The following is a 57671-nucleotide window of genomic DNA, read 5'->3' on the forward strand; positions in this document are numbered from 1 at the left end:
GAGAACGTGCATGTGATCAAGGCAGGCAGCTCCGGCCAGGTGCTTGCCCGTCACCGGATGCTGACCGACGACCTGAGTTCACTGCCCTGGATGTGCCTCATCGACCGCGACCTGATGAGCGACACCCAGGTTCAGAAGCACCAGCGGGACTACCCCAACCTTCATATCTGGCCCCGTCGGGCACTGGAGAGCATGCTTCTGGACCCTCCCCTTGTCGCAGCGGTGCTGGGATCCCTCGGCCGCCCGACCTCGCTCGACGAGGCTGAGGCTCTGCTCCGCGCCGCAGTAGACCCACTAGCGGACGATGTCGTCACCGACATGCTCGCGGGTGAGCTGGCCAACCGCTTCCCATTGCCGCGTCCGGACAAGAGGGACGGCATCCGAGGTCTCAAAGAGCAATATGCGGCCTCCGCGCGTGCCATGAAGGCACGGAGCGAGGCCGTAGATGCCGTCCACCAGGAGGTGTCCGCGCAAGTAAGGGAACGCTGGGAGCGTGACCGGTTCGTCTTGGTTGACCCCAAGAAGGCGCTGGGTGCCCTGGCGAGGGAACTCAACCTCTTCCGCAAGGCACAGGATCTTACAAACGCGTTGATCGCCAGTGCTGGCGCAGACCCCGCCGTAAGGCCACGGCCCCTAGAAGAGTTTCGGCTTCGGCTAGTCCGAGCCCTGGAAGGGCCGCTCCAGTACGCCACGGAGTCGAACCGCAACCACACAAAACAACTCAGTTCGGCTCCAAGTTCTGCAGTCACCAAGTGAGGGCTGCCGCTGCCTTCCGTTCACCCTCGGTCTGACTGCGTCAGCGCCCAGCGCAACATTCATTGGCCACGGCACAACTGTGTGCTGTGACCGCCCCGGCCGAGCCGACCGTTCTGTCGAGGGCCACGTCGATCGGCTTCGCTATGTCCCTGATGGTGCTTCCAGGGCCGGGGTGGCTCGGAGGCGCCAGCAGGGGGCGTTGCGGATCACGCGCCATCATCAGGTCCACGGCACCTTCCCTGACAGCCCGATCCAGCCATGGCCGACTCCCGCCCTTCTCGTGCCGCCTCGGGCTGCTCAGACTGCCGTACATGGACCTGCGGGGGAGGGCTTCGATCGTGACTAGGCGTGGACAGGGTGCGGCTGCTCGCAGGCGGCGAATGGCGCGTCTGAAGGCGGTGGCGGTCGGCGGTGTCCTGGTGCTGGTTCTACTCGTGGTCTTCTGGTCGGTCGTGTGGCCGTACGTCACTGGGGCTGTGCTGTTTGGCGGCGTCGCGGCGGCGGGATGGCGGCTGTGGCGTACGGACCGGCTGGTGCGTGGGCAGGACCGTCTCTGGCGGCAGGAAGAGGCGGTGAAGGCCGGCCACCGGACACTCGCCGAGGCGGACGGGATGACCGGCACCGAGTTCGAGGAGCTGGTGGCCCGCCTGTGCCGACGGGACGGGTGCAGTGACGTCCGGCGGGTGGGTGGTGCCAACGACAACGGCGCCGACGTCGTCGGCCGCCTTCCGGATGGCCGGAGCGTGGTGATCCAATGCAAGCGCTATGCGCCCAGCAGCACCATCGCGAGCCGCGAACTTCGCGATCTGCTGGGCGCCAAGGTGCACTTCGGGGCCGACCTGGCCGTGTTCGTCACGACCACGCGGTTCAGCCGCCCTTCCGAGAAGTTCGCGCTGCAGCACGGAATCCTCGCCGTGCACCGGGATCACCTCGGCGTGTGGAACAACGGGGCCTCCCTGCTCTCCCTGACAGAGGTGAACGGCGAAGGGCAGGGCGACTCCCGTCACCGAGCACGCTGGAAGCGCGCGTACGGGAGATGACCGGCCTCGGGGGTGCGCGAGTCCGGTCATGTCGGACGTTTCGCAGCGCGGCCTCAGTTAGCGCCACGCCGGTCGTGAGACCCGAGACGCCTACGTCCACGACGACGACCGCCACGGCTCTCTCCTCACGCCCCAGCTCTCTGCTCAGCCCCGACGCTCGCCGATTGCCCCGCTGGCGATTCCGCCAACCAGCGCGCGCATCGCCGCTTTCGAGAACAGCAACGGACGACGGCCGATGTCCTTAGAGTCGCGCACTGCTGCGTGTCCGCCCAGTTCCGCGACTTCCAAGCAGTCGTTCGCACCCCCGCTGTACGAGCTCTTCCGCCACCACGCGTGCGTGAGATCGACGTCGTGTGGAGCTGCCGTGGCGTCGTGCGGGGCGGCCATGCTGAGCGTGCTCACTCTTCGAGCTCCTTGCTGATGCGTGCGATGCGGGTGCGGGTCTCCGACGGGTCGAGGGCGGAGCTTCTCAACTGGCCGAAGATGTCCGTATAGTTATCCACGTCTTCCGTGGATTCGAGATACACGGAGTTCTTGGGATTCTCCAGCCACACCAGGTCCGGCGTGGGGGGCGGGAAGGTCAGGATGACGAACGGGCCGTACAGCCCGGGATGCGCGCCGAGCAAGAACGGCAGCAGTTGCACGGTGACGTTCGGACGCTCGCTCGCCTCTACCAGCTTCCGCATCTGGTCGCGCATCACTTCGACGGAGCCGACCGTCCTGCGCAGCACGGCTTCGTCGAGGATCGCCCAGAGTCTGGCGGGGGCCTCACCACCCAAGCGGCCGTTCTGCCGCTCCATGCGGACCCTGACCAGAGCCTCGACCTGCGGCGGGGACAGGTCCTTCCTCATCTGGGAGATCACAGCGCGGGCGTAGTCCTCGGTCTGGAGCAGTCCCGGCACGAGCATCGGCTGGTAGCTGGCGAGGTGTGTCGCGCCGGCCTCCAGCGCGAGGTATCCGTCGTAGCGGGTCGGGGTGAGCACTGTCGAGTACTTCCGCCACCAGGGCTTCTGCTGCTCCTTGTCCGCCCGTACGAGATCGAGCACGTCGGCGCGCCGGTCCTCGTCCTTGACGCCGTACAGGTCCAGCAGAGCCCGGACGAGGACCGGCGTCGTACCGCGTTCGCCGTTCTCGATCCGGCTCAGCGACCCCTGATTAACCTCCAGTTGGTCGGCGACCTCGGTGAGGGTGAGCCCGGTCGCGTCACGCAGTTCCTTCAGCCGTGCCGCGAGCTGTCGCCGGTACACCGACTGCGGGACCAGGCTTCTCTTCAAGGCCATGCCGGAAGTCTCTCCGTACCGGCGACACCTCTACAACCCATACGGGTCAACTTCACCAGACATATTGCCTAGTTGGTAGTTGCGTCGGCATGCTGTCAGGAGTCGCGGCGCGCGTGGGCACGGGCGTGCGCCGCAGCCGACCGATGGGCGAGCATGGCCACGACCTCGCTACCGGCACGCGCCTCCGCGTCGGTCCTGCACGCCGCACCAGGAGGGGTGGGCCATGCCACGGACAACGCTGCTCCGGCAGCTGCTCCAGCAACGGCACCTGACGACACACGAGGCTTTCGCCGCCCAGTACGAGCGGGCCGCCGCCCGGTTGGCAGAGCTCGACCGCGACCCCCGCCTTGCCTCCCTCCAGGTCTCTCCACGCCAGTTCGACCGCTGGTACGGCGGGGAGTTGCTGACTCTGCCCCGTCCTGACGCCTGCCGAGTTCTGGAGCACATGCTGGGCAGACCCGTGTCCGAGCTCTTCTCGACGGCGTACGACGGCGACTCCGGACATGGCCGCGACGAGGAGTCGAGCACGGGCCAGCAGGGGACGAGTGCGCCTCCGCCACGCGAGGACGACGAGAACCCACTGGACATCGTCACCCGGACCCGCCAGCTCACGGCCAGCAACGCCGACGACGCGACGCTCGCCTTCCTCGACTCCTCGCTGGAGGGCATCGCCAGCCGGTACGAACAGGACGGGCCGTACGTCCTCCGCCCCCAGGCCCGCCAGGTACGGCAGCTCGCCCACACCCTCCTCGACGGCCGCCAGCCCCCACGCACGCGCCGGGAGCTCTTCCGCCTCGCCGCCCGCGCCTCCAGCCTGCTCGGCTACATGGCGGTGAACACGGGCGACTTCGCGCTCTCGGAGGCGTACTGCACCGAGGCCCGGGATCTCAGCCGTGAGATCGGCGACCTGGACACCGACCTCTGGGCGTGCGGCACGCTCTCCTTCAGCCTCTACTACGCCGGCCGGTACGACGAAGCGGACGCCTGCGCGGCTGCGGCCGTCGAGCGAGCCCCGCGTCACGCCCAGTGCATCCGCCTGCTCGCCAACGGCCGGGCCCGGGCCCTCGGCAAGACCGGCGACCGGCGTGCCGTCGAGCAGGCCATCGGACAGGCGCTCCGCCTCTCCGACCTCCACGAGGTACCCGTCGGGTTGACCTCCTGCATCTCCTTCGAGCCGTACGGACGGGCCCGGACGCTGGCCAACGCCGTCACGTCACACGTGGCGCTGCGCAACACGGCCCAGGTCCTGCGCGACGCCGAGCACATCGACGATCTGGTGGAGCACTCGACCTCCTCCTGGAGCCGTTCGCTCGTACGCCTCGACGTCGCCACCGCGCTGCTGCAGCAGCGCACGCCCGACATCGACCACGCGATGGCGCTGGGCCGTGAGGCCCTGCGGCTGTGCGGAGACACACCGATCAGCTCCGTCTACCAACGCTCCCGTGACCTGCATGAGCAGGCCGGGCCGTGGCGTGATCACCCGGCGGTACGCGATTATGGCGACGAGTTCCGGACCTGGAGCTCGCAGCCAGCGGCCCTGGCCATGGCGTCATCCGCGTCGTAGGCGCCGAGGGTGTCGTCGCGCTCCGGGGCAGTGTTGCCGAAGGAGTACGTCGGGTGCCCCTGCTCAGCGCCGATCCCGCCGCGTTCCCCGCCGAGCCTCCCGCCGACACGCGCAATCCGGCGGTCACTGCGGCCCACGACTGGGCGGCGTTCAGCGCACTCGACGAGATGACCGACCACTGGGCACGCCCCGGCTGGTCGGACGGCAGTCGCGCGTACTACTGGATGCTGACCTTCCCGGATGATCAGCGGCTCGCGACGCTCGCCGGGCACTGCCAGGAGGAGCTGGCACCCCTCGGCCTCGACCCGGTGCCGACGGACGGATTGCACATTACCCTCGCCCGAGTCGGAACGCCGGGCGTCGTCACCCCGGGCCAGCTGGACAGCCTGGCGCGGGACGCCGAGGCGCTGCTGCTCTCCGCGTTCGCCGTACGCGCCATGCCGCTGGCCGGCTCCCGTGGCGCCGTCCGGCTGTCCCTCGGCCCCTGGGAACCCCTGCTCCGGCTGCACCACGCGCTGGCCAAGGCAGGGAACAGCGTCGGTCTGGCCCCGAAGAAGCCGACGTCCGCTTTCCGGCCGCACCTGAGCCTCGCGTACAACAACCGCCGGCGCCCCGCCGCGCCCGTTGTGGAGACGGTCTCACGGCTTCGCGCTCTACCGGCTGTCGAACTCTCCGTGCCCGCTGTCCAGTTGGTGGAGCTCCGCCGTGAGGGGCGGACGTACCGCTGGGATGTGCGGAAGAGCGTCACGCTCGGGTAGCCCACCGGCGTCCAGGGCGAGAATTACGACCACTTCCTTGCCGATCGCGGTCGGCTGGACGGTCCACGCGGAGGCCAACTCCCCGACGATCAGCAGTCCGAGGCCATTGTCCGTCAGCTGATCCACCGGCTCCTCCGCAGAGCGTGCCCGGACCCTGGAGACATCCCGTCCCGCGTCATGGACCCGCAGTACCGCCACGTCCCGGTAGACCTCCACACACATGCAGTCCGGTCCGCCGGCTGTGTGCCTGAGCGCGTTGCCCACGAGCTCCGAGGCGATCAGAACGGCGTCGTCGACCCGCTCCGGCGCGGCACGTCCATCGAGGAACTCTCGCACGTGTCTGCGCGCGAGGCCCGAAGGCTCGGTGCAATCGGCCAGCTTCACCCAATGACGCCGTACTGGCGTCCGCCTGCAGAGGCGCTCTTCGTCCACCGCGTCCATCGCCGCTTCTCGTTCCCGCTTGGCACTGGACCGATCAGCCTCGCTGCGCCTGAGCCGCAGCGGTACGCCGCGCCTCCGCCTCTTCGCGCGCCGCCGGACGGCGGACGAACGGCGTGCTGACGGCGTACCGCCGCCGACTGCCCCCGGCGAGGCTCTTCGTCGAGACGCCGGTCCTTGGCGTCTCGGCTCACCTGGTTGGAGGTAACGCGGAATGAGCGGCAGTGCGAGGCAGACCGCACCACACGAGGTGCCCCCGGGCACGCGCCTGGTGGTGTACGCCTGCCTACCCGCGTCGCTCGGTGAGGCCGCCGACCACAGCATGGCCAGCGCACGGCGGTACGTGGCCGATGCCGGCTGGGAGGCGATCGAGACGTACGTCGACCGGGCGGCACCGTTCGAGAGCCGCGCCCTGTGCGAGGGCTCGCACAACGCTTTGGCCGCGGTCGAGCAGGGGAAGGCGGCCGGGATCGTCACCCCTCTGCTCGTGATGCTGGGGCATCTGGAGGGGGACAGGGCGAACCTCGCTGCCTGGCAGGCTCGGATCGGAGCGCTGATCACGACCCCGTGGGCGGTCGTCGATGCCGCAGGCGCCACGGTCGCACGGCGGTCGGCGGCGTGATGGCCCGGATGCGGCAACGGTCGCTCCTGCAACTGCTCGACCAGGTCGGATGGGCGCTGCGGCATCCGGCGACGTACGTCGGTCGGTTCGGCTTCGGCACCTTCCAGGTGCTGTTCCTGCCCGTCCTGGTGACCGGCACAACCTTGGCCACGCTCTACGCGGGCCAGTCCCGGTAGCTCCGGCCCGTGTCCTCGACCCCCCTCTCCGGATGCTCCGAATCCATGTCCCCCACGGAATCCGGTCTACCGGAGAGGGGCCGCACCCAAGGTGCGAAGGCAGAAATCCGGCCCTGCGGCAATCCACATGCGGGCCGGGCAGCACGACGAACCGTTCGGATCCTTCCGACAGAAGAGGAAGTGCGATGACCGCAACCATGCTCAGCCCGATCACGACGGCCACCACCGGGGCATCCGCTGTGACGACCGTCCCCGAGGCAACCGCCGACCCGTTCGACGTCGACCTGACCATCGTCACGGAGGTCGGTGCCGACCTGCTCCCCAAGGCGTGCGGTACCGGTGACGGGTGTGCGCCGTCCTGTGCCTCGTCCTGCGCGAGCGCCGTCTGACGGCGGCTCGTGCTCGGGGTCGGGGGCGGTGCTGCTCCCGACCCCGCTCGTTCACAGCACTGATGGCGGAGGCATGGGGATGGGAAGCGACGGAAAGCTCTACCAGCACACGGGCGCGGCGCTGCTGCGGGCCGCCGCGATGCCACTGACGGGTCTGCCGACATGGTGGCCTGACCCGTCCGACACGGAGGCGTGTGGCAGGTGGCTGAAGCAATTGTGGGCCGATGCGCGGTTCGCCGACGCCGTCCGGCAGGCAAGCGGCGATCTCGCCACGCGGGTCGACGCGATCTGCGCTGGGCAGCCGACACGCTCCAAGCAGGTCCGGCGCGCCGCCATGGCCACCGTCCGCTACTTGTTGCGCGCCACCGGGCGACCGACCCCTTTCGGCCTCTTCGCAGGAGTCACCGCGACCAGCGTGGGTTCGACGCCACACGTGAGGTGGGGAGATGCACACCAGGCCGTGGCGCGGGTGGATACCGAGTGGCTGGACGACGTCATCGTCCGCCTGGAGGCGTGCCCGATCCTGCTGGAGCGCCTGGACGTCGTCCTCAACAACCTGGCGGCGCGCCGCGGCGGACGCCTTCACGTCCCGCACGACGGACCGATGGGCGCCACCGTCCGGCGCACCAGTGCGGTACGCGTGATCGAGGACATGGCACGCCGGCCGGTCCACTTCGCCGCCCTCGCCGAGCAGTTGGCCGCCTCCTTCCCCCGAACCAAGCCGCAGAACATCCGCACGCTGCTCGGCGCGCTGGTGCGCGAGAAGTTCCTGATCACCAGTTTGCGCGCGCCGATGACCAACACCGATCCGCTGTCCCACCTGATTGACCGGCTGCACGGCGCGGACGCAGGCACGGTGCCGCAGGTCGCGCAGGTTCTGCACGAGCTGGAAGCGGTGCAACGCGCCGTACACGAGCACAACCGGCGCCCCGCGAGCGCGCAAGGGCTGGCTCGGGAGGAACTCACGGGTCGACTGCGAGGGCTTTCCGACGCGGGCCGAAGCCCCTTGGCCGTCGACCTGAGGCTGGACGCCGAGGTACGGATCCCCGAGAGGGTCGCGCAGGAGATGGAGAGGGCTGCCGACGCTCTACTGCGGCTCACGCGCAGACCGGCGGGCCAGGGTGTGTGGAAGGAGTACCAGGTCGCGTTCTGGGAGCGGTATGGCACCGGCACGCTCGTGCCGGTGAAGGAGGTCGTCGACCCGGCGTCCGGGCTCGGCTATCCAGCCGAGTACCCCGGCAGCCGCATGACCGCACCGCCCCCGACAGTCTCCGAGCGTGACGAGCGGCTGCTGGCCCTGGCCTGGCAGGCACTGGCCGACGGCAGCAGGGAGATCGTCCTCACCGACGACCTGATCGACCGCCTGGCCGGCGATGCGCCGGCCGGGCAGGAGGCACCGCCCCACGTGGAGATGTGCGCGCGTCTGCACGCCGACAGCCTGTCCGCCCTGGAACGCGGGGACTTCACGCTCACGGTGACACCGGCCCGCGCCGCGGGAACGCTCACCTCCCGGTTCACTCCGGTCGCCACCGGCACGGGACTCGACGAGGTCTACCGCCAAGTTCCCACGGGCGTCGAGAACGCGCTGACCGCGCAGCTCTCCTTCCCGCCGCTGTACCCGCACACAGAGAACGTCGCCCGCATCCCCGCTTATCTCCCACACGTGATCCCGTTGGGCGAGCACCGAAGCCCCGACGACACCTCGACGACGCTCATCGACGTAGACGACCTCGCGGTCACAGCCACGCACACCCGGCTGTACCTGGTCAGCATCTCTCGCCGTCGTCTGGTGGACCCGCAGGTCTTCCACGCCATGGCCCTGGACAAGCAACCCCCGCCCCTGGCCCGGTTCCTGGCGCACCTGACCCGTTCCTTCGGCCCTGCCTGGACCAGCTTCGACTGGGGGCCGCACGGCGCACGGCTGCCGTTCCTGCCGCGCGTCCGCTACGGGCGCGTGATCCTCTCTCCCAGTCGCTGGGACCTGACCGCTGACGACCTTCCGAGCCGCGGCGCGGACATGCGGGAGTGGACCGACGCCCTCGGCCGGTGGCGGAAGCGGTGGCAGTGCCACGGTGCCGTCGAGCTGCGGGAGGACGACCGGACACGTCGGCTCCAACTCGACGTGCCCGCCCACGCCACCGTCCTGCGCGCCCACCTGGACAGGGAAGGCCATACCGTGCTGACGGAGGCGCCGACCGAGGAGACCTACGGCTGGATCGGCGGCCACGTCCACGAGATCGCCCTGCCGATGACCAGCACCCGCCGGCCGATACCCGACCCGCTCTCCGGCTTCCTCCCCGTGCTCACCAACAGCACCCTCGGGCCCGTACCGGGGGCGGTACAGGCACCCTGGCTGAACGCCAAGATCTACAGCCACCCCGAACAGCTCGATGAGCTGATCGGCACCCACCTCGCGAGGCTCGTGACCCAACTCCCAGGTACACCCGAGTGGTGGTTCGTCCGTTACCGCACCCCGCACGACCTCGACCACCTGCGCGTGCGCATCCGCACCCGCAGTCCCGGACAGTACGCCACCTGCACTGAACTCGTCGCCGGATGGGCCACCGGGCTGCGCCGCGAGGGGCTCAGCAGCAAGCTCGTGTTCGACACGTACACCCCCGAGATCGGCCGTTACGGCCCAGGCGTCGCCCTGCGCTGTGCCGAGGCGGTGTTCACGGCCGACTCGGCCTACGCCCTCGCCGCCCTGCAGGGCCCCGAAGTCGACGGCGTCGACGGACGTGCGCTGGCCGCCGCCGGCATGGTGGACACCGCCTGCGGCTTGCTCGGCCCCGACGAGGGCATGCGGTGGCTGGCGAACCGGCCCGCGCCTCCGGCTCGCGTCGAGCGAGGCGTCAGCGACCAGACCATCGAACTCGTTCGCCGCACTACGCCTCATGCCCGGGGCTGGGGCGAAGAGCTCGCCCAAGCGTGGCACCGTCGCGCCGTGGCCCTGGCGCTGTATCGCGAGGGCCTCGCCGAGAGCATGGACCTCGACTCCGTCCTGGAATCCTTGCTGCACATGCACCACAACCGTCTGCGTGGCCTGGACCGGGAGGACGAGAGGATCTGCCGCCGCCTTGCCCGTCAGTCCGCCGTCGCGTGGGCCGCCTGGCCGGGGGAGAGCCGCTGATGAACTACGACGCGCCGCCCACACCCACCGGGCCCGGCTGGGGGCAGTCGCTGTACTCCGGCGCGGCGGGAGTCGCGCTGCTGCACGCCGTCAGGGCCCACACCGGCGAAGACGACCGGGACGCGCTCCGGCCATGGGCCGCCGCCATGCTCAAGGGCCCGATCCAGGCCGCCCCCGAAGCATGCGGTCTGTACGAGGGTGCTCCGGCCGTCGCGTACGTCCTCAGCTTCACGCACACGAACACCGCCACGCGCGCCCTGGCGACCCTGGACACACACCTCGCCGACGTCACACGCCAACGACTCAAGCGGGCACACACCCGCATCGATCGCGGCGCGTTGCCCACCCTGGGCGAGTACGACCTCATCAGCGGACTGACCGGGCTGGGCGTGTACCACCTGCACCGCGGCCACAAGACGGAGCTTCAGGACGTCCTCGCCTACCTGGTGCGGCTGACAGATCCGATCACCATCGAAGCGCAACATCTGCCCGGCTGGTGGACGGGAGACAGCCCCGATCTGCGACCGACGCCGCGATGGCCCGGCGGACACGGCAACTTCGGCCTCGCCCACGGCATCACCGGACCGCTGGCGCTGCTGGCCACAGCCCTGCGCCACGGCCACACGGTGCCCGGACAGGCGCAAGCCATCACCCGAATCTGCGACTGGCTCGACCGGTGGCGCAACGGCACCGGCTCGCACGCCTGGTGGCCGGACCTGATCACCCGAGCCGAACACCGATGCGGCGAACTCCAGCGCCCAGGACCGAGACGCCCGTCCTGGTGCTACGGCACCCCCGGCATCGCCCGCGCCCAGCAACTCGCCGGCCTCGCCCTCGGCGACCGTGACCGGCAACGGCAAGCAGAGCAGGCCCTGGCCGGATGTCTGGCCGACGACCAGCAACTCGCCCAGCTCACCGACGCCTCCGTCTGCCACGGTTGGGCGGGGCTCATACAGACCGTCTCCCGCGCCGCCGCCGACGCCCTCGACGACGAACTCGCATCGCATCTATCCCGCCTGAACGTCCGGCTCAACAAGCACCTGGACCACCATGGACTACCGGACGGCGCCGGCCTGATGGACGGCACGGCAGGCATCCATCTGGTCCGTCTCACCGACCCCGTCAACACGGCGATCACCGCCCCCTGGGACCGCTGCCTGCTCCTGACAGGGTGACGCCGCGAACCGCATCCGCACACCAGAACAGATGAGAACGATCTGCCCCTGCCGTACGCACAGCCGGGCACCTTCCGAAAGGACGCGATGAACACCACCACTGGCGCCTCCCCCGAGGACCTGCGCAACCGCCTGGTCGACGCCATCCTGAAAGAGGACCTCTCCGGCCTCCGCGACGCACGCGTCGAAACCGCCATGCGGACCGTGCCCCGCCACGCTTTTCTCCCCGACGCGCCCCTCGAGGAGGCGTACGCCAACAAGAGCGTGACGATCAAGGAGAACCCCGACGAGGACGCACTCCCGCTGAGCTGTGCCTCCCAGCCCGACGTCGTGCACTTCATGCTGGTCCAGCTCGCCGTCCGCGAAGGCGACAACGTCTTCGAGATCGGGGCCGGCACCGGCTACAACGCTGCCCTGCTCAAGCACCTCACCGGGAAGTCCGGACAGGTCACCACATGCGACATCGACCCCGACGTGACCGACTACGCCCGTCGGACGCTGGACGCCAACGGATACGAAGACGTTCGCGTGGTCACGAGGGACGGCGCCCTCGGTGCCCCGGAGTTCAGCCCCTACGACCGAATGATCGCCACGGTCGGCATGTGGGACCTCCCCGGTGCCTGGTGGGGCCAGCTCGCCGTCGGCGGACGCCTCGTGGTCCCGCTGCGATGGCGCGGGCTCTCCAGGGCCGTGGCCTTCGAGCGTGAGGAAGAGCGGATGCGGTCCGAATCCGTCAAGATGTGCGGCTTCCTCCCGGTAATCGGCCAGGACGGGGAGCGGAACGACTACATCGACGACGACCGGCTCGTCAGGCTCTACTGGGACGAGGACCAGTCCATCGCCCCGGAACTCCTTCGCGACGCGCTCACCCGACCGAAGTCGGTCGTCTGGACCGGTGTGACGGTCGGGCCCGTCGAGTCGTTCGACGGCGTCTGGCTGCGGCTGAGCGCCACCGAGCGAGCGACCTGCCGCATCACTGCCAACCCCCCCGCGGTGGAGGCCGGCCACCACCGCCCCGCCTCACCCGCCCTGAGCCCCGCCCTCGTCGAGAGGGACTCCATCGCGTACCTCACTCTGGAGCGGACCGCCGAAGACTCCGAGACAGAACCCCGGTTCCGGCTGGGAGCCGTCGGCTATGGCCCGGCCGGCGCCGATCTCGCCGAGCGGATCTGCGCGCAGATCCGCGCCTGGAGCCCGGCCCGGACCGCCGAGCCCGTGGTGACGGCCTACCCCGCGGACACACCGGACAGCGACCTCGCCGACGGAGCCGTGATCGACCGGCCCTCCGTGCGGCTCGTCATCGCCTACTGATCCTCACCCCGGTGGGCGTGGCCGTTGGCAGGCCGTGCCCACCGCAACGGGAACAGGGCGGCATCGGAGCACGGTGGTCAGCCCTGGGCGAGGTTCGCCTCACAGTCGGTGCACCGTCGCACGGCCCGTCGCCTCGGATTGCCCGCGGTGGCGGTCGCCGGAGAAGCACTGCTCAACCGCTCCCAGAGCCCAGGTGGAGGATGCGGGATCCACCCCCACCGCGGGGGCCGTACGTCGTCCTCGGTCATGTGGTCGCACCAACCGGGCCTGTGCGCGACCTGCTTCGGGGAGATCAGGATCGTGTCATCCGGGTGAGTACGCCACTCCCTCTTCACGAACGTGCCTACGGAACGCGTGGGCGCCGACGCCGACGAGCCCGGCGGACACTCACATCCGAGCCCGATGACGATCTTGCCGCCGCACTCGTCGCAGCGATCTACTTCCACTGGCCTCGTACCACCCTCACGCCTTGCTGGAGTCGACCCGGTAGACGATCTTCCCGTCGGACTCGGTGAACCCGCGCGACTCGTAGAAGGCCCGTGCGCCTGGGTTGTCGCGGTCGGCCATCCATTCCACCCGGCTGCAGCCGGGGCGCGCGGCGGCCAAGGCGCGGAGTTCGTCCATGAGGCGAGCACCGATGCCCTGCCGACGCAGGGTGTCGCGGACGTAGAGCTCCTTCAGGAACAGGGAGTGCGAGGAACCGGCGGCCGGCCAGAGGAAGGAATACGCGGCGAGGCCCACAATGCCGCCGGTCTCGTCCTCGACGAGCAGGGCGGAAGCCAGCGGTGGCACGCCGAAGAGGGCTTCTTCCACCTGGACGCGGCGCTCCTCGATCGGCTGGATATCTGTGTCAGTCGCCCCGTAGAACCGCTCGATCTCCTCGATCAGCTCGGCCACGGCCGGGACGTCCCGCTTCTCCGCGGGACGGATCGTCACGGTCATCGGCGCCTCCTGTCCTTCCTCGATTGCTTCGGTCGCTGCTGCACTCGTTCGTTCCAACGCGTGATCCCCTCCTGGCGGTACGGCACACGCGTCTACGGCGACGAGGCGGCCTGCGCGTAGGGGTTCCAGCCGTGCTGCCGGAGGGAGTTCTGGACGTGTCGGATGATGTGCTCCAGGTCCGCGCAGTAGACAGATGGGTTCCGATAGCCCTGGGCTTCGCTGAAGCGGTGCGGGAGGTAGCCACCGCCGCACACGTCCACGAGTGGGCAGGCGCGGCACTGCTCGGCGAGCGCTTCCTTGCCGTGCTGCCGGTGCAGCAGCTTCGGGTGCGACAGTGCTTCGTCGAAGGAGTGGCGGAGGACGTCGAGCCCGAGCCAGGTGGCACCCTCCTCGACCGACCGCAGGGTGTCCACGGCCTCGATGGAGCCGTCGGACTCGATCACGACGCTCGTCGGCGGGGCCAGGCCGAGCGTCTCCACCGAGCCGCGCACGCCAGAGCTGAGGGCCACGATGTCCTCCAGCATCCGGACGCTGTGCCGGTACTCAGGCCGGGCGAGCCAGGCGTCGTAAACCCTGCTCATCCACAGCCCGTACTCGGGCACGCTCGGGTCGGAGCGGTGCGGCGGGTCGTCGTGGGTCGCGTGCGGCAGGCCGAAGTCGATCAAGGGCGGTTCGAACGCCGCCAGGTAGTCGTGGACCTCCACGGGGTCGTTGGCCAGGTCCACGACGGCGAGAAGTCCCGCGAACAGGTGTGGCCGCGACCGCAGGAGTTCGATGCCGCGCACGGCGGAGGCAGCACTCGACTGCCCGACGTGCGTCAGCCGGTGCCGGTCGTTTGCACGCGGCGGCCCGTCGAGGCTGACGCCCACCGCGACCTCGTACCGTTCGAAGAGGTCCAGCCACGCATCGGACAGAAGAGTCCCGTTGGTCTGGAGCTCGAAGAGGACCCGGGTCCCGGCCGGCGCGGCGTCCCGGACGGCCTCCAGCAGACCGGCCATGTGTCCGACGCCGACGAGAAGCGGCTCCCCGCCGTGCAATACGACGTGGATGGTCCGGAGGCGGTGTGCGGCGGCGTGCTCACCTATCCGCCGGGCCGCGGCCCGGGCCACAGCGAGGTCCATTCGGGCGGGCAGGCGCCGCGCCGCCTGGTCCGTGGAGTTGAAGACGAAGCAGTAGTCGCAGTCGATGTTGCAGCGGTTGGCGACCTTGAGGATGAACGTCCGGAAAGGAAAGGGGCCTTCGGGTTCTGTCATCGAGCGGACGTGCTCACAGCGGCCAGGGCCAGATAAGCGAGGCCGCGTGGGCACCGTCGCCCACCCGGCCCGTCGCGCCCTCCTCGGCCTCCAGCCGCTGCCGAACGCGGGCGGCCACTCGGTCCAGGACGGCGGTGCCGACCAACGTCGGCTCCGCGAACGCCGGGCCGACGGGCGTGATGGTGCGTGGCTCGGTGACGGACGTGGGTGACGGCATTCAACGCTCCTCGTGGAGTACGTGCCGGAGGTGGCACGGTGCGACGGGGTTGAAGCGACAGATCAGCCGGAAACCTAGCATCCTCAACCACCCACCTGGCACAGGAAATTCGGCCACATGGTCGGCGTCAGCCGGACCGCTACACCAGCAACCGTTCGATGTCGTCCACGGACGCGCTCACTCCCAACCGCCGGTACACGGTCACGGCGGCTCGCAGTGAGTCCACACCGTGACCAGGCCCGTCAACCGTCCAGTCGCAGCGGCCGATGCCCTCCAGCGCCCGCGCCTCCTCCAGCGGGCAGCGGATGTCCCGCGCGAGCGTGAGCGCCTGACCAAAGTGCCGACGGGCGGCTGTCGGTTCATCGGAGGTGAACAGCAGCATCCCCCAGTGGTTCAGTGCCTCCGCCTCGCCGCACCGGTCGCCCAGGCCCCGCAGGATCTCCAAACCGCGCTGGAACGCCTCGATCGCGCCATCGCGCTCACCGACGATGCCGCGCGCCACGCCCAGCTCGCTCAGCGAGGCGGCCTCACCCCCGCGGCTGCCGAGCTCGCGATAGGCACCCAGGGCCTCCTCCAGAAGCCGGATCGCCTCTGCCGCATCCCCGGTCACACGCTCCACGACGCCAAGGTGACGGACGCTGTTCGCGCGGCCGAACCGTTCACCGAGCTCAGTGAAGTGCGTCAGGGCCTGGCTGTGTGCCGTCCGCGCTGCCTCGATGTCTCCGGTCAGCCGTCGGACGACGCCCAACTCGTTCAGCGCGTAAGCCTGGTGCACACGGTCGTCCAGCTCCAGGTAGATGTCGAACGCTTCCTGGTGATGCCGTGCGGCGATGTCGTACGCGCCCATGAGGCTGTGCACGACACCCAGGTCCCGCAGGGAGTTCGCCTCCCCGTACCGGTCACCGAGTTCTCGGTAGATCGCCAGGGCCTCGCTCTGGGCCTCCACCGCCGCGTCGAACCGGCTCATCTGCCGGTGTGTCATGCCGAGATCCGCGAGCGCGTTCGCCTGCCCGAGCCGGTACCCCAACTCTCGGTAAAGGGCGAGGGCCTCGGTCTGGGCGCGGGCCGCGTCCTCGTTGTCCGCGGTCAGGTACCAGACGATGCCAAGCTGGTTCAGTGCCTCGGCCTTGCCACGCCGGTCGCCGACCGCTTCGTACGCCGTCACGGCGTCGTTGAGGGCCTCGATCGCCTGTGGGTAGGCGGCCATGAAGCGGCGTACGACACCCAGCTCGGCGAGGGCATCACCCCGCGCCCGCTGGTCGCCGGTATGGCGGGCGGCCTCGGCGGCGGTCCGATGGAGCGCGACAGCCTGGTCCCAGGGGCCGGCCTGGCGCAGGAAGGGCGCCATGGCCGCGGCGAGCCGGACCACGAGGTCGTACAGGGCGAGGCCGTTCGCCCGCCGGACGCACGCCAGGATGTTGGCCCGCTCGGTCTCCAGCCAGCTCAGGGCATCCGCCCGCGACTCCAGGATCGGGGTTTCCACCCGCGAGGTGTCGTCCGGCGCCGGTGGCACCGTGGCTCCGCTGCGCACGATGTGCCCGTTCGCGACGGCGAGAGCGGCCAGATAGTAGGTGCACACACGCTGGACGGCCTGTACGTGGTCCATGCTGTCCCCCTCGGCGGCGAGACCGCGAGCGTAGTCGCGCAAGAGATCGTGCAGCCGGTAGCGACTCCCCGGTTGCTCGTCGATCAGGTGGTCGTCGTAGAGCGCCTCAAGGTGCCGACGGGCCACCACGACCGAGTCCTCGCCCAGTGCCGCACCGACGTACGGGTCGAGATCCGTGCCGGGGAAGAACCCGAGCCGCCGGAAGAAGCGCTGCCGCTCCGGCGCGAGATCCCGATAGGACAGATCGAACGTCGCGGTGACGGCGCGTTCCCCGGCGCGCAGCTCTCCCAGGCAGTCCCGTGCCGCCACCAGCCGCCCGCGCAGGTCCTCGGCGGTCCAGGACGGATGGTGCCGCAGCCGTGCCGCGAGAAGCGACACCCCCAGCGGCAGGCACCCGCACAGCCGCACCAACTCGTCCACCACATCCCGGTCGAGAGCGTCGGCCGGCCGACCGCTGAGCCGCACGAAGAGTTCGACCGCGTGATCCGGCGGCAGTGCGTTCACCGACATGACCACCTCCTCGTTCGCCACCAGCCGCTTGCGACTGGTCACCAACACCAGACATCCGCTCCCACCGGGGAGCAGTGGCTCCAACTGTCGGTAGCTGGCCGCGTTGTCGAGAATCAGCAGCGCCTTCTTGCCCGCGAGCCTGCTCCGCCACATGACGGCCCGAGCCTCCGTGACCGCTCCGACGTCGTCACCGACGGGAATCTGCTGCGTCGGCACGCCGGCGGCCGCGAGAAGCGAGGCGAGCGCCTCGCCGGCCTGCACCGGAGTACGCCCCGGCGTGTGCCCGTTGAGGTTCACGAAGAGCTGTCCGTCGGGGAACCGCTCGGAGAGCAGGTGGCCGGCGTGCACGGCGAAGGTGGTCTTCCCGACGCCGGGCATGCCGTCGATCACGTGAACGGGCAGCCCCTCGCCACGCTCCTGTGAGGACCGCACCGAGCGCACCAGCCGCTCCAGCTCCGCGGCACGGTCGGTGAACGCGGCGGTGTCGCGCGGCAACGAGCGCAGCACCTGGGCGGCCCCTGGCCCTGCTCCATCCTCCGGTCGACCCGGAGGGGTGGGAGGCCGCGTCTCGGAGAGCCCGGCGAGCAGGGCCGTCAGCCCCGCCAACGTCACACCCAGCACGACGAACGAGAACCAGGCGTGCTCCTGTAACCACCCCAGCCAACCGGGCCACCGCGACTCGTCGGACACGGCGTTCGTGACGAGCCCGACCAGCATGGTGGTCACAGCGCCGCCTCCGGCGACGACGGCGATCGCGATCCCGCGCCGGAGTCTCATACGGAGGCCCCAGCAGCCGCCAGGGGAGCGGCCGATTCCCCCCTGGCGCCGCTGATGAGACACCACGCACTGCCAACCGACCTGGTCACGAAGGCAACCCCCGAGTAGAACGCCCCAACTTCCCTAACGGAACAGTCCTCGTAGACCTTGGTCAAGGGCGCGTCTGAGCCACGGCGTGCGCCAGCTGCCGCAAGGCGCGCTGGCCCACGGCCACCGCCTCTCAGAAGTCCACGCGACCTCTGGTGATCACGCGGTGGCCGCTTTCCCTATCGGCCCCAGCCACGAACTGGTCAATCGGCTCGGGGCCTACTCGGTACCGCAGGTCGTGGCCTCGGATCCAGTCGGTTCGGTAGACCTCATGCCAGTACTCTCGCTCTTCTTGCCCGCCTCGATGGGGTAGCGCCGCCGTTGCAGCTCATCGCGTTCAACGTCCGGGATCGTCATCGACTCGGCAAGCACGGCGGCGAGCGCGTCCACTTGAGTGTTGTCTACGTCAGCGTGGAAGATCCACCGGATGTTCTCGTCGCGCGTGATGAGGTCGATCGCCAAGCGCGCGCTTCTGTCCTGTGCGGTCGTTGCTCGGACGTATCGCACTTGGTCAATCGGGATGTCTTGACGGATCTCGGCTTGCTCAAGGAATGCGTTCGTCTTGGCCGTGATGATGCGGCGATCCGTGACGGCGACCAGTGTCTTTGCCGCAGCCTTGTCCCTCGCTGCCGCCAACTTCTCCTTCGCTCCGCCGACGATCGCAGAAATCGGACCGAGGGCATCGAGCTGGTCGGGGAAGCCGAGGACACGTAGGGTCTCATCGTCGTCGAGGAGCCATCGCAGGATGCGAAGGTACGGCTCGAGATCCAGCGGTTTGGGTGTGCAGACGACGCCCGGAGCCTCGAGCGGAGGGGCCGACGGATGGAGAGCATCGGCAAGAGGCTCGATCGCCTCCAGAAGACGGGCGGACATTTCGCGGGCTGCCTTCACGTCCTTCCGCTTCCCCGGCAGCGGCCATGCGTCGGGTCCGGGGAGCTCGGCGATGATCCGCAGCTCCCGCGTCAGCGCGTCGACGAGGCTCGTCGTCTCGGCGAGAGCGGAGTCGAACTCCGCGCGGGTGTCGCGCGCGATGACCTCGGCGTACTGTCCCTCGGCGGCGTCTTCGCGTCCAGCGGCTCTCGCCCTCGCAGCGCGGAGCGCGTGATACCCGGTCCATGCCTTGAGGGAGGACAGGAGGGCGTAGGCGTCGAAGGCGATCGCCTCGGCGTTCGTCTGCAGATACTCGCGGTGGCTGCGTGCCTCGGGCCGACCGATCTGACTGACGTGGTCGCCAACGTTCCCTCGGTAGAGCTCAAGCTGCTTCTGCAGCAGCGCTCCACTACCAGCGACGTCCTCCCACAAGGACGTCGGGACCGATTCGATCTCTCGCGCCTGGTCGACAGCGCGATCGATGGCGGCGACGAGCCCCGTCAGTTCGGCCCACTGATCCTTGCGGATGGTGGTGAGGACCTGACTTGTCACCGCGAGGTTGGTCCTGACGAGACCCGAGACCTCACTCAGCATCATCTGAAGGCCGACCATGGCCAGCGCTGGCCCGATCGAGGCCGCGGTCTGCGCCTTGCTCACCGCATTCACGGAGTAGAAGCGGGCCTGATGCAGGATGCGGCCAGGAACCATCACCGCTCCGAGGTTCCCGCCGTCCTTGACGGCGAGCGTCGCGCCGCTCTTCAGCAGGGCCTGTGCCGTGTCGCCGATCCTGTAGAGCCCCTGCACGCTGGCGAACGCGTTTCCGAGATTGCCGACCACGGTCGCCGCGTTCCCGATCGAGGCGAGGATCGCTGAGATCTGCTTGCGGTCGGCAGCCGGCACGATCCCGAAGTCGATCAGATCGGGCTTCAGCTCCGGCGGGACCTCACCGGCGACGACAGCCACCCCTGGGAGCACCTCCACCAGGACCGTCGACGCCGTCGTCGAGTCGATGTCCGAGTTGGACGTCGGATCGTCCACAGCAGGTGAGTCGGCGGTATTGCTCCGGCCGTTCTCCTCAGGCGCGGCGATCTCCATCGAGTCCGAAGGGTCCTGCATGCGATCTCCTCCCCCGCGGGCGCGCGCAACGGCGGGACCTCATCGGCGTTGACTGCCGAAGTCTACGGCTCAACGCCCTGCGGTTCAGCCGGAATCCGCCGGGCTGATGCCGCACTGGCTGGTGCCAGCTGAGCTCTCCAGGGCTCCGCCCCGGATGAGTGGATCAGCGCAGTCCGGCGAAGAGATCGTTCTCGGGTATGGACGCGCCGGTGGCGTCCTGGACACGTACGAAGGTCTCCATGCCCATCAACTCACCGAATCTCTCCTTGCCCATTTTGAGGAAGAAGATGTTCTCGCCCTGACTGGCGTGCGCGGCCAACGCGTCGAACTTCTGGCCGCTGAACGCGGTGGTGTCCACCCACGTGGTGATCTCATTGTCGGGGAGGCCGATCTCGGCCAACGCGGCGGCCTCCGCAGGATCCGGCTCCGGCATGTCCGGATGAAACTCGCGCATGATCTCGCCGAACCGCTGCATCCCCGAGCGGGGCATCGTGGTCCAGTACACCTTCGGTGTCAGCGCGGTCATCTCCAGTGCCGCCATCGTGATGCGGTGGGCCTGGATGTGGTCGAGGTGACCGTAGAAGCCGTTCTCGTCGTAGGTGACGACCACATCAGGGCGGTAGTGCCGCATGAGTTCCGCGAGTCGGGCCGCGCCTTCCTCCACGGGGGTCTGCCAGAAGGATCCGGGGGCGTCGTTGCTCGGCCAGCCCATCATCCCGGAGTCGGCATAGTCCAGCATTTCCAGATCGCTGACCTTCAGGACGTCACAGCTCGCCTTGAGTTCTTGACGGCGCATCAAGGCGACGGCCGTCGGATCATGCCCGGGATCGCCCGGTTTGACACCCCCCCCGGTCCGTCACCGCAACCGCCGTCGGTACACGTCACGAGAACCGTGCGGATGCCTTCCGCCGCGTACCGCGCGAGGACCCCTCCGGTTCCGGTGGCCTCGTCGTCGGGGTGGGCGTGCACCGCCATGAGCGTCAAGGGCCGGTCAGTCATCAAGCAGTCCTCCTGCAGAAATACGTCTTGGTTCGAGTGCGCGGCGGGCGTACCGCGATCCTGGGGCCCGGATCCTGTCGGGGCAGATGACCTTGTGATCTCCGAGTTCCCCGCCCGTGCAGCGCCGATCCCTCGGTCGATGCAACAGTGCCGGCCGGACCCGCTGTTCCCGGCGCGGCTGCACGTCTCAGCGCCAGGTCGAATCCGACTTCCATCCGGCACCAGGCGTGAGATTCCGACGCGAAACTTGAAGCCCTATATGTCCATCTATCCAGCAGTTCGTCGCCGGCAGACAGGAAAGATCCCGAAACGACTGGTGAGCAGCTGCGCAGCTATGTCAACCTGCAACACCTTGCCGGAGGACCTGGTCAACGAGGTGATGCCAGTGATCCTGGAGCCAGTGTTCCACCCTACGAGCCCATGGAGGCGCCCCTGCTCCCGCACCACTCCAGCGACCGCTCCCGACCGGACTTGCCGGACCCGGTGTACTGGGTCACCCCGCGTCATCTGGCCGGCGACGACGGTGCGCTCGCCGAACGGATCGGCGACACCCTGTCCGACCTCGGCTGGCGCATGTGGCCCACCTCCCGCCACACCCTTCTGTACGTAAGCCCGGACGGGCTGCGTGGCGCCGAGTGGATCCTCGCGGCCTACCCGTTCGAGCTGGGCGGTCTGCCCGTCGCCTGGCAGCTGAGCGCCCGCCCGCATACCACTACCGCGATGGCGGAGTGGAACGCGTACTTCACCACCGGCATCCCCTACGAGGCGCTCGCCGATCTCCACATGGCGCTCGACGCCCGTGAGGCGCCCGACGTCGCCTTCAAAGAGCCCGAGACGGTCCTCGACGCGCTCAGTGCCCGGGGCTGGATCCGCGACGTGGACCGGCCCCACACCACCGCCACGGACCCCGGGTTCTCCTCCTGCGTCTCCCTGGAGATGCTGCCGCCGCTCATCGAGGACGCCGACCCGCGTCCTGACCTGGTGGGCTGGCAGGCGTGGGCGGAGCCCGTGCCCGGCGCGCCGTACCTGTGGTGCGCCAGCTTCAGCGCCAGCGTCCCCCATGACCTGGTCGCCGCGTTCGCCTCCTCGCTCGCCTCCCCGGTGCCGGTGCCTCGCCACACTGTGCCCGAGATCGCGGAGGGGCGGCTCACCATCGTCCGCCGCAGCTGACAACACCTGCCGCAGAGGAGCTGCTGTTGTGCGGCCCGTCACCGAATCTCCCCGAGTTGCAGCCGTCCAGACGTATGAGGAGCGTCCCCTGCGCCTGCCCTATGACAGAGAAGGAGAGAGTCTTGTTCTTTCGACGCACTCGCGAGGACCGCGCGTTCCGTGAAGCCCAGCGTGCGGGCCACGAGTTGCTCCTGCGGCTGCAGTCCGCACGGCCGTGGCCCGACTGCCCCGAGCCGATCACACAGGCCCCTGCCGTGGAGGAAACGGTGGTGCCTCATTTCCTGCCGCCGGAGTTGCGGGTGCCGTCGCGCCATGAGGTGGCCGGGGTGATGATGCGCTGGCTGCAGCCGCTCGTCGTCGACGGCGAGGTCCGTACGTGTCCCGGGTGCGGTGCGTACCGGGACTGGATCGTCTTCTGCATGCGCGACGACTCGGTGTGGCTGCGTTGTCGGGCTGGCCACGAGACGAAGGAGCCCGGCCTGGATGCGGCCTGGTTCAACCGCCACTCCGGTCCCGTCGACCGATTCCACCCCACTCTCGAAGAGGGCCTGCGCCACCTCGGCCATTGACCTCCCGAAACCCCCGCTCCCCTTCGTACTGCCGGCGCCCGGAGGGCCGGCCTGGTCAGACCGTCCGTTTCGCAGGCCACAAAAGGGGTTTCCTATGCGCCTTCACACCACGACCGTCCTCAGCCTCAGCGCCCTCGCCGTCCTGGCCCTGGCGGGCTGTTCCCATGGCAACGCCACCTCCTCCGGCCCGAGGTCGTCCACGACCGTCCCGGTGCACCCGGACGGCCAGAGTGCCCCGGCGCCCACTCCCCTGTCCTCGACCGCACTGGCCAAGCGGCTCCTGGACGAGAGCGACCTCGGCGAGGGCTACACCCGCATGCCACAGCGCACTGCGGCGCACGACGACGTGACCGTGATCGGCTGTTCCAGGCTGGGGGAACTCGCTGGCGATGCAGCGGCCGGTGGCAGCCTCGATTTCCCGCGCAACGCGAAGGCGTCCTTCACCTATGCAGGCGGCCCCGGTTCCGAGGTAGCCGAGGAGTTGTACAGCGACACTGAGGACAAGCTCTCCCGAGAGGTAGGCCGGATCTTCGAGGCGATGACCTCCTGCCCCACCTACCAGGTCCTCGCCAGCGGTACCCCCGTCACGGTCACGACTCAGAAGGTGCTCGTCGCCCGCCGGCTGGGCGACGAGCAGTGGAGCCAGCTGCTGACCTTCACAGCCGGCGGGCGCAGCAGCATCGTCAAGCAGACGGCCGTCCGCACCGGGACGGTGGTCGTCGTGGTCTCGGGTAGCCCCGGCCTTGTTGATGCCCACGTGCGCAAGGCGATCGCCAAGGTCACAGCGGGCAGGCTCACGGGGTGATGAGGCGGGATCGGCAGGCACGGACGGCGCCGCAGGTCCCAGGGTCAAGGCCGGTTCCTAGAGCGCCAGATCCCCGCCCTGGTCGCGGAGGTGCCTGACGTTCCCCACGGTGTAAGCCCCGTGACATGGGCGGGCTTCACCTCCCTCGCCCCTGGAGGCCGGAGCCAACAAGGTCGGCCGCCAGGGGCGCCGCCGTGTCAGGCCAGGGCGGTCAGGTTCTGCACGAGGGAGCGGACTTCGGGCGTGAGGCCGTCAAGGATGTCCCGCCTGTAGGGGGTGTCGGGTCGGGCAGCGAGGTCTTGGACCGTAGCCCAGTTCTCGGCGACCACCCGGAGAGCCTGCTGTGCTTGCTGGACGGCATTCCGTCGGTGGACGAGGAACTCTTCAGCGCGCTGGTGGGCCTGCTCCCAGGTGATTTCTCCCCGCTCGACGAGCTGGGACAGGGGCGGGGCGGGGTCTCCGTCGGAGAGGCGGAGGGCGTCCGTGTGCTGCACGGACTGCCGGAGCTGTGCTTCGTGCTGCCGCTGGTCGAGTGCCGCTATGGCGTCATCGAGGGCGAGGAGGCCCTCGCTGACCTGTTCTGCGAGATCGGGGGCGTGCTCGCGCAGGCGGCCGTGCTGGGCCTGGACCTCGGCGGCGCGGGCCTGGTGTTCGCGGACGGTGCTGTAGGCGGCATCGAGGCTGAGCTTGCCGCTGCGGACCTGCTCGGCGAGGTGGGGGTTGCGCTTGAGGACCGTGGCCGCGTTGGAGAGGCGGGTCAGGCTGATGCTGTGGACCTTGGCCTGGTGGCGCAGGGAGTGTTCCGAAAAGGAACGGGCCATCGCGACGATCATCGCCTGCTGGCCCTTGCTGATGTGCCGGCGGCGCAGGTTGTGGGCGAGGATCAGCCCTTTGGGGTCGCTGCCGGTGTACGTCGTGAAGCGCGGCTCGACGCCGGCAATCTCGCAGGCGGCCAGACGGTTACGTCCGTCGAGGAGGACGCCGTCGGCGCTCAGGACGATGGCCTCGTGCTGGCCCTCGGTCTTGATGGACTCGGCCAGGTCGTGCAGCTCGTCGGCGCTGAGTATCGGGAACATGCCGGCGGTGGGGTGGGTCTGGATGATGGGCTCCTTGTCGGGTGGGGTGCCGGTGGCGCGCCGCAGATGTCCTGCGGCGTCGTAAGGCCGGGGGCAGGGCTGTTGTCGTTGATCGGTTGTCATCGTGACTTCGGTGGTTCTCGGTAGCGGGTGCGAGGCGTGCGCGGCCGCTGCGTGAGGGGGCTGGTGCTCACCGCGGCCGGTGAGTGCGGGATGGCGGTGGCGCGGATGTGGGGGGTGTCGCGGCGGTGGCCCGGGCTGTGGACAGGACGTGGGGGATGTGAGGGCTACGGGCTTGTGCGGCTCGTGCACCTGGGCCGGGGGCGTGCCGGTCGCCGAGGCGTTGGATGCGCCAGACGAGAACTTCGGACGCCGATTTGGCGTCGCTCAAGGAGCGTTGCTGGGCTGCCTGCCGGAGGACGGCTGCGGGGTTGTGGCCGGCGGCTTCGGCGGCGGCGAGGGCGGCGGTCAGTGCGGGCCAGGCAGCCTCGGTGAGGATCTGCCCGGAGTGGGAGGGCAGGACCTCGTGCAGGGTGCGGGCGTACCGGTGGACGGTGCTGTCGGAAGGGCGGCGCCCGGCGAGTACGGCGAGGCTGGTCGGGGCGATCTGGTCGTAGGCGGCCTGGAGATGGATGAGCGTTTGCCGGGCGGCGGCCACCTGCCGGTCGTGGTGGTGCAGCGCGCTGCGGCGCTGGGCTGCGAGGACGACGAGGATGGCGGCGTCCAGGAGCATGGCAAGGCCGGTGTGGTCCGCGGGCTGGTAGCGCATGGCTTTCAGAGCGCCGCGCAGGGCGCGGGCGTGCTGGTGGTCGGCGCGGGCACGGGTGTGGGCGGCGCGCTCGAAGGCGACGGCGGCGCGGTGGAGTTCGGCCTTGAGATGGCCGGGGGCGTGGGCGGGCAAGGCGTAGAGGACTTCGCTGAAGACGGTCAGGTGGGCTTGTGCAGCGCTGTCGTCGGCGTGATCAAGGTGGTGGGGGATACGTTCTGCGGCCGCGGTGGCCTGGTGCCAAGGGCTGCGGCGGTAGTGGCCGGCTGGTGAGGCTGCAGTGGCGGTGTGCGCTTCGGTGGCGGCCAGGCGCTGCTGGATCTGCGGGAGGGACAGGTCGGTGGCGAGGCTGGAGCCGGAGTACCAGATGGGTGTGCCGTCGTCAGGCAGGGCGACCTTGTAGCCGCCGAGGTCGCCGGAGGGCAGAGTGCGCGTTTCGACTTGAAGGCCGGCGTCGGCGAGCAGGTTGAAGAACTCGTCCAGGTCCTTCGCGTGGGAGAGCGCGGTGCGCACGGTGTGGCGCAGTTGCTCGCGCGCTGTCTTGTGGTGGCCCAGCCGTTTGGCCTTCTCCTGCTCGGCGCGGGTGGGGCGCTTCGCCGCCGGGGTACCGGTGGCGGCTTCGGGGCCGCGCGGAACCTGGGTGAGGCCGAAGTCCTTCTCGATTGTGGCGAGTTCGGTCATGGCGCGGTGGTAGTCGTTCCAGTTCCGCGGAGGGCGCAGATCGCCGCGGACTTTGGTGGCGACGATGTGGATGTGGTCGTCCGCGTGGCGCACGGCGACCCACCGGCAGCCGTCCGGATCGCCCTCCGGTGCGATGCCGGTCGCATGGACCATGCGCTTGGCGATCGTCGCCCAGTCGGCATCGGTCAGGATGCGGTCCTCGGGCGCGGCGCGCACCGAGCAGTGCCACACGTGCCCCTCGGGTGCCTTGTCGCCGGCCTGCTCGACCCGCAGGTCCAGGGCCTTGGTGAGCTGGCCGAGCCGCTGCTTGTGCCCAGGGCTGTCATACGGGCCTGGGTCAGGAATGAAGTCGTCCCAGGAGGCGACGATGTGCTGGTCGGTGTGTTCGTTGGCGCGGCCCTTGTCGAAGAGGTACGCCAGGACGCCGTAGGTGTTGTTGCCCGGCTTGACGATGTTCGCGATCAACTCAGGCCGCCCGCCTTCTGCCCGGCTGCCCGGAAGGCCGCGTCGTCGATCGCCCGGACCGTGTCGTGGGCGGTGGCGAGCAGGCGCTGCGCCCGCTGAAGGATCGCGGCGTCCACAGGGTGTGGATCGCCGCCCGAGTTGAGGCGGCGGGCGATCTGGTTGACGTTGTTGCCGATCCGGGCGATCTGCGCCCGCTGGGTGGCGAGCTCGTCGACCGCATCGTCGTAGACCGTGCGAGGAGCGGAGACGGTGATCTCACCGCGGACGCGGGCCATGGTGGCGTCGGCGATGTAGCGCGCCATGGTCACGTGCTCGGCTTTCGCCGCCGACTGGATGTCGTGCTTCTCATGCGGCGCAAAGCGGGCGGTGACGTGCTCGGAACGCTGCGCGTCGAGGTTCGCGCGGCGGTGCGGCGTACGCTGCTTGGCCCCTGTGACGAGAGCGGTCGGCTGTTCGCCGGCGCTCACCCGCTCCTGCTCTGGCACGCCCTCGTGCCGGAGCTGCTCCTCCGCCACCCCCGGGGCGGAGGTGTTCGCGATGGACCGGCCTATGGACGGTCCATCGCTATTGCTTGCTGCGCGTGTGACGGGAGTGGTGACCATCTGCTTTTGGGGGATGGGGAGTTCGCGGTACTGGTCGCGCACGACGAGGTGTCCTTGTGTCGGGGTTGCGGGGGTGGCGGGTTCAGGCGGCGCGCGGTTGTTTGTTGAGCTCGGCGAACTGCTCGGCGGCGAGGTCGAGCAGATCCACCAGGCGCCGCTCCGGGAGGCGAGCGGCGGTGGTCAGGGCGTCGTCGATGCGAGGGTCGAGGGTGCTGACGGCATCCAGTCCGGCGGCGCGGGCGACAACCAGGCGCAGCTCGGCCTCGAGCCAGGCCCAGTGCTCGGTGGCGGGCACCGGGATCCCGTCACCGGCGCCCCTGAGACGGTTCAGGTAGTCGCCGCCGGCGGACAGGATGTCGGGCAGGGGGATGTCGTCGCCGGCCATCCAACGGCCCTGGTCGAGCAGGGTGAGGATGGCGCAACGCAGCATGCTCATCTCGTCGCGTTCCGGAGCGGTGCAGATCGGGCAGGCGTCGTAGTCGCAGGTCCAGGCGGACACGGTCGAACGGGGCATGGCAGGTGGGCCTTTCAGCGAGGGGTGGTTGGAAGTGCGGGGGGAACGTTCAGTGGGGGTGGCCTGTACGGGCGGGGGCCTGGTGCTCGGCCTTGACCGCGTTGACGATGCTCTGGGCCAGGTCGGTGCCGACCTGGTGGCCGTCGGCACGGACGGCTGCCTTGAGGGAGTCACGCGAGAGGCGACCCGTCTCGCGGTAGATGCGCTCCGCGTACGCGATGAGGGCATCCCGCGGCAGGTCGGGCCTGCGACCCGGGCGTTTCGGCTCCGGCTTCTCGCCAGGCTCGGCATCCGCGTCTCTGGCCGTACTCACCTCCGCGCCCGCATCAGTAGCGGATTGAGGGCGGACGATGGATTCCGGGCGGTCCGACCGGTGTACGCCTTCGTCGCCCGGATTCGGTACGGCCTCCGGGCACTCGGGCCTTGCCCGCTTCGCCGCGGCAGTGCGGGGCCGACTGACTCGGTCTCCGGGCGTCTCCCACCGTTCGGGCAGTGGGAGCGAGGCCAACCGGGTGGCCTGCTGCCGGGTCCCGAGCTTCCGCAGCAGCAGCTCGTCCTGGCGAGGATCACCGTCGACGTCGGCCCTCTCCAGCGCTTCGTGCAGGCGCCGAGTCGCACGTCGGCCACGCCTCTTGTTGCGCTTCGTCTCGGGCATCGCTTCGATGCGGAGGATCAGCGTGACGGCCCGGCTCAGGGCGCGCTCGCGGATGAGTCGTGCGGCATCGGCGTCCTGGTCGTGGATGCCCAGGCGCGCCAGGAGTCGCTCGCGTGCCTGCCGGCCGAGGATCGCGAGCAGGCTGCGTGAGGCGGCCTCGGGGGTGTGGTGGCGTAGCTCGATTCCCATGGCCAGGTGCCAGAGGACTGCGGCCATCACCGGGCCGATCAGGGCGCGGACCGTGCCGCCGACGGGACCGGACTCGGCGTAGGCGGGGATGATCTGGCCTCCGGTGATCACCCATACCAGGACGCCAGGCGGACCCGGCGCCTGCCTGGGACCCTTCAGGTTCTGGCGCGCCATCAAGGCCATTGCGAACAAAGCCAGTTCAGCGGTGGCGAACATGAAGGCGCGCTCGACGGTGCTGCCCATGTCGAGGTAGTCGGCGGCGAAGCGCCAGCTGGTGTCCGCGCTGTAAGCGGTGCAGCCGATCGCGGCGACAGCGGCAACCGGGATGGCGGCGGTGCCACGTCGCTGCCCGACACCGGGCTTCTGGGCGCGTCGGCGCAGCAGCCATCCAGCGAGCAAGGTGACGACGAGGAACGGCGCGCCGATCGCGAGCAGGGACGAGAGTTCGAAGGGGTAGGTCACGCAGCTCCCTGTCGGGTGATTTCCTCGGCGGCGAGGTCGAGGCGCGTCGGGTGAGGCGTGGTGCGGGGCGCATTGCCTCGGGCGCGGCCGTCGGGGCCCACGCGTCGACTGCGGCAGGGTTCGCCCTCGCGGGCATGGCACCACGGGCACCGGACGCCAAGGGCGTCCGGGAGCCCTTCGGCCACGGCGGCCTCGCGTGCGGCACGGGCCGGACGATAGGGGGCGAGCGCCGCGCGGATTGTCGGTGGGACGCACGATCCGATGGCGCGCACGCGGGCCTCCACGTCGGGGTGCGGGCCACCGTTGGTGAGCTGTCGGTGCGTCGAGGGCGCAGCCGTTCCGGTGGCCACGGCCTGCCGGGTGCCTAGCAGTTCGGCCCGCCATGCGGTCGGGTCGTCGGGGTCGGCGGCCGGCGCGGGGTCGGTGTGCCGGTCGAGACGGTCGCGGCGGTACGTGCGCCACGCGCGGGCGACGTCCACGGGCAGGATCGGGTAGGGCGAGTCGAGGACGTGCGCCTGAATCGCCTCGCGGACATCCCAGCCGTAGTTCGTGGCGAAGGGGACGTCGTGGAGCAGTTCGTGCCACTGGGCGAGCTGGTCGCGGGCCTCGCCTGGGTCGGTACGGATCGTGCGGGGGTCCAGGCGGCCGATGTAGGCGAGGACGGCGGCGACTTCGCGGCGTTCCAAGGGGGTGGGTTACTCCATTCCTGTCGGTTCGTCGAGGGCGGCGAGGAGGGCGGCGGTGTGTGCTTCGGCGCGGGTCATGCCGCCTGCGAGTGGGGTGGCACCACCGGGCAGGGCGCGCAGGTTCGGCCGTTCCGGGGTGGGAGTGCGTTCCCGGGCGATCCATGTGCGCCAGTCGGCGCCCCACGCGGCGGCTGGGCGGGGCGCCCACGTCGCCCGGTAGGTGCGCCACTTCTCGTCGGCCGCCCGCAGGCCGTGCTCGCCGAGTCGGGCGAGGTGCCCGTCGTGCCGCAGCCAGGTCCAGGTGGCGTCGTCGATCTCCCACTGGGCGGCGGTGATGGGGGAGGCAGAGCTGCTGCTCTTACCGTTCACCTTCGGTTCACTACCGTTCTGGGGGTCGGAATCCGCGCCCCCGGAGGGCTGGAATCCGGTCCCACCAGGGGTCGGAATCCGGTCCCCGGGGCCGTTATCCCGCTCCCCTTCGAAGACGTCGGCAGGGTCGGATTCCGGCCTTCCGAGGGTCGGAATCCGACCCCCCGGAGGGGCCGAATTCCGGTCCCCCTCGTCTACTTGGTCGGCGAGGAAGGAGGCGGCGATCGGGAGGTGGTAGTACGTCTCTCCGCGCGGCCCCTTGCGGCCCGCGAGCTGCGTCAGCTCCCCGCTGGCGATCAGCTTCGTGAGGGCGTCGCGCACGGCCGTACGGGAGGCGTTCGAGCGCTTCATGAGGGTGGGCACGGACGCGTACGCGATGCAGCGGCGATCGCGGCACCGGTCGGCGATCAGGGCGAGGACCATGCGGGCGGTGCCCTTGCTGTTGCTGTGGTCCCAAACCCATTCGCGGGCGTCGTAGCTCATCGGGTGGTGGCTCCTTCATCAGGGCAGGCGGGTGCGACGGGCCCTCTTCGGGCGGTGCACAGGGTGGGGGTGGGGCACGGTCCCGGTGCCGACGTGTCGGTGAGGGTCGCGAGGGCGCGGGGGGATGAGACCCGGCCATAGGCGATTCCTTGGCCCAGGGCGCGCTGGGGTCGCTGTTCCTGCGGGCCAGCGCTCCAGGCGGAACACAAGACAGCCACACCCGCGCGCGAAGATCCAGCGTTCGGCCGAGAAACCACACAGCTCACGGCGAACGCGTCCTTGGCTGCGTATCCGAAGCTGCTAGCCGGTGCGCTGATGCCGGTTACTAGCGGCTGCAGAGCCGCCCTGCGAGCCAGTGCCGGCCGCCCTCGGACCCGCGACGAGGCGGGACCGTTCCTCCGGCTCCGGTCAGGCCGCCTGGACGTAGGTCGAGGTAGAGAGCAGGTCCGCGAGCCGTGCGGCGCTCTGTGGGCTGATCGTCGTCGTGAACCCCGCGCATACGCGCTGGAGAGCGGCGTCCCTTGCCGAGTCCACCGTCTGACGGACGGCGCGGGCTCCTTCGGGGGCGGTGACGGGCTGGGTGACGGCGGGTTCGGTCTGGCGTTTGGGCATGGACGTCCTCAGGGCGGCGTTCGGTCGGCGGCCCACCGGTGTGTGGTGAGGGCCGACGGGTTGGCTGGGGAGGTCCATGCTCCGGAGAATCGCCGGTTAGGCTAACCGGCGATCGTCGGCTATGTTGCGCCCTTCGTCGCCTCGGTCGGCAGGGCGAATTCCACCGGCCTCGCCCCGCTACAGTGGGTTCTGCTCGATGCTGATCCGGTCCCAGTCCATGTACCGGCCGAACTTCTTTGGCTCGTCGATGACCACCCCGGAGAACAGGAACCGCAGTACCGCGTTGTGCCGCTCGTCCGTCATGTCCTCGGCGTCCCAGGCGGCCCGTGCGCCCGCGCCCGTGAGGCCGTCGAGGGAGCACCATAGGCCGGACGACGACCTTGCGTTGCGCCTTGGCGATCCGGTCGGTGATCTCCTTGCGCATCTTGCGGTACTCCGCCGTGGAGATCTCCTTCGCGGTCCACATCTGGTTCGGTTCGCCGAGCTGCCGCTGGTCGTCCTCCAACTCCTGGGTCACACTTTCCGAGAGGTTGCTACTGGCGAGCCGATCGTCGACGCGCAGCTTGCCGAGCAGTTCGACCGCGGCGTCGACGACGAAGTGCTCAAGCGTCTGGGCCCTGATCGACCGGGTGCACTTCTTCTCGTCGTTCCGGCCCCGGCGGTGGCACTGGTAGACCGGCCCGGTGCCCTTGGGCGTACCGGACATCAACGTCCCGCAGCGTCCGCACATCACCAGCCACGCAGCAGGTAGTAGCGCTGCGCGGGCTTGCTGAGCGCCTCCCGGTACACCGCCGACCGGTACTCGCGCCGCGTCCGCACCTCCGCCCACACGCCCGCGTCGATGATCGTGGGCCAGGTGCCGGGGCCGACCTCCTCGCCCTGGTGCATGCGGATTCGGGCCAAGAGGGGCGGGTTCTCACTCGGTTGCAGGTGGGCGGGCGCCCACGGCTCACCGTCGATCGTGGCGGTAGGGCGTCAGGGGTGGGGAGTCGGCCGACCGGTGGCGCGGGGCGCGCCGATGGCCGCTCGCGCTGTCCGGGGGTGTCGTCAACATAGCCACACCCCGGCCGCGCAAGTCCAGCCCAATCCCGCGCAATCTCTCACGGCAGAAAGGCTGCCGAAAAGCAGGTGGTGAAGGGCGGTCCCAAAACAGTAAGCCACGATCGCCGGTTGACGAAATAGTTGTCCCGGACGCCGAGCCAGAAGGATCACGCCGGGAATCCGTTGACGTGGCGTTGACGAGGAAGCTACAACACAACACACCACGTCAGAGCGGTCGCAGAGCCCGATCGGCATGCCGGTCCGCGACCGTTCCCGACCCCGGCAATCCGCCGCACGGCGAACCGAGCGAGCGCAATATAGACCGGGATCGCCGGTTAACCAAACCGGCGAATGGACGCTTCAATTGGAGTCATGCCCGCACGCTCATTGGAAATCGGGACCGCAGGGATACGGGCGGCCCGCATCATCGAAATCCTCCGCACCGCACGCGGCTTGTCGCAACGCCAGCTCGCCGGCCGCGTGACCGCGCTCGGCCACCCGATGTCCAACACGATGCTGTCCCGCATCGAACGCGCCCAGCGCCGATGCGACATCGACGACCTCATCGCGATCGCCGAGGCCCTCCTCGTCTCGCCCCTCGTGGTGCTGCAGGAGCCGACCGACACGTGACGAGATCCGTCAAGCACCGCTGACCGAGCACGCTCCCCACCGAGTTAGGACCCGCCCTTCTTGCACCACTCCGAGATACCCCCTGTCTTCGCACGCCGCCTTCCCAGCGCCGAGGGCCGAGTCCCCTTGCCCTGTCTCTACCGCCCCGAAGAGATCGCCGAAGCCCTCGGCTGTTCCGCCTGGTGGGTCAAGGACCGCGCCCGCCGCGGCCTCATCCCGCACACCCGAGTCGGCCGCGCCTACCGCTTCACCGCCGAACACCTCGCCGAGATCGTCCGCCTCCACGAAGAGCGCCCGAACCGATCCGTTAGCAGGGCGCCGGCCGGTCCCGCACCGACAACGCCTCCCGCTGCACGAACTCGTGCCACCCAGTCTCCTCGGCCGACCACGGCACCGACGACAGGGCGTCTGCGAGCCCGGCCGCCACGCCGTATCCAGTACGAGACCGTCGCGTAGCGGTCCCGCGCCCAGCCACAGGCCAAGAGCAGGAGAGGAAGACGGAAGTTGGGCTTCGCGGAGAAGCGCGGAAACTACTGGCGCGGCCGATACAAGACCGCGCCCGGCAAGCACAACACGGTCGTCGACGACAACGGCAAAGCGATCCGTTTCGCCACCAAGGGCGAGGCCCAGCGCGCCGCGAGCGAGGCCGAGAACAAGTACCGGCGCGGTGAGTGGCGCGACCCGGCACTCGGCCAGGAGACCTTCGGCGAGTACGCGAACCGCTGGTACGAGGCCCAGGACCTGGCCGCCTCGACCATGCAGAACTACAAGCGCCACATCGAGGAGCACCTGCTCCCCGACTTCGAGGACAAGGCGCTCGCCGGCATCCTCCGCACGGACGTCGACCTGTGGGAGAAGAAGGAGAAGGCCGTCTACGCGGCCTCCAGCGTCAAGACCTGGCGCTCGACGCTCCACCTGATCTTCGAGGACGCGATCGACGAGGGCTTGATCACGTCCAACCCGGCCGCCCGACGGCGCGGACGCGGCAAGCGCGCTGGCCGCTCCCGCGACCGCGGCCCGGAGAAGGTTGTCACCGACGCGCTCGGCATCCTGCTGACCGCCGAACGGGCCGCCCTGCTCTCGGGCCGCGACGACGAGTTCGTCGCCGTGGTCCTCAAGGGCTACACCGGCATGCGATGGGGCGAGATCGTCGGCTTGGAGGCGGAGTTCGCCCGCCCCGGCTCGATCCGCGTCGAGTGGCAGCTGTACGAACTCGACACCGGCGAGCTGGTGCGCTGCCCGCCCAAGGACGACAGCTACCGCAAGATCGACGCGATGGACTGGCTGTCGGCCCTGGTCGCCAACCACGTCGCCCGCACGAAGCCGATCCCCTGCCCGTGTCACGGCAAGACGTACGTCTTCCGCGGGCAGGGCGCGGCTCGCCCCGGCGGCCACCAGGGCGCGAAGCTCGTCGACGTCGCGCGCCGCGCCGGCGTCTCGACGGGCACGGTGTCCAACGTCCTCAACCACCCCGACCGAGTCACCGAAGCCAAACGGTTGAGGGTGGAGCAGGCCATCGCGGACCTGGGGTTCGTGCGCGGCGGCCCGGTCTCGGAGCATGCTGCCCACTGGCGCCGAAACGGCTTCGCGACGTGGCTGTTCACCCCGGCGGTCTCCGGCTGGTACCCGAAGAAGGCACCGCAACCGGCCCGCCCTGTACCGCTGCTCGGCGAGCCATGGCCAGGCGTCCCGGCCCGAGGACGCGGTGCTGGCGACCGGGCCGACGCCTGCTGGCTCCCGATCGCCAAGGGCCTCACACCCCATGGCCTTCGCCACACCCACCGGACCGTGATGGAGGACCTCGGCACCGCGAAGGTCCTTATGGACGACCGCATGGGCCACATCGACGGCTCGGTCTCGGCGCGCTACGCCCACGTCACCCCCGGCATGCGCAAGCGCCTCATGCTCGGACTGACCCAGCAGTGGGAGTCGGCGCTCGACGCCCGCCTGGCGATGAGCCCTCACTCGCCGGTGAGTGTCCTCGACACGCTATTGCGAGCGCGCCGTGAAGAGGTGGAATAGCGGGAGATGAGGATGCATACGATGCGGCGACAGGGCCTCGACCGGAACACGGTCGAGGCCCTGTCACGCGTGGGTTGCCTCCTGAGCACACCGGGTCAGGCGGCGGTGGGGCGTGGGCTGCCGTGGAAGACCTGGCTGGTGTGCCAGGAGCGGTGGGCCGCCGCGATGGGCCGGGCGCCGGGTTGGGGGCCGATGAGCGGACGGCCCGCGAGTGCTGTGACATGCTCTCGGGCAGCCTGGCTGCGGCCGATGAATTGCTGCGAGACCAGGATGCGGTGGCCGTCGCCTATGCCGAGGACGCCCTTGTCGAAGAGCTTGTGGTGCAGCGAGCACAAGCACAGCCCGTTGTCGACGTCGTCCGGGCCATCGAACGCCCACCAGCGCACGTGCGCGGCCTCCAGTCCGACGGGCGCCGTGCCGATCATGCCGTCGTAGCCGCAGAAGGCGCACTGGTACTCGTACGCGGTCAGCACCATCTCCCGCATCCGGCGGTCCCGCTGCCGCCTTCCGGGCGCTGCCAGAACGTCGGTCTCCGCCAGCTCCAGTTCTAGGCTCACCGCGTCGCACAGGTCCTGGTGCAGTGACGCTGGGAAGTGCAGATCCAGCAGCACCCTGGCCATGCGGCCCAGCAGCGACGGTTCCCGCCGGAGCGCCACCTGAAGGTCCGGGGCCAGCCGCCCAGTGGCCCGGCTGGCCCGCAGTTCCCGCACCCCGGTGCCTGGGCTGCCGACGCCGTGCTCGGTCCGCACTTCCCACACCCCGTCGCTGACCAGATGGTGGAAGGGATAGGCGGGCGTGGTCCCACGCGGCGGACCGTACTCCACCAGCAGCTGCTTCAGATCCGACTCCACTGCGCTGTACGGCAACTCGTCCGCGGCATCCGCCTGAAAACGGCCCAGCGCGTACAGCAGCAGCAACGGCTTGTGCGGCGCCCGCACCCCGTCCCGGCTCCACTGCCTCAGCTTCGCGGCACGCTCCAGCCAATCCATGACCGTGATCGTAGTGATGCTTCGCCGCACATCACGCTGTCCGGGCTGCAACTCCTCCTGCGCCTGCGGCAGGCGCACCGGCTTCGCCCATGCGCCTGCCGGCCCGCCATTCCAACGCCTGTGGTTCCTCGGTGAACTCGATCAGATGCTGTCCGGCGAACCGTTGCAGCGCATCGCGCACCTCCGCCGGGGTGGCATAGAAGAACTCCTTCCGGCTGTTGACCTGGTTGACCCGCTGCGAGGCGAACTGCCGGTGAAGTTCCGTCTCCAGGCCGACCGCGTCCTTGCTGAAGATCAACGCATGGACGTCGAAGCGGAAGGGCACGGCCGCGCCGCTCAACTCGTAGACGCGTTCCAAAGGTTCGAGCCGACGCGTCATGCCGATCTTCACCATACGATCGCCGAAGGCACCGATGTTCGAGATGACGTACACATAGCCGGCGCGGACGTTCGCTGCGCGGGACTCGACGTCCTGCAGAGCGTTCTCGATCTCGGCCAGTTTGGCCTGCATCTCCGCCACACCCGCCTCGTCGCCGCGCTCGCGCAGGCGTTCAAGCGCCGCCTGATAGTGGCCGAGTTCTTTGTTCAGCTTCTCGCGCTGCCGGTCGAGTTCCCGCTGGACAGCGGCCTCCTCGCGCTCCCGTGCGCGCACCTCGCGCTGGGCCTCCTTCTCCTCTTCCTTCTTCTGCAGGAAGTCGGCGGTGAGTTCCAACTCCCGTACGCGCGCGTTGTGGTACTCGTCGGCGATCCGGATGTGCATGGTGGCGCCCAGCTTGGCGATCGTCTCGCGGCTCTTGAAGAGCCGGTCCACCAGGGAGCTCAGCCGGTGCGGCCGCATCGACCGCACGGCGTAATCGGCTTCGGCGTTGTAGGCACGCAGCATGAGCTTCGAGAAGTCGCGGACCATCTTCTGGCCTTCGCGCTTGGAGCCGTTGACCGTCCAGTCAGTGGCCGCCTGGACGGCGCGGCCCGCACGGGCGAGCGTCTTGATCTCGTTCTGCAGTGTGTCGAGCCGGCTGCGGTAGGCGATCGCGTCGTGCAGCGCATGCCGGTAGGCATAGATCCCGGCCTCCTGCAGCATGGCGGTCTCGTCGGCGTTGACGATCCGGGCCTGCAGTTCGGCGAGCCGTCGCTCGGCGTCGAATACGTCCTTGCGGTGCCGGTCGGCCTCCTTGCGGACCCGCTCGGTCTCTTTCGCCGTCCGGCGCGCGTCGTCGAGGATCTCCTTCGCCGTCTCGCGTGCGTCTTTGAGGATCCCGTCGGCCTCCTCGGCGGCTTCGGCGGACGCCTTTTCACGCAGCGCGGCGGCCTCCGCCTCGACCTGCCGTACGAGGCCAGCGACCCGCGCGGCATCCAGCCCCTGTGTCCTTGCGATCCACGCCCGCAGCTCTTCGGCCTCGGACACGGCATCCGCACGACGCCGCCCGAACAGCCCGCCCTTCCGTTGCGATGGCACCGCCGTCGTGCTCCCGGGAGCGGCCGCGGCTGGCACCGCAGAGCCTGCGGCAGGACCGACTGCGAGAGCGCCGGTGGCGGAGTCGCCCTCAGGAACCCACAGCTGCCATCCCGTCGGCAGCGGGGGCCACGAGGGGTCGGGTCGCCAGTCCGGTGGCGGCGTCCATCCCGCGGGTGGCACAGGCCAACCCGGCGGCGGATTGAAACGGTAAGTACTCATTCCCCACCCCCTCGCCCCTGTGGCTCCCCAGCACACAGGGCGCCGGACAATTCCGGCAAACATAGAGTGACATTTTCTTGGTGATCAGCCACCCGATCACCCGCGTATTCCACTTCGTAACCGTCCTGTGGCCGTGCGTGAGGGCTTCTCTGAAGGAGGGACACGGGTTCCATGTCGAACGCGACAAAGTCGCTGCTGTGCCCCTGGCGGTCGCTGCCGGGGGCACAGCTATCTCCCGCGATGCTTCGCCGGGCGGGCGCCAGCCTGGTGAGGAGCTCGCGCCGGTAGTTATGGCAAACACCCGGTGACGGGGCCAACAGACCTGGCTCAATAGGCACATGGAGATTGGCGAGCACTGGGCATACCGCGCACGGCCGAAGGAACTGGGCGGCGCGGTTCGCCAGGTGGAGGTCGTTCGAGTGGGCGGCCCTGGCAGGTCTGGTTGGATCCACGTGCGGTTTCTCGGAGGCGACGACGCCGGTCTGCAGGAATGGGTCAGTCCCGACTCTCTCGTAGCACCGTGGGCGGATGTCGATACGTTCCGCGCGGATGACGCGGCCGAGTTGGCACTGGTCGAGGCATCCCGCCATGTCCGGGGCACCACGGAGTTCGAGGCCACGCGCATGATCCTCGGGTTCGTCCGCCCGAAGAACAGGCTGCGCCTACGCCGAACCGTGGCGGACGCGGGAGTTCTGGAGCTGAGCCGCCTCGACGAGACGGCACCACTCATCGGCATCGACGCTGCCGAACTCCGTGGCGACGCCATGGTGTACGAGAACCGCCACGGCATGTGCCTGGCCGGGTGGCAGGTCACCGAGCGCATCGCCCGCCAGGTCGCCGGCCGCCTCGCCGACGAGATCCTTCCGGAGGTCGACCGCAAGCAACAGGACATCGAGCAGGAGCGCGCCCAGCCCTCCTGGTACTCCTACAGTCGGCGGGACGAGCGCAAGTTGGACGCGGAGGCGGCCGTCCTGCGAACCGTCCGGGTGTGGTGCGGCCAAGACAAGGCCGACCGCTACGACGAGTTGGTTGCCCTACGCGCCGAGGTCATCCGGCTCGGGGAGCTGGTCGAGAAAGCGGTTAAGGCCCTACGCGACCGCGGCCACGGCGTTATCGCCTCCACCCTTGAGCGCGACCTTGGCGTCCATATCTCCAGCCTTGATCCTGATGTGCGTCGATGAGACCGCGCCATGGATCTGGCTCCGCCTTGGGTGGCGTCGGCTGAGTAGCGGGCTTCTTCTCCTTCTCCGGCCGGTGTGGGTGCCAGCCGTCGAGGAATGGCCGCAGTTGATCTCCCGTCGGGGCCGCGTGGAAGTTGAGAGAAGCCAGGCCCTCGCCGCTCAGGGTGGGGTCGAGCCGGTCGGCCTCTGCCTTGCCCCAAGCCGACCACTCCCGCAGCCGCTCGCCTTCGAGGGCGTCTTCCGATGCGGCGGCGGCTTCGTCGAGAGCGGCACAGAACGTCCGGATCTCCCCTGCGGCCTGCCACTGCTCAAGGGCCGTGCCGAAGTGCTCGGCACGCACCGCGTGAACCGCCTTGATCGAAGCGACACTGACAGCGGCCTCCCATTCCCGTCGCTCGCGTTCCTCCTGCTCCGCTTCCAGCCGCCGGCGCTCTGCCTCCTGCCGCTCTCGTTCCTCTCGCAGACGCCGCTGCTCCGCCTCACGTTCCAGCCGAGCTCGCTCCTGCTCCTCCGCGCGCGCCTTCAACGCCCGGAAGACTGAGCCGATCTGTTCCTCCAAGGGTTTTTTGGCGGTGTCGGCCCACTCCTTCTTCCAGCCGTAGCTGTGGCCGTAGCCGTAGCCCGAGTGCTGGCCAACCACCAGCTCCAGCTCGCCGCACGGCTCGAACTTGTGCGCCGGGGTGACCCGCTGCCAGTCGTACGTACGGCGGCCGGGCTGTTTGGGCACGTACCGGACCTGCTTCTGCCGCTCGCGGAAGCTGATCTCGTACGTTCTGCCGTGGACGGTGAGCAGCGGCCTCGGCTGCTTGCGCTTCTTGGATACCGCGATCTCGCCGTACCGCGCGAGAGCCTGCTCGGCGAGCAGCCGGAGCAGCGCGAGCACTCTCGGCAGTACCTCCTCGGAGATCTCGAAGGCGCTGTGGTCCGCGGTGACCGCGGTGACCACGTCCTCGACGTCGGTGATCACACGGCTGCGTGCCAGGCGGATACGGTTCCACTCGGTGTCGTCCTCACCGGTCACCCGGAGCAGGCCGAGGAAGAAATCTCCCTTCGCTCGCCCGCTGTACTTCAGGTGGTACCCCTCCGGAGCGCACTGCCGCGCCGCGTCGAAAGCTCTCCGATACCGTGCCCGTTCCGCGTCGCTGGGGTCCGGGACCCGAAGGAATCGTCCGGCTTCTTGCACCTGCGCGATCAGCGCCGCCCCCACTTCCGCTGGTGACGGGCGTGCGGGTTTCACGGCACGCTGCGGGGTCGGCTTCTTCTCTGGCGGGGGAGCGGCGTCCTGCTGAGGGCGAAGAGCAACCGGCGCCTCGGCTCCAGGGGCCGCCGAACGAGGTTTGCGTGGGACTGGCTCGGGGCGGTCGGGATGATGCCCATGCTCAAGGTAGAAGCATCCCGCGTCGGTGATCTCCGCCTGCCACCTCCCGTTCTTCCTAGGCATAGTGATCAGGCCCCGGTCCTTGAGCGCGCGGGCGGTGATGGCGAGCTCGGGGCTGTCCGACGTGACGGGGTCGGTTCCGGCCCCGATGCGGGTGAGGAGCGCGAGCTGCCGGTCGTTTAACGGAGACCAAGGGTGCATGGCGATCGTCGTACCGTCTGTGGTCACCTCGGCACAAGCCGTACAGGCTATTCGTCTTGGTGACCCACGAGTTCAAGGGGTACGAGTGCGTCAGCGGCCGGCGCCCTTAGCATGCTGGTCTGACAATCAGGCCCCAGGATCAGGTGATTTCGGTCGTTCACCCGCCGCGGCGTGAGCTGATACCCGTGTGCTTGTGCGGACCGCAGCGCACGGTCTGCGCTGTGGCTCAAGGGGTGACTCGCGCGCTGTGCTGCCGGCCTTTGGCGCAATTTCGCCGGTCGTAGCCAGACAGAGCGTCATCTGCCCTGAGGCTTTGCCAGGGCGCGGGGGCGCTCTTGAAAACAGCCCATGGGGAGGAGATCCGGGTGAACGAGGGCGAGGAGCTCATCGCGGCGGTGGAAGCGCTGCTGTCGGATCCGCGTACGGATCCGGGCATCGATGTCGAGACCGCTGAACAAGCCGCTCGCGCGGTGGGGCTCCTCGATGAGGGACTTCAGAATGGGCCCGGTGTCTTCCGGCTGATGGCCGAGGGAGGGCAGAGGGGCGCCGAAACGCTGTCATCGGACCGTCTGCAAGTCCTGTCTGAGATGGTGCAGAACGCCGATGACATGGGGGCTACCCAAGTCCGGTTCATCTGGCGCCCCGAAGAGTTGTTGATCGCCCATGATGGCAAGGGCGTACGACTGGCCGACATCCTGCTGCTCGGCCTGCCATGGCTCAGCGGGAAGACCTCCGACGCGGAGGCCACAGGGCGATTCGGCATCGGCCTGGCGACCTTGCGGGCCCTCGCGACCACTTGGGAGGTGCACTGTCACCCCTTCCACGTGCGGTTCGCCGACCTGTCCATTCGGGCGGTCGAGCCGCTGGTGGTGCCGGAGCAAGTCGCGGGGCCCGAGTGGACGGTCTTCCGAATCCCTCTTGCCCGCGACGCACTCTCCGCCCCGGAGCTCTTCGAGTGGTTCGAGACGTGGAACGACAGCTCCTTGCTCTTTCTCCGGCACGTAAGGCGGGTCGAAGCACTCAGCGACTGCCAGCGGGAGCAGGGAGCTGATGACGAGACACCACCCGTGATGCTCAGGCTGAGCTGGACGGAGATCGACCGGCGAAGGCTTCGTATCGACGGTGAGGAAGCGGATGTCCGGGTCCGTGAGGCCCGGACGACCAGTGGGGCACGGTGGCGGGTCTACGACGCTCACGTCGCACCGCACGGCACAAGTACCCGTCGGCACAAGGCGGTGGGAGCCTCCATGCCGGTCGCTGTCGCGCTGCCGGTGCACGGACCGGAACTGGGGAGTGTGCACGCTGGGCTACCGGTGGCCGAGTTGAGAGCCGCAGCTCGCGTGCACGCCCAGTTCGACCCCGTCGTCAGCCGTGAAGGATTCGCCGCCAGCCGATGGAACGAGGATCTGGTCCCGCTTGTCGCGGACCTCTGGGCCGCTTCTGCCCTCGACGTACTCAGCGTTGTCGAACCGTCGGCTTGGCACCTCATCCCGCTGCCTTCGCCCTCCGACCCGTCGTCGCCCTCCCGGCTCCAGGACAGTATCCGTGCGGCGCTGGTCGACCGTTCCCGCACGTGGTTGGCATCCCAGATCTCCCTGCCTTGCCCGGACGGGACCTCGAAGCCACTGTCGGCGCTCGCAGTCGAGGAGCCGCAGCTGTCGGGGGTGTTGGATGACGAGGACATCGCCCGGCTGGCCGGGCTGCCGAGTACGTTTCCGCGACGCGCCCGCGACGGTGCCCACCAGTGGCGCGAAGTCCTGACGGACTGGCGCTCTGCAGGCACCGCGGAACTCGCTGATGAGGTGCGGGTGCGTGACGCGCTCATCTCGCTCGACGACACGGAATACGACATCGGGCAGACCATGCGTCTCACAGCAGTCGCCATCGAGGCGGACCTCGACTTCCTGCTGTGCAGTCGGCCGTGTGTCATTGCAGTCGATGGTCAGCGTCTGCGGCTGACGGCACCCGGCGTGGCGTTCGCGGAGCCCCAGGACGCCGAACCACGCGGTACCAGCCCGCTGGACGCCCTGGGTATCGTCGTGAACCTCCATGCCAGTTACGCGGAGAACTCGCAGTGGTCCCGACGTGTCCTCGACTGGCTGCGGAAACAGGACTGTCTCGTACGGCGCGACGACACCGCAGCTGTACTGCGCCGAATCGAACGGATGGGACGCGCGGGCAGACCAGTCGGAGGTGACACGGGATGCGGAGTCGAGCAACTCGTGGCCATCCAGACGGCCTTGGGAGAAGTCTCGAAGAAGGTGCGGGAGCGACTCGGTCCCGGAATCGGACGGGCCGTCCTCCTCGACGGCTACGAGTACGACTCCGACGGCAACGAAAAGCCGTGCAAGGTGCAGCCGGTAGACGCTTACCTTCCCCAAGCGCTCCAAAGCACAGAAGGAGATCGTTTCGCCGTCGCCGCGGGAAAGACTCCTGGCATCAAGTGGGTGCATCGCTCCTATACCCGCACCCTTCTGTCCCAAGCTCAGTGCGGGCTGAGCCGTACAGCCTTCCTGCGTCTGCTGGGGGTGGCGGACGCACCCCGGCTTAAGGAGCTTCAGCCAGGCCGGGAGACCAAGGGGTACGAGGCGGACTCCCGCATCGGTCTGTCGCGCGACTGCTGGCTGTCGCCAACTGCGCGCACGAGGGAGCTGCGCCGATTGGGCGCCGACTACACGCTAGACGACCGCAGCAGCCCGGACTTGGACGCCGTGGTCCAGCACATTGTCGCCGAGCACAACCCGCAGGATCGCAGACGTCGTACGGCGGCCTTGCTGCAGACGCTTGGCAGACCCGGCATGATCACCTCCTCCGAACACGCGGACGTACAGGCGGCGGAGGCGTACCACCGATGGAACGTGCGTGGCCAGACGGCAGCCCTCTGGGTCTGGCGGATCCGGGAGACGGCCTGGTTGGAGGACAGCAGCGGCAAACTTCGCACTCCGCGGCAAGTGCATTTGTGCACGCGCGACGCGCAGGCGCTCTACGGCCAGGATGACCCTGGGTATCTGCACCCTGCGATCCAACAGACCACGTCCAATCGTATCGATGTCCTGGCAGCTCTCGGAGTGAACGGAGACCCCGACGTTCCTCAGCTGATCAATCGATTGCGGGATCTTCGGAAACGTTCCACGGGTCCCGGCTCGGTGGACGACCGTCTCAAGGCCGAGGTCTATCTCGTCTATCAGGCTCTGGCGGGGCGGCTGAGGAGTGAGGCGGCGGGAACGGCCCACAGCGAGCTGCGAAAGAAGGTGCGGGATGCCTTCAGTGGCACCGACTTCGTGCTCACCGACCAGGGATGGCAGAGGGCGCGCGACTGCTTCCGCGGTCCCACAATCCTTCGCGGCTTCCGGCCCTTCACCATCCCTGACCCTGAGTTGAACCCGCTCTGGGACGCTCTCTGGATCGAGGAGCCGAGGCCCGAGGACCTCGCTGATGTGGTAAAGGAGATAGCGCAGTCCGGCATCCAGCTCCACGCGGACCAACAGCGTGTGATGCTGGAGGCGCTGAGGTCCCTCACCAACACGGTCACGTCGGCTGATGGCCCCATCTCTCCTGGCCTGCGCTCCAAGCTGCGCTGGCTGCCGCTGCGCACCACCCTCGGCTGGACGAAGGGGCGGCCCGTCTACGCGGTAGACCACCCCGCCATCGCGCGGACGCTCGGCGAGCGTCTGCATGTTTGGCAGCCAGGCGGAGATCTGCAGCAATTCGCCGGCCTGTTGGGTGTCCTCAAGGTGCACAAACTGGAGGCTTCGGAAGCGTGTGTCGTCGCCCCGGACCGCGCACGTCCTGATCGGCAGCTGACCGAGGACTACCGGTGGGCCGTGGCCAGCCTGCAGGACATCCTCGTACGGGATGAGCCAGCTGCCGCCAAGGCTTTCACGGACTGGGCCTGGCTGATGGGGCTTGAGGTACGGGTCTTGCCGGGGCTGCGAATCCTGCTGAACCCGGGCGAGGACCAAGACATGATCGACGTCCCGGTCGACGCGCATGTCGATCGGGAAGCCAAGGCGCTCTTCGTCAGTAGCCCCGAGGCTCTGAAAACCACGCGGGGAGGAGGGGTGGCCGTCGCTTCCCTCTTTGCAGCGGAGCGCGCGCACGTCGGCCACCGTTGGCGCGATCTTTGGGAGACGGACTGGCCGGAGGACGCTCCCACCACTCCCCTCGTCCCATCTGGTCAGCAGGATCATGAGGAGCGCGAGCGTTTGGCCTCGCAGCTGCGGGAGCGGCAATTGTCGCGGCCTTCGGGCTCCACTGTGCCGGCTCAGCCGAGCGGCCCGGTGAACTCACCCACCGGAGTCCCGTCACCTCCGTCGATCCCTGCTCCTCCGTCGACGCCCACGCCGTCCGGCGTCGGACCCACACCCACCCCGCCGTCGGCTGAGCCTCGCAAGCTGGTCTCCTTGGCCGAACTACAGGCGCGTACCCCACAGGCCACCCGTATTGGTTCCTCGTCGCAGTCTCGCTCTGCGTCCTCCTCGAGAAGCCGACGTGCCGCCTCACTGCCGCAACCGCGTCAGGGCGGGGCCGCGCCCAACGAGCGTTCCGGACTGCTCGGCTATCAGGACCGGGACAAGGAGAAGACCGTCCTGGCACTGCTTGCCGAAATTCTTAGCGCGAGTGGTCGGACACTGGAAGATCAGCGAGGTCTTCAACGACTGGGGGCGGATGCCGTCGACTCAACAGGCCATTTCTACGAGATCAAGGCTCATGGCGGACCAGAGCCCGCCGACGTCTCTCTCACCAGCGCCGAACTCACGCGTGCGCTTGCAGAGGGAAGCAACTACTCGCTCGTCATCGCCTCGAACCTGGAAGAGGGCAGAGGGACTCCGACACTGCGGATCATCACCGATCCGTTGTGCTTCTTCGAGGTCGAATCCATGGCTGACGTGAAGCTGAAGGGCGTACGTGACGCGGATGCCGACGCGGCCGTGTGGCAGTGGCCGGATGCGGGGGTGTGAGAGGTCTACCCCGTGCGGCGCGCCGATGCTCGCACACGCTCGGACGGTTGTGAGGGAGGAAGAGCACGGCTTCCCACCCGCCGCGCTTGGTGTGATCGAGCGGCCTTGGCGATGGGGTGATGGGAGCCGTTTGGGAGCCGGGATATGGAGTCGGCTCCCAAACGGCTCCCAAAAAGGCCCCCGAACCACTCAGGGGCCCGACCCGCTAAGCGGATCAAGCCCCTGACCTGGTACTTCACTGTCGGGGTGGCGGGATTTGAACCCACGACCTCTTCGTCCCGAACGAAGCGCGCTGCCAAGCTGCGCTACACCCCGATGTCGCTGCTCGTCGCGGCGACGTCGTTTACTTTAGCCCACGGGTGGCCGGAGACGAAATCCGCTTTTGGGGGTGGTGGTGCGCAGACGGTCCAGCAGGATGAAGGACAGAGCCAGGGCGTAGAGCGCGAGAAGCAGGATGGCCGAGTCGGTGGGTGCGCTCGTGTTGTCGTGGTGGGTGGCGTTCAGGACGGCGTAGGGCGCCGGTGCCGGGAAGGCCACGGTCAGGACGCAGGTCGTGTAGGCCACGGGGTAGGCGAGCCAGAGGGCCGCGTGGTGGAGGCGCAGGGTGCCGGGGCGGGTGAGGAAGAGCCAGTCCAGGGCAACCGCGACCGGGGTCACGGTGTGCAGGAGCAGGGCGGCGGGGGTCGGCACCGGCTCCGGGGGCGTCAGGGCGTGGTGCAGGAGTGCCGTTGCCGTGGAGTAGAGCAGTGCCCCGCCCGTGAGGAGTGGTGGAAGTGGGCGCGCCGCCGTCCAGGCTCGGTGTGCCGACACGGTGAGGACCGCTGCGACCAGGGCGGCGCACTGGACCGTGAAGGAGCTGAACGCCTTGCCCGGCTGCCCAGGGTTGCCGCCAGGATGACGCCCGTCGCCGCGGTCAGTGCGGTGAGAGCTCGTAAGGCCGCCGTCCGTGGGCGCCGCACCAAGGGGACCACTGCCGCTGCCGGGGCGTACGAGATCGTGGTGGTGAAGGCCGCCGGGACCGGGACCGCGGGGATGTCCGGCATGTCCTTGGGCATGGGCGCGATCGTGGTCCCACGCTAAGCGGAGGGTCGAGTTCCGGCTAAGTGGGTGGGCCATTCGGCCGCGTCGGTCGGCCGCGTCGGCCGGCCGGGGGGCTGCCGCCGCCGGCCGTGGTCAGGTCGTGCAGGGCCGCGCCCTCGGGGAGGTCGTCGCCGCGCGGCGACGCCACCTCGCCTCGGCGTCCCGACTCCGTTACTACTCCTACTACTCCCGGGCCATCAGCGTCAGCAGAGTCGCCTCCGGCGGGCAGGCGAAGCGCACCGGCGTGTACTTGTTTGTTCCGCAGCCTGCCGAGACGTGCAGGTATGACGTCCGGCCCTCGGCCGTATGGGTCGAGAGACCCTTAACGCGGTCCGTGTCCAGGTCGCAGTTGGTGACGAGCGCGCCGTAGCCCGGGATGCACAGCTGGCCGCCGTGGGTGTGGCCCGCGAGGATCAGCGGGTAGCCGTCCGCCGTGAACGCGTCCAGCACGCGGAGGTACGGCGCGTGCACCACGCCCATCGAGAAGTCGGCCTCGCTGTCCGGGCCGCCCGCCACATGTGCGTACCGATCGCGCTTGATGTGCGGGTCGTCCAGGCCGGTCAGCTCGACGGTGACTCCGTCCAGCTTCAGCCTCCCGCGCGTGTTCGTGAGGTTCAGCCAGCCCGCCCCGTCGAAGGCGTCCCGCAGGTCCTCCCAGGGGTTGTGGATCGCGCCGACCGCAGGGGCGTTGCCGTTGAGGCCGTGTCGGCCCTGGGCCTTTTCGATCAGGTAGAGGGCCGGATTGCGCAGCTTCGGACCGTAGTAGTCGTTCGACCCGAAGACATACGCCCCGGGGAAGTCCATCAGCGGACCGAGGGCGTCCAGGACCTCGGGGACGCCCTCCGGGTCGGAGAGGTTGTCACCGGTGTTGATGACGAAGTCCGGGCGCAGGCCGGCCAACGAGCGCAGCCAGCGCTGCTTCTTGCGCTGGCCGCCGACCATGTGGATGTCGGAGATCTGGAGGACGCGCAGGGGGCGCATGCCCGGCGGCAGCACCGGCACGATGACCCGGCGGAGCCGGAACGACCGGGCCTCGAAGCCGGCCGCATACAACAGTCCGGCGGCGCCAACCGCCGTGATTCCCAGGGGCACTCCGTATCGCGCGCGCATGTGTCCATCGTGTCAGACCGCGAGGACGGCCGAGCGCCGTCCCCGACCGCCTGTGGAAAACCCCCACGCGTGGTGGAACGTCAGTGAGGTCCCCGGGGGACCGGAAGGGCCCCGGGGGCCGGGGGAGGGCCGGGGGACCGGAAGGGCCCCGGGGCCGGGGGACCGGGGGCCTGCCTGGGGAAGTTGGCCCCCAGAGGGCTGGCGAATGTTTGCGCCCAGAGGCTGGGAAGTTGCCCCGGGGGCCGGGGCGGGCGAGTGGGACCCGCGGTGGGTCCCGGTCCAGCCCGCGGCCAAGGGGGGAGGCAGTGCCTGGAGGCGAAGCGTGGGTATCGGGGCAGGTACGGCCTGTGACAACGCAGGAACCAGGGCAGGCTTGCGCCTTCGTGGGATTGCCACAGGCCTGTGGAAAACAAAGGGCGCCCGTGTCGTCACACCTGCGACAATCGACGCATGACCACGCTCAAGTCCAAGCTGCAGGATGACCTCACCGCCGCGATCAAGGCGCGCGACGAGCTGCGCTCCTCGACGCTCCGGCTGACCCTCTCCGCGATCACCAAGGAAGAGGTCGCGGGCAAGCAGGCGCGTGAGCTCTCCGACGACGAGGTGCAGAAGGTGATCGCCCGCGAGGCGAAGAAGCGCCGTGAGGCGGCGGAGGCCTTCGCACAGGGCGGTCGGACCGAGCAGGCCGAGCGAGAGCAGGCGGAGGGCAGGGTGCTCGCCGACTATCTGCCCAAGCAGCTGTCCGACGACGAGCTGCGCGAGATCGTGGCCCAGGCCGTCGAGGAGGCCAAGGCGGCGGGTGCCGAGGGGCCCCGTGCCATGGGTCAGGTCATGAAGATCGTGAACCCGAAGGTGGCGGGTCAGGCGGAGGGCGGCCGGGTGGCGGCCGTGGTGAAGCAGCTGCTCGCGAGCGGCTGAAGCCGACCCGTCCCAACCGGAGTCACTCCTCCGGAGCCGCAGCCGACTTCCGAGGCGGAGCCGACCCGAAGGCGGGGTCGTCTTTTCCTCAGGCGGTCGCTCCTCGGAGGCGCAGCCGATGCTCCGGGGCGGAGTCGCCGTCCCCAAGGGCTCGCCCCTCGGAGGCGGAGCCAACCTCCGGGCGGAGCCGCCTTGCCCAGGCGGGCGCTCCTCCAATGCGCGCGGCGCAGCCGGTCTCCGGGCCGGAGTCGATGCTCCGAGGCGGAGCCGACCTCCGGGGCCGAGTCGCCTTCCCCAGGCGTCGATCCTGCGGAGGCCGATCTCACCCCGGGTGGCTCGCTCCGGGTGGCTCACCCCGGGGTGGCTCAGCCCGATCGCCTTCCCCAGGCGGTCGATCCTGCGGAGGCAGAGTCGACCCATCCCAGGCGCGGCCGACCCTCCCTGGCGGACCCCAGACAGCGGTGGACGTCCTCCTTGTACGGGAGGACGTCCACCAGGATGAGGGCGCCCACGCGCGGACCCCCCAGGCGTAGGCGACTCTCCTGGGCGGACCTGATCCTCTTAGGCGGCCGACCCTCCCTGGCGGACCCGCCCCACACACACAGCCGAAGCCTCCAGGCAGGACGCCGTCCCCGAACTGGGCCATGGACGCCCCCGCCCGCCCAGCACCGTTAGGCCCAGCACGAGGCACACTCGCCCAGCACCACTCGCCTCCGCACGAGGCACCACTCGCCCAGCCCCACTCCGCCCAGCACCAGGCCCCACTCCACTCAGCCCCGTCAAAGGCCGACCAGCACCAGGCCCCACTCCGCCCATCCCCATCAAAGGCCGACCAGTGGTGCCGGCAAGAAATCAGGGGCGCCCCCCATAAGAGGAGCGCCCCTGGATCAGTCAGGCCTCACGGCCACTGACCGCCGTTCCCGTTGCCGTTGTCGCCGCCGTTGTCGCCGCCGTTGGTGGTCCCCCGGAACAGGTTCTCCGGGATCGAGATCGTCGGGACGGGGAAGTTGCCGCCATCGCCGCCGTCGCCGCCGCCGTTGTTGCCCTGCCCGTTGTTGCCGTTCTGGTCATCGTCCTCGTCACCGTCACCGCGGTCCCTGTCCTGACTCGGGTCGTCCCGAGGTATGAAGACGGTGGTGAACTGCGGCGATTCCTTGCCCTCCAGGGCGCCTGTCATCGCGTCCTTCCAGATGGGACCGGGGACCTTGCCGCCGAAGACCAGGCTGTGCCAGACACCACCGATGGTGATGTTGGTCATCTTCACCTTCTGCGTGGCGCTGCCGACCCAGACCGCACCGGAGAGGTTCGGCGTGTAGCCGACGAACCAGGCGTTCCGACGCTCGTCCGTCGTACCCGTCTTACCGGCGTTGTCGCGGTCGCTGAGGCCGGCCGCCTGACCCGTACCGGAGTCGATCACGCCGCTGAGCAGGGTGTTGATCGTGTCGGCGGTCTTCTCCGACATCGCACGCGTGCACTTGGTCTTCGGAACCGCCAGTGGCTTCTGCGAGTTGCCCACCTTCTGGGTGATCGACTCGATGGCGACCGGCGTGCAGTAGGTGCCCCGGGAGGCGAAGGCCGCGTACGCCGACGCCATCGTCAGCGGGGAGATGCCCTTCGAGCCCAGCGCGATCGCGGGCACCTCGGGCAGCTTCTTGCCGTCGCCCTGCGTCACATTCAGCTGGTCGAGAACCTTCATCACCGGGCAGAGGCCGATGTCCGAAATCATCTGCACGAAGAACGTGTTGACCGACAGGGCCATCGCCCGCTGCAGCCGGTACGGGCCGCGCTCCGACTCGTTCTCGTTCTCCACGGTGGCGCCGTCCTGGTTGACCCACTGCTTGCCGCTGCAGGTCTGGACGGGGCTCGGGTAGTCCATCTCGTACGGCGACGGGTACTCCTGCGTCGCCGGCCGGCCCTGCTCCAGGGCGGCCGCGGCCACGAACGGCTTGAACGTCGAACCGGTCGGGAAGCCGAAGTTGGAGCCGCCGAGGCTCTGGTCGACCGAGTAGTTGATCTCGGTCTCGTTCTTGCCGTAGCCGTAGGGCTTCGACTGGCCCATGCCGAGGACCTTCCCGGTGCCCGGCTCGACCAGAGTGACCGCCGTGGCGACCTTGTCGGACTTCCGCACGTGCTTCTTGATCGACGCCTGCACCGATTTCTGCGCCTTAGGGTCGAGCGTCGTCTGGATCGTCAGACCGCCCTGGTTCCAGATCTTGGCCCGGGCCTCCCTGCTCTTGCCGAAGACCGGGTCGTTCAGGAACACCTGGCGCACATAGGAGCAGAAGAAACTCGCGTCCTTGACCGCCGCGATGCAGCCGTTCTTGGGTTTACGGACCTTCAGGCCCAGCGGGGTCTGCTTGGCCTTTTCGGCCTCCGCCGCGGAGATGTCACCGACCTCGGCCATGCGCCGCAGCACCACGTTGCGCCGTTTGGTCGCCTCCTCCGGGGCGTTGACCGGGTCGTACCGGCTCGGCGACTGGACGAGGCCCGCGAGGAGTGCCGCCTGCTGGAGGTTGAGGTCCTTGGCCTTCTTGGAGAAGTAACGCTGGGACGCGGCCTCGACGCCGTAGGCCTGTTGCCCGAAGAACGTGATGTTCAGGTAGTTCTCGAGGATGCGCTTCTTGCCGAGCTCCTCCTCGACCTGGATCGCGTACTTCAGCTCCTCCACCTTGCGGCCGATGGTCTGCTGGGTGGCCTGTCTGATCTTCGTCGGGTCGTCGCCGGCCTCCTCGACGAAGACGTTCTTCACGTACTGCTGCGTCAGTGTGGAGGCACCCTGGGTGACGCCGCCGCTCTGCGCGTTCTTGTTCAGGGCGCGCAGGACGCCCTTCAGGTCGATGGCGCCGTGCTGGTAGAACCGGGAGTCCTCGATCGCGACGATCGCCTTCTGCATGTACGGCGAGATGTCCTTGAGGTCCACCACCGTCCGGTCGCGCGAGTAGACCGTGGCGATTTGGTCGCCCTTGCTGTCCAGGATCGTCGTGCGCTGGCTCAGCGGCGGACGCTTCAGATTGGCGGGGATCTCGTCGAATCCCTCGACTGACCCTTTGGCCGCGAGTCCCAGCGCACCCACGGCGGGCAGCGCGATGCCCGCCGCCACCGCCCCCGCGAGAACGCTGACACCGAGGAACTTGGCAGCCTGCTGGATGGGAGACAGACCACCGCCCGAGCGCTTCTTTGGCATGAGGGCAGCCTACGTTCTCATTCGCCGGACATACGTCTAGGCCTTGGCCTAAGCTGCTCTCAACTGTCACAGCAGAAGGCCCACGTATCAAGTACGTCCGGCGAACCCGAATCGTTCGGACGTTCTCTAATCAATTTGGTGAGTGGGTGTCCGAATTGGCCTCATGCGTCATTCGACGTCCGTTGTGACTCAGCTGAACTGCCCCGGTTTGCCGGGAAACTCATGTATGTCACCAGCTCACTCCCCCGGGTGATCTGCCGCAAACCCATAGTCCGTTCGGGCCATTCAAGATTGGGCCCGAAGGGGGTGTTGCGCTGTGCCCGCCTTCCGTAACGTCCTCAACTGGCGGCGGTGAATATGCCGCTGCCGCCGTGGGGGAGCCTCGATTCGGGAGAGGACGGCGCCGGTATGGGCTGGGTAACCGACTGGAGTGCGCAGGCGGCCTGCCGCACTACCGATCCGGATGAACTGTTCGTTCAAGGAGCAGCGCAGAACAGGGCCAAGGCGGTGTGCACCGGATGTCCGGTGCGCACGGAGTGCCTGGCCGACGCGCTGGACAACCGCGTCGAGTTCGGCGTGTGGGGTGGCATGACGGAGCGGGAGCGCCGCGCACTGTTGCGCAGGCGTCCCACAGTCACCTCATGGCGCCGGCTTCTCGAGACCGCGCGTACGGAGTACGAGCGCGGCGCGGGCTTGCTGCCCCTTGATGAGGAAGAGGTGTACGAGAACTACGCCGCGGTGGGCTGAGCCGCAGCGGCGGTACGCGCGCAGAGGCGCCAAAGGAAGACCAGCGCCTCGGTGCGCACGTACACGCTTCGGTACGGTGACATGCCTCGGTCGCACGTACACGCTTCGGCGCGCCTATCCACGCGCTCCGGTGCGTGAGGACGCCCGTGAGAACGCCTCGGCGTCGAAGTGCGCGCCGTGGGCCTCGGAGTCCAAGTGTGCGCCGTGGTGGGTCAGTAGGCGGCTCGGTGCGTGTGGTGAGCGCGGTGGTGCACGTCTCCGGTGCCTGTGATGTCTCTCGGTACGAAGACGTACGCGCACGCACCCGCGTGCCCCGTGGGCGCCCGCAAGGGCAGGACGAGCGCCGTGGGGTGTCATGGGCAAGGCCCGCCGTGCGCGCCGTCGGCACCTGGGCGTGCCTGCAAGGCATGGAGCGCGCGTGCCAGGCAGGCCGGCGTACGGCCGCGACCGCGTGCCTACGGCACGTCGGCGCGCTCATGCTGTGCCGGTCGGGCCACCGTTCGCCATCCGGTCACCGATGTCCCGCAGACCTGCCAGGTCGTGGACATCGCCGGGCAGCGCGGCCACTTCCACGACGGCCACCTCGGGGTGGAGCGCCGTGAAACGGTCGCGGGTGCGCTGCTCGCGGGCGAGCAGATGCATACGGTCGGCGTGCAGCCTCAGCAGACCCGCGGTGAGCTGACCTACGGCTCCGTCGGCGCTTGCCCGGTCTGCGGCGGGGGAGCCTACGTCGGGTGCGGGAGCCTCGGTCGCGGTGTCGCTGTCTGCTGGGGATTCTGAACTGCCTTGCGTTTCGGGAGAGTTACGAAAAGCAGCTTTCCCTGTCTCCTGATCGACAATGCCGGCGTCATCAAGATTTTCCGCGGCGGCGAGGGCGCGCTCGGCCGACAGCTCACCGGCACCGCTTCCGTGCACCCGGTTGAGGACCAGACCCGCGAGCGGCATGTCCTCTGCGGCCAGGCGCTCCACGAAGTACGCGGCCTCGCGCAGGGCGTCCCGCTCCGGTGCCGCCACCACCAGAAAGGCGGTCCCCGGGGCCTGGAGGAGTTTGTAGGTGGCGTCCGCGCGGGTGCGGAAGCCGCCGAAGGTGGTGTCCATCGCGGCCACGAACGTCTGGACGTCCTTCAGGAGCTGCCCGCCGAGCAGCTTGCCGAGGGTGCCGGTCATCATCGACATCCCCACGTTCAGGAACTTCATCCCCGCCCGTCCGCCGAGCTTGGCAGGGGCCGTCAGCAGCCGGATCAGCCGTCCGTCGAGGAAGGACCCGAGCCGCTTGGGCGCGTCCAGGAAGTCCAGTGCCGAACGCGACGGAGGAGTGTCGACGACGATCAGGTCCCACTCGTCGCGGGCCCGCAGCTGTCCCAGCTTCTCCATCGCCATGTACTCCTGCGTGCCCGCGAAGCCCGCCGAGAGCGACTGGTAGAACGGGTTGCTCAGGATCGCCGCCGCGCGTTCGCGGTCCGCGTGCGCCTCGACGACCTCGTCGAAGGTGCGCTTCATGTCCAGCATCATGGCGTGCAGCTCGCCGTCGCCGTCGACGTCCTTCACCCGGCGCGGGGTGTTGTCGAGCGAGTCGATGCCCATGGACTGCGCGAGCCGGCGGGCGGGGTCGATGGTCAGCACGACCACCTTGCGGCCTCGCTCGGCGGCCCGTAGCCCCAGGGCCGCGGCCGTCGTCGTCTTGCCGACGCCGCCGGAGCCGCAACACACCACGATCCGGGTCTTCGGGTCGTCCAGCAGCGGATCGATGTCGAGTACGCGCGTGGGGCCCAGTCGGCGGGCGGAGTCGTGGCCGCGGGTGCCTTCGCGGGCGCCGTCACGAGGGGCGGCCGGGGTGTGCGCGGGGGCCGGGTCCGAGGTCATGAGATCCCTTGCTGACGCAGTTCCGTGGCGAGTTCGTACAGGCCCGCCAGGTCCATGCCCTCGGCGAGCAGCGGCAGTTCGTGCAGCGGAAGGCCCAGGCCGGTCAGGACGGAACGCTGCTCACGCTCCAGGGCGTACCGCTCTGCGTACTCCCCGGCCTGCTCCAGGAGCGGATCGACGAGCCGGTCGGCTCCGCCGCCACGCCGGGCACCGCCCAGCCCCGCCGTCGACAGGGACTTCGCGAGCGCGGTACGGGGGATGGACCGGACCAGCTCCAGGTCGGCCTCGTCCAGCAGCGCCGGACGGACCATGTTGACCATCACCCGGCCCACCGGGAGTTTGGCCGCACGCAGTTCCGCGATGCCGTCGGCGGTCTCCTGAACGGGCATCTCCTCCAGGAGCGTCACCAGGTGCACGGCCGTCTCCTTCGACTTCAGGACCCGCATCACCGCCTGCGCCTGATTGTGTATCGGGCCGATCTTGGCCAGGCCCGCCACCTCGTCGTTCACGTTCAGGAAGCGGGCGATGCGGCCGGTGGGCGGCGCGTCCATCACGACGTAGTCGTAGGCGAACCGCCCCGTCTTGTCCTTGCGGCGCACCGCTTCGCACGCCTTGCCGGTGAGCAGTACGTCCCTCAGCCCCGGTGCGACGGTGGTCGCGAAGTCGATGGCGCCGAGCTTTTTCAGGGCCCGGCCCGCGCCGCCGAGCTTGTAGAACATCTGGAGGTAGTCCAGAAGGGCCAGTTCGGGATCGATCGCCAGGGCATACACCTCCCCACCCCCGGGAGCGACGGCGATCTTCCGCTCCTCATAAGGCAGCGCTTCCGTCTCGAAGAGCTGCGCGATCCCCTGCCTGCCCTCGACCTCCACCAGAAGGGCGCGCTTGCCCTCGGTCGCGAGGGCGAGCGCGAGGGCGGCGGCCACCGTGGTTTTGCCGGTACCGCCCTTACCGCTGACTACCTGGAGCCTGCTCACGTCTTCGAGCCTAACCAGTCCCGGTGCGGGCTACGCGGGAGGCTGTGGATAACAGCGGCTACAGTCGGCCGCATGACCAAGTGGGAATACGCAACCGTGCCACTGCTCGTCCACGCCACGAAGCAGATTCTGGACACCTGGGGCGAGGACGGCTGGGAGCTCGTCCAGGTCGTGCCCGGGCCCAACCCCGAGCAGCTGGTGGCCTATCTGAAGCGGGAGAAGCAGGCGTGAGCGCGGGCGCGAGCGCCGTCGAGGCCAAGCTGGCGGAGCTCGGGCTCACGCTGCCCGAGGTGGTCCCGCCGCTGGCCGCGTACCAGCCCGCCGTGCGCAGCGGGGTGTATGTGTACACGGCCGGACAACTGCCGATGGTGGACGGCAAGCTGCCCGTCACCGGCAAGGTGGGCGCCGAGGTCACCGCGGAGGAGGCCAAGGAGCTCGCCCGTACGTGCGCGCTGAACGCGTTGGCGGCGGTCAAGTCGGTCGCCGGTGACCTGGACCGGATCGCGCGGGTGGTGAAGGTCGTCGGGTTCGTGGCGTCCGCACCCGATTTCACCGGTCAGCCGGGCATCCTCAACGGTGCCAGCGAACTCCTCGGGGCTGTGCTGGGTGACAAGGGCGTGCACGCGCGCAGCGCGGTGGGGGTGGCGGTGCTTCCCCTGGACGCGCCGGTCGAGGTCGAGGTTCAGGTGGAGTTGGTCGACGAGGGCTGAGGGGCCTGCCTGCCGGAGGGCGGGGTCGCGGTGGGCTTCCTCCGCCCCTGCCCGTCCCGCTCCGCCAGGGCTCCGCCCCGTGGGGCAAAGAGGACGGCCTCCGGTCCGCCCTACGGAGGACGGACTGAAGCGCGCAGCCGGGAGCGCGGGCAGGGAGCCCTCGAACATCCGCGCGTCTCGGGATAGCCTCCGCCCATGGCAAACGGGCAGTGGTACCCACCGGAGTGGCCGAACCGGATCCGCGCACTCGCGGAGGGAACCCTCACACCGGTCGCACCGAAGCGGGCGGCCACCGTGATGCTGCTCAAGGACACGGCCGACACCCCCGTCGTGCACATGCTGCGCCGACGCGCCTCCATGGCCTTCGCCGGAGGCGCGTACGCCTATCCGGGCGGCGGAGTGGACCCCCGCGACGACGACCGCCAGGTGCGCTGGGCGGGCCCCACGCGCGCGTGGTGGGCGCAGCGGCTCGGTGTGGACGAGACCTCCGCCCAGGCGATCGTCTGCGCGGCGGTTCGCGAGACGTACGAGGAGTCCGGCGTCCTGCTCGCGGGACTCACGCCGGACTCCGTCGTCTCGGACACCACCGGTGAGGACTGGGAGACGGACCGGACGGCCCTCGTCTCCCGCGACCTCTCCTTCGCCGAGTTCCTGGACCGTCGCGGCCTCGTCCTGCGCTCCGACCTGCTCGGCGCCTGGACACGCTGGATCACACCCGAGTTCGAGCCCCGCCGCTACGACACGTGGTTCTTCGTCGCCGCCCTCCCCCAGGGGCAGCGCACACGCAACGTCTCCACGGAGGCCGACCGCACGGTGTGGATCCGTCCGGCCGAGGCGGCGGCCTCGTACGACAAGGGTGAGCTGCTGATGATGCCGCCCACCATCGCGACCCTGCGCCAGCTGCGGGTGTACGGGAGCGCCGCCGAGGCCCTGGACGCCGCGCCGGGCCGCGATCTGACCCCGGTTCTCGCCCAGGCCCGCTTCGAGGACGGTGAGCTGGTGCTGACCTGGCCCGGCCACGACGAGTTCACCAAGCACATCCCGGCCGGCGGAGCATCCGCATGACCGCCGTGCCGACCGCCTCGACGGAAGGTCCTCCCGCATGACGGACGCAAGCGCCCTGCCCGGCCAGCCCCGTGGCGGGGTCCTGTCCGGCCCCGCCACCGTGCGTGCCGTGAACGTGCTGGCTCCCAACCCGTCGGTGATGACCCTCGACGGCACCAACACCTGGATCGTCGCCGAGCCCGACTCCGAACTCGCCGTGGTGATCGACCCCGGACCGCTCGACGAAGCCCATCTGCGCAACGTGGTGGAGACGGCCGAGAAGACGGGCAGGCGGATCGCGCTGACCCTCCTCACACACGGGCATCCGGACCACGCCGAGGGCGCCGTGCGGTTCGCCGAGCTCACGGGGACGAAGGTACGGGCCCTCGACCCGGTGCTGCGGCTCGGTGACGAGGGACTGGGCGCGGGTGATGTGATCACGACGGGTGGCCTGGAGCTGCGTGTCGTACCGACGCCCGGGCACACCGCGGACTCGCTCTGCTTCCATCTGCCGGCCGACGGAGCCGTACTGACCGGGGACACGATCCTGGGGCGCGGCACCACGGTCGTGGCGCACCCGGACGGGCGGCTGGGCGACTACCTCGACTCCCTGCGCCGACTGCGCTCCCTCAGCGTCGACGACGGGGTCCACACCGTGCTGCCCGGCCACGGACCCGTCCTGGAGGACGCCCAGGGGGCGGTGGAGTTCTATCTGGCCCATCGCGCCAACCGTCTCGCCCAGGTCGAGACGGCCGTCGAGAACGGTTACCGCACCTCCGCCGAGGTGGTCGCCCACGTCTACGCGGACGTCGACCGTTCGCTGTGGCCGGCGGCCGAGCTGTC

General features: G+C 69.3%; 49 protein-coding genes, 1 tRNA gene and 3 pseudogenes (2 of these 53 cut by a window edge). 25 read left to right on the top strand and 28 right to left on the bottom strand.

The features are described from left to right. Window positions 1-756, top strand: the 3' portion of a protein-coding gene (locus tag EF387_RS05210) for an ATP-dependent nuclease (RefSeq protein ID WP_162467084.1). The gene continues 1131 nt to the left of window position 1, outside the view; the window shows 756 of its 1887 coding nt (coding positions 1132-1887); its start codon lies off the left edge, out of view; it ends in the stop codon at window positions 754-756. A gap of 380 nt (window positions 757-1136) precedes the next feature. Further along, window positions 1137-1796, top strand: coding sequence for a restriction endonuclease (locus EF387_RS05215; protein WP_128375290.1), 660 nt, complete (start codon window positions 1137-1139; stop codon window positions 1794-1796). A 144-nt stretch (window positions 1797-1940) separates the two neighbouring features. Here the strand turns inward: EF387_RS05215 and EF387_RS05220 are convergent, their stop codons facing one another. Together EF387_RS05220 and EF387_RS05225 are read right to left on the bottom strand one after the other, a co-directional pair. Then, window positions 1941-2198 carry a DUF397 domain-containing protein gene (locus tag EF387_RS05220; RefSeq protein ID WP_238431344.1) on the bottom strand — a complete coding sequence of 86 codons (258 nt, stop codon included), beginning with the start codon at window positions 2196-2198 and terminating at the stop codon, window positions 1941-1943. Then, window positions 2195-3076, bottom strand: a complete 882-nt coding sequence (locus EF387_RS05225) for a helix-turn-helix domain-containing protein (protein WP_128375291.1) — start codon at window positions 3074-3076, stop codon at window positions 2195-2197. The genes EF387_RS05220 and EF387_RS05225 overlap by 4 nt, the downstream gene beginning before the upstream one ends. Before the next feature lie 223 nt (window positions 3077-3299). On the opposite strand from EF387_RS05225, the gene EF387_RS05230 reads away from it, so the two are divergent. From EF387_RS05230 to fxlM, 8 genes are all read left to right on the top strand, one after another. Then, window positions 3300-4640 carry a tetratricopeptide repeat protein gene (locus EF387_RS05230; RefSeq protein ID WP_128375292.1) on the top strand — a complete coding sequence of 447 codons (1341 nt, stop codon included), beginning with the start codon at window positions 3300-3302 and terminating at the stop codon, window positions 4638-4640. A 53-nt stretch (window positions 4641-4693) separates the two neighbouring features. Then, complete coding sequence (locus tag EF387_RS05235) at window positions 4694-5398, top strand: 2'-5' RNA ligase family protein (protein ID WP_128375293.1); 705 nt, start codon at window positions 4694-4696, stop codon at window positions 5396-5398. 652 nt (window positions 5399-6050) lie between these two features. Next, window positions 6051-6458 carry a hypothetical protein gene (locus EF387_RS05245; RefSeq protein ID WP_238431345.1) on the top strand — a complete coding sequence of 136 codons (408 nt, stop codon included), beginning with the start codon at window positions 6051-6053 and terminating at the stop codon, window positions 6456-6458. 8 nt (window positions 6459-6466) lie between these two features. Then, the gene (locus tag EF387_RS05250) at window positions 6467-6634 is read left to right on the top strand and encodes a hypothetical protein (RefSeq protein ID WP_162467079.1); all 168 of its coding nucleotides are present in this window, start codon (window positions 6467-6469) and stop codon (window positions 6632-6634) included. A gap of 185 nt (window positions 6635-6819) precedes the next feature. Further along, window positions 6820-7023, top strand: a complete 204-nt coding sequence (locus tag EF387_RS05255) for an FxLD family lanthipeptide (RefSeq protein WP_128375296.1) — start codon at window positions 6820-6822, stop codon at window positions 7021-7023. A 79-nt stretch (window positions 7024-7102) separates the two neighbouring features. Next, a complete protein-coding gene (locus tag EF387_RS05260; protein WP_128375297.1) occupies window positions 7103-10153 on the top strand; it encodes a lantibiotic dehydratase in 3051 nt (1016 codons plus the stop codon). Beyond that, entirely contained in the window at window positions 10153-11328 is a 1176-nt protein-coding gene (locus EF387_RS05265; protein ID WP_238431346.1) for a lanthionine synthetase C family protein, read from the top strand. Before EF387_RS05260 ends, EF387_RS05265 begins: the two co-directional genes overlap by 1 nt. 87 nt (window positions 11329-11415) lie before the next feature. Continuing rightward, complete coding sequence (gene fxlM, locus EF387_RS05270) at window positions 11416-12639, top strand: methyltransferase, FxLD system (RefSeq protein ID WP_128375299.1); 1224 nt, start codon at window positions 11416-11418, stop codon at window positions 12637-12639. A gap of 462 nt (window positions 12640-13101) precedes the next feature. Here the strand turns inward: fxlM and haaN are convergent, their stop codons facing one another. The 6 genes and pseudogenes from haaN to EF387_RS05305 all read right to left on the bottom strand — a co-directional run bounded on the left by haaN (window position 13102) and on the right by EF387_RS05305 (window position 21016). Then, window positions 13102-13581: a cyclophane-containing RiPP N-acetyltransferase HaaN gene (haaN, locus tag EF387_RS05280; protein WP_128375300.1), complete on the bottom strand. Its 480-nt coding sequence runs from the start codon at window positions 13579-13581 to the stop codon at window positions 13102-13104. Window positions 13582-13673: 92 nt separating this feature from the next. Continuing rightward, window positions 13674-14834: an FxsB family cyclophane-forming radical SAM/SPASM peptide maturase gene (locus tag EF387_RS05285; protein ID WP_128375301.1), complete on the bottom strand. Its 1161-nt coding sequence runs from the start codon at window positions 14832-14834 to the stop codon at window positions 13674-13676. Window positions 14835-14847: 13 nt separating this feature from the next. Then, the gene (gene haaA, locus EF387_RS05290; RefSeq protein ID WP_128375302.1) at window positions 14848-15051 is read right to left on the bottom strand and encodes a HaaA family cyclophane-containing RiPP peptide; all 204 of its coding nucleotides are present in this window, start codon (window positions 15049-15051) and stop codon (window positions 14848-14850) included. Between the two features lie 139 nt (window positions 15052-15190). Then, window positions 15191-17944, bottom strand: coding sequence for a cyclophane-containing RiPP biosynthesis TPR protein HaaT (gene haaT / locus EF387_RS05295; RefSeq protein ID WP_202918151.1), 2754 nt, complete (start codon window positions 17942-17944; stop codon window positions 15191-15193). A gap of 306 nt (window positions 17945-18250) precedes the next feature. Beyond that, the gene (locus EF387_RS05300; RefSeq protein WP_128375303.1) at window positions 18251-20017 is read right to left on the bottom strand and encodes a hypothetical protein; all 1767 of its coding nucleotides are present in this window, start codon (window positions 20015-20017) and stop codon (window positions 18251-18253) included. A gap of 163 nt (window positions 20018-20180) precedes the next feature. Continuing rightward, window positions 20181-21016, bottom strand: a pseudogene (locus tag EF387_RS05305) (PIG-L family deacetylase). Window positions 21017-21436: 420 nt separating this feature from the next. On the opposite strand from EF387_RS05305, the gene EF387_RS05310 reads away from it, so the two are divergent. From EF387_RS05310 to EF387_RS05320, 3 genes are all read left to right on the top strand, one after another. Beyond that, window positions 21437-22186, top strand: coding sequence for an SPDY domain-containing protein (locus EF387_RS05310; protein ID WP_128375304.1), 750 nt, complete (start codon window positions 21437-21439; stop codon window positions 22184-22186). A gap of 122 nt (window positions 22187-22308) precedes the next feature. Beyond that, window positions 22309-22755, top strand: a complete 447-nt coding sequence (locus EF387_RS05315) for a hypothetical protein (RefSeq protein WP_238431347.1) — start codon at window positions 22309-22311, stop codon at window positions 22753-22755. Between the two features lie 94 nt (window positions 22756-22849). Continuing rightward, window positions 22850-23560, top strand: coding sequence for a hypothetical protein (locus tag EF387_RS05320; RefSeq protein WP_128375305.1), 711 nt, complete (start codon window positions 22850-22852; stop codon window positions 23558-23560). A gap of 197 nt (window positions 23561-23757) precedes the next feature. Here the strand turns inward: EF387_RS05320 and EF387_RS05325 are convergent, their stop codons facing one another. The 11 genes and pseudogenes from EF387_RS05325 to EF387_RS48030 form a co-directional block, all read right to left on the bottom strand. Continuing rightward, window positions 23758-24759: a ParB N-terminal domain-containing protein gene (locus EF387_RS05325; protein WP_128375306.1), complete on the bottom strand. Its 1002-nt coding sequence runs from the start codon at window positions 24757-24759 to the stop codon at window positions 23758-23760. Window positions 24760-24826: 67 nt separating this feature from the next. After that, window positions 24827-26548 (bottom strand): relaxase/mobilization nuclease domain-containing protein, encoded by a 1722-nt coding sequence (locus EF387_RS05330; RefSeq protein WP_128375307.1) that lies wholly within the window; start codon window positions 26546-26548, stop codon window positions 24827-24829. Further along, window positions 26545-27192: a MobC family plasmid mobilization relaxosome protein gene (locus EF387_RS05335; RefSeq protein WP_128375308.1), complete on the bottom strand. Its 648-nt coding sequence runs from the start codon at window positions 27190-27192 to the stop codon at window positions 26545-26547. Before EF387_RS05335 ends, EF387_RS05330 begins: the two co-directional genes overlap by 4 nt. A gap of 40 nt (window positions 27193-27232) precedes the next feature. Continuing rightward, window positions 27233-27664 carry a hypothetical protein gene (locus tag EF387_RS05340; protein ID WP_128375309.1) on the bottom strand — a complete coding sequence of 144 codons (432 nt, stop codon included), beginning with the start codon at window positions 27662-27664 and terminating at the stop codon, window positions 27233-27235. Window positions 27665-27713: 49 nt separating this feature from the next. Then, complete coding sequence (locus tag EF387_RS05345) at window positions 27714-28970, bottom strand: hypothetical protein (protein WP_238431348.1); 1257 nt, start codon at window positions 28968-28970, stop codon at window positions 27714-27716. After that, complete coding sequence (locus tag EF387_RS05350; protein ID WP_128375310.1) at window positions 28967-29656, bottom strand: zinc finger domain-containing protein; 690 nt, start codon at window positions 29654-29656, stop codon at window positions 28967-28969. The genes EF387_RS05345 and EF387_RS05350 overlap by 4 nt, the downstream gene beginning before the upstream one ends. Before the next feature lie 9 nt (window positions 29657-29665). Continuing rightward, the gene (locus EF387_RS05355; RefSeq protein ID WP_128375311.1) at window positions 29666-30508 is read right to left on the bottom strand and encodes a helix-turn-helix domain-containing protein; all 843 of its coding nucleotides are present in this window, start codon (window positions 30506-30508) and stop codon (window positions 29666-29668) included. A 408-nt stretch (window positions 30509-30916) separates the two neighbouring features. Further along, window positions 30917-31120 (bottom strand): hypothetical protein, encoded by a 204-nt coding sequence (locus EF387_RS05360; protein WP_128375312.1) that lies wholly within the window; start codon window positions 31118-31120, stop codon window positions 30917-30919. A 177-nt stretch (window positions 31121-31297) separates the two neighbouring features. Further along, entirely contained in the window at window positions 31298-31423 is a 126-nt protein-coding gene (locus EF387_RS49370; RefSeq protein ID WP_274388922.1) for a hypothetical protein, read from the bottom strand. A 340-nt stretch (window positions 31424-31763) separates the two neighbouring features. Continuing rightward, a pseudogene (locus EF387_RS48025) lies at window positions 31764-31850 on the bottom strand (hypothetical protein); the annotation flags it as partial. After that, a complete protein-coding gene (locus EF387_RS48030; RefSeq protein ID WP_238431349.1) occupies window positions 31850-32023 on the bottom strand; it encodes a hypothetical protein in 174 nt (57 codons plus the stop codon). The pseudogene EF387_RS48025 and the gene EF387_RS48030, both read right to left, overlap by 1 nt. A 510-nt stretch (window positions 32024-32533) precedes the next feature. On the opposite strand from EF387_RS48030, the gene EF387_RS05370 reads away from it, so the two are divergent. From EF387_RS05370 to EF387_RS05380, 3 genes are all read left to right on the top strand, one after another. Next, window positions 32534-32791 carry a helix-turn-helix domain-containing protein gene (locus EF387_RS05370; RefSeq protein ID WP_128375313.1) on the top strand — a complete coding sequence of 86 codons (258 nt, stop codon included), beginning with the start codon at window positions 32534-32536 and terminating at the stop codon, window positions 32789-32791. Between the two features lie 75 nt (window positions 32792-32866). Further along, complete coding sequence (locus EF387_RS05375; RefSeq protein ID WP_338058087.1) at window positions 32867-33247, top strand: helix-turn-helix domain-containing protein; 381 nt, start codon at window positions 32867-32869, stop codon at window positions 33245-33247. A gap of 48 nt (window positions 33248-33295) precedes the next feature. Further along, window positions 33296-34813, top strand: coding sequence for a LacI family DNA-binding transcriptional regulator (locus tag EF387_RS05380; protein WP_128375315.1), 1518 nt, complete (start codon window positions 33296-33298; stop codon window positions 34811-34813). A 95-nt stretch (window positions 34814-34908) separates the two neighbouring features. Here EF387_RS05380 and EF387_RS05385 read toward each other — a convergent pair whose 3' ends face one another. Together EF387_RS05385 and EF387_RS05390 are read right to left on the bottom strand one after the other, a co-directional pair. After that, window positions 34909-35802: a phosphorothioated DNA-binding restriction endonuclease gene (locus EF387_RS05385; RefSeq protein ID WP_128375316.1), complete on the bottom strand. Its 894-nt coding sequence runs from the start codon at window positions 35800-35802 to the stop codon at window positions 34909-34911. A gap of 31 nt (window positions 35803-35833) precedes the next feature. Next, window positions 35834-37258, bottom strand: a complete 1425-nt coding sequence (locus EF387_RS05390) for an SNIPE associated domain-containing protein (RefSeq protein ID WP_238431350.1) — start codon at window positions 37256-37258, stop codon at window positions 35834-35836. A 557-nt stretch (window positions 37259-37815) separates the two neighbouring features. Here EF387_RS05390 and EF387_RS05395 point away from each other — a divergent pair. Beyond that, a complete protein-coding gene (locus EF387_RS05395; RefSeq protein ID WP_128375318.1) occupies window positions 37816-38658 on the top strand; it encodes a PE-PGRS family protein in 843 nt (280 codons plus the stop codon). Here EF387_RS05395 and EF387_RS05400 read toward each other — a convergent pair. Next, window positions 38588-40264, bottom strand: a complete 1677-nt coding sequence (locus EF387_RS05400; protein ID WP_238431351.1) for a PE-PGRS family protein — start codon at window positions 40262-40264, stop codon at window positions 38588-38590. The two genes, EF387_RS05395 and EF387_RS05400, sit on opposite strands and share 71 nt — an antisense overlap. Before the next feature lie 338 nt (window positions 40265-40602). Between EF387_RS05400 and EF387_RS05405 the strand changes: the two genes are divergently transcribed. Next, window positions 40603-45198, top strand: a complete 4596-nt coding sequence (locus tag EF387_RS05405) for an ATP-binding protein (RefSeq protein ID WP_128375319.1) — start codon at window positions 40603-40605, stop codon at window positions 45196-45198. Window positions 45199-45439: 241 nt separating this feature from the next. Here the strand turns inward: EF387_RS05405 and EF387_RS05410 are convergent. Beyond that, window positions 45440-45513, bottom strand: a tRNA-Pro gene (locus EF387_RS05410). 33 nt (window positions 45514-45546) lie between these two features. Continuing rightward, a pseudogene (locus tag EF387_RS48035) lies at window positions 45547-46047 on the bottom strand (Pr6Pr family membrane protein); the annotation flags it as partial. Window positions 46048-46119: 72 nt separating this feature from the next. Here EF387_RS48035 and EF387_RS48040 point away from each other — a divergent pair. Then, a complete protein-coding gene (locus tag EF387_RS48040) occupies window positions 46120-46278 on the top strand; it encodes a hypothetical protein (RefSeq protein ID WP_155589737.1) in 159 nt (52 codons plus the stop codon). 183 nt (window positions 46279-46461) lie between these two features. Here EF387_RS48040 and EF387_RS05420 read toward each other — a convergent pair whose 3' ends face one another. After that, the gene (locus tag EF387_RS05420) at window positions 46462-47388 is read right to left on the bottom strand and encodes a metallophosphoesterase (protein ID WP_128375321.1); all 927 of its coding nucleotides are present in this window, start codon (window positions 47386-47388) and stop codon (window positions 46462-46464) included. 450 nt (window positions 47389-47838) lie between these two features. Between EF387_RS05420 and EF387_RS05425 the strand changes: the two genes are divergently transcribed. Beyond that, entirely contained in the window at window positions 47839-48306 is a 468-nt protein-coding gene (locus EF387_RS05425) for a GatB/YqeY domain-containing protein (RefSeq protein ID WP_128375322.1), read from the top strand. Between the two features lie 898 nt (window positions 48307-49204). Here the strand turns inward: EF387_RS05425 and EF387_RS05430 are convergent. Continuing rightward, entirely contained in the window at window positions 49205-51490 is a 2286-nt protein-coding gene (locus tag EF387_RS05430) for a transglycosylase domain-containing protein (RefSeq protein WP_128375323.1), read from the bottom strand. Between the two features lie 408 nt (window positions 51491-51898). Here EF387_RS05430 and wblA point away from each other — a divergent pair, with 408 nt between their 5' ends. After that, on the top strand, window positions 51899-52237 hold the full coding sequence (gene wblA / locus EF387_RS05440) for a transcriptional regulator WblA (protein ID WP_059133594.1): 339 nt from the start codon (window positions 51899-51901) through the stop codon (window positions 52235-52237). Between the two features lie 474 nt (window positions 52238-52711). Here wblA and bagB read toward each other — a convergent pair whose 3' ends face one another. Both bagB and bagA read right to left on the bottom strand, forming a co-directional pair. Further along, window positions 52712-54100, bottom strand: coding sequence for an ATPase BagB (gene bagB / locus EF387_RS05445; protein ID WP_128375324.1), 1389 nt, complete (start codon window positions 54098-54100; stop codon window positions 52712-52714). Then, a complete protein-coding gene (gene bagA / locus EF387_RS05450; RefSeq protein ID WP_128375325.1) occupies window positions 54097-55074 on the bottom strand; it encodes an ATPase BagA in 978 nt (325 codons plus the stop codon). Before bagA ends, bagB begins: the two co-directional genes overlap by 4 nt. 72 nt (window positions 55075-55146) lie before the next feature. On the opposite strand from bagA, the gene EF387_RS05455 reads away from it, so the two are divergent. From EF387_RS05455 to EF387_RS05470, 4 genes are all read left to right on the top strand, one after another. Further along, a complete protein-coding gene (locus tag EF387_RS05455) occupies window positions 55147-55305 on the top strand; it encodes a Sp36 family protein (protein ID WP_009189813.1) in 159 nt (52 codons plus the stop codon). Continuing rightward, window positions 55302-55784, top strand: a complete 483-nt coding sequence (locus tag EF387_RS05460; protein ID WP_128375326.1) for a RidA family protein — start codon at window positions 55302-55304, stop codon at window positions 55782-55784. The genes EF387_RS05455 and EF387_RS05460 overlap by 4 nt, the downstream gene beginning before the upstream one ends. 195 nt (window positions 55785-55979) lie before the next feature. Continuing rightward, window positions 55980-56849, top strand: a complete 870-nt coding sequence (locus tag EF387_RS05465) for an NUDIX hydrolase (protein WP_128375327.1) — start codon at window positions 55980-55982, stop codon at window positions 56847-56849. A 37-nt stretch (window positions 56850-56886) separates the two neighbouring features. Continuing rightward, window positions 56887-57671, top strand: the 5' portion of a protein-coding gene (locus EF387_RS05470; RefSeq protein WP_128375328.1) for an MBL fold metallo-hydrolase. The gene runs 46 nt beyond the window's last position; only the first 785 of its 831 coding nucleotides appear in the window; its start codon is at window positions 56887-56889; its stop codon lies off the right edge, out of view.

The organism is Streptomyces cavernae (genome assembly GCF_004023625.1).
GTDB lineage: Bacteria > Actinomycetota > Actinomycetes > Streptomycetales > Streptomycetaceae > Streptomyces > Streptomyces cavernae.

Coding starts and splice junctions, on each gene's coding strand:
- haaN (WP_128375300.1), bottom strand. CDS start 13,581: ATGACCGTGACGATCCGTCCCGCGGAGAAGCGGGACGTCCCGGCCGTG.
- EF387_RS05370 (WP_128375313.1), top strand. CDS start 32,534: ATGCCCGCACGCTCATTGGAAATCGGGACCGCAGGGATACGGGCGGCC.
- EF387_RS05420 (WP_128375321.1), bottom strand. CDS start 47,388: ATGCGCGCGCGATACGGAGTGCCCCTGGGAATCACGGCGGTTGGCGCC.
- wblA (WP_059133594.1), top strand. CDS start 51,899: ATGGGCTGGGTAACCGACTGGAGTGCGCAGGCGGCCTGCCGCACTACC.
- EF387_RS05455 (WP_009189813.1), top strand. CDS start 55,147: ATGACCAAGTGGGAATACGCAACCGTGCCACTGCTCGTCCACGCCACG.
- EF387_RS05355 (WP_128375311.1), bottom strand. CDS start 30,508: ATGAGCTACGACGCCCGCGAATGGGTTTGGGACCACAGCAACAGCAAG.
- EF387_RS05395 (WP_128375318.1), top strand. CDS start 37,816: ATGGAGATTGGCGAGCACTGGGCATACCGCGCACGGCCGAAGGAACTG.
- EF387_RS05325 (WP_128375306.1), bottom strand. CDS start 24,759: ATGACAACCGATCAACGACAACAGCCCTGCCCCCGGCCTTACGACGCC.
- EF387_RS05260 (WP_128375297.1), top strand. CDS start 7,103: ATGGGAAGCGACGGAAAGCTCTACCAGCACACGGGCGCGGCGCTGCTG.
- EF387_RS05465 (WP_128375327.1), top strand. CDS start 55,980: ATGGCAAACGGGCAGTGGTACCCACCGGAGTGGCCGAACCGGATCCGC.
- EF387_RS05360 (WP_128375312.1), bottom strand. CDS start 31,120: ATGCCCAAACGCCAGACCGAACCCGCCGTCACCCAGCCCGTCACCGCC.
- EF387_RS05230 (WP_128375292.1), top strand. CDS start 3,300: ATGCCACGGACAACGCTGCTCCGGCAGCTGCTCCAGCAACGGCACCTG.
- fxlM (WP_128375299.1), top strand. CDS start 11,416: ATGAACACCACCACTGGCGCCTCCCCCGAGGACCTGCGCAACCGCCTG.
- EF387_RS05310 (WP_128375304.1), top strand. CDS start 21,437: ATGGAGGCGCCCCTGCTCCCGCACCACTCCAGCGACCGCTCCCGACCG.
- EF387_RS05340 (WP_128375309.1), bottom strand. CDS start 27,664: ATGCCCCGTTCGACCGTGTCCGCCTGGACCTGCGACTACGACGCCTGC.
- EF387_RS05320 (WP_128375305.1), top strand. CDS start 22,850: ATGCGCCTTCACACCACGACCGTCCTCAGCCTCAGCGCCCTCGCCGTC.
- EF387_RS05300 (WP_128375303.1), bottom strand. CDS start 20,017: ATGCAGGACCCTTCGGACTCGATGGAGATCGCCGCGCCTGAGGAGAAC.
- EF387_RS49370 (WP_274388922.1), bottom strand. CDS start 31,423: ATGACGGACGAGCGGCACAACGCGGTACTGCGGTTCCTGTTCTCCGGG.
- EF387_RS05385 (WP_128375316.1), bottom strand. CDS start 35,802: ATGGATTGGCTGGAGCGTGCCGCGAAGCTGAGGCAGTGGAGCCGGGAC.
- EF387_RS05255 (WP_128375296.1), top strand. CDS start 6,820: ATGACCGCAACCATGCTCAGCCCGATCACGACGGCCACCACCGGGGCA.
- EF387_RS05430 (WP_128375323.1), bottom strand. CDS start 51,490: ATGCCAAAGAAGCGCTCGGGCGGTGGTCTGTCTCCCATCCAGCAGGCT.
- EF387_RS05285 (WP_128375301.1), bottom strand. CDS start 14,834: ATGACAGAACCCGAAGGCCCCTTTCCTTTCCGGACGTTCATCCTCAAG.
- bagB (WP_128375324.1), bottom strand. CDS start 54,100: ATGACCTCGGACCCGGCCCCCGCGCACACCCCGGCCGCCCCTCGTGAC.
- EF387_RS05265 (WP_238431346.1), top strand. CDS start 10,153: ATGAACTACGACGCGCCGCCCACACCCACCGGGCCCGGCTGGGGGCAG.
- EF387_RS05245 (WP_238431345.1), top strand. CDS start 6,051: ATGAGCGGCAGTGCGAGGCAGACCGCACCACACGAGGTGCCCCCGGGC.
- haaA (WP_128375302.1), bottom strand. CDS start 15,051: ATGCCGTCACCCACGTCCGTCACCGAGCCACGCACCATCACGCCCGTC.
- haaT (WP_202918151.1), bottom strand. CDS start 17,944: ATGAGACTCCGGCGCGGGATCGCGATCGCCGTCGTCGCCGGAGGCGGC.
- EF387_RS05425 (WP_128375322.1), top strand. CDS start 47,839: ATGACCACGCTCAAGTCCAAGCTGCAGGATGACCTCACCGCCGCGATC.
- EF387_RS05225 (WP_128375291.1), bottom strand. CDS start 3,076: ATGGCCTTGAAGAGAAGCCTGGTCCCGCAGTCGGTGTACCGGCGACAG.
- EF387_RS05250 (WP_162467079.1), top strand. CDS start 6,467: ATGCGGCAACGGTCGCTCCTGCAACTGCTCGACCAGGTCGGATGGGCG.
- EF387_RS05215 (WP_128375290.1), top strand. CDS start 1,137: ATGGCGCGTCTGAAGGCGGTGGCGGTCGGCGGTGTCCTGGTGCTGGTT.